Source organism: Croceitalea sp. P059 (assembly GCF_031846365.1).
In the GTDB taxonomy this organism is placed as follows: domain Bacteria; phylum Bacteroidota; class Bacteroidia; order Flavobacteriales; family Flavobacteriaceae; genus Croceitalea; species Croceitalea vernalis.
In genome coordinates, this window is record NZ_JAVRHW010000001.1 from 576,714 (window position 1) to 634,384 (window position 57,671).

55 protein-coding genes (1 of these 55 only partly in view) are annotated in these 57,671 nt (G+C 32.9%); 37 read left to right on the forward strand and 18 right to left on the reverse strand.

Annotated features, from left to right (window positions below; translation table 11 throughout):
• Positions 1–84: 84 nt before the first annotated feature.
• From RM542_RS02490 to RM542_RS02520, 7 genes are all read left to right on the forward strand, one after another.
• On the forward strand, positions 85–3,552 hold the full coding sequence (locus RM542_RS02490) for a hypothetical protein (RefSeq protein ID WP_311384129.1): 3,468 nt from the start codon (positions 85–87) through the stop codon (positions 3,550–3,552).
• Positions 3,542–3,964 carry an rRNA maturation RNase YbeY gene (ybeY, locus tag RM542_RS02495; protein WP_311384130.1) on the forward strand — a complete coding sequence of 141 codons (423 nt, stop codon included), beginning with the start codon at positions 3,542–3,544 and terminating at the stop codon, positions 3,962–3,964. Before RM542_RS02490 ends, ybeY begins: the two co-directional genes overlap by 11 nt.
• 6 nt (positions 3,965–3,970) lie before the next feature.
• Positions 3,971–5,839: a tRNA uridine-5-carboxymethylaminomethyl(34) synthesis enzyme MnmG gene (gene mnmG, locus RM542_RS02500; RefSeq protein ID WP_311384131.1), complete on the forward strand. Its 1,869-nt coding sequence runs from the start codon at positions 3,971–3,973 to the stop codon at positions 5,837–5,839.
• Between the two features lie 8 nt (positions 5,840–5,847).
• Entirely contained in the window at positions 5,848–6,312 is a 465-nt protein-coding gene (locus tag RM542_RS02505) for a hypothetical protein (RefSeq protein WP_311384132.1), read from the forward strand.
• A gap of 199 nt (positions 6,313–6,511) precedes the next feature.
• Positions 6,512–7,072, forward strand: a complete 561-nt coding sequence (locus RM542_RS02510) for a hypothetical protein (protein ID WP_311384133.1) — start codon at positions 6,512–6,514, stop codon at positions 7,070–7,072.
• Positions 7,050–7,880: a class I SAM-dependent methyltransferase gene (locus tag RM542_RS02515; RefSeq protein ID WP_311384134.1), complete on the forward strand. Its 831-nt coding sequence runs from the start codon at positions 7,050–7,052 to the stop codon at positions 7,878–7,880. Before RM542_RS02510 ends, RM542_RS02515 begins: the two co-directional genes overlap by 23 nt.
• Before the next feature lie 223 nt (positions 7,881–8,103).
• Positions 8,104–8,604: an OmpH family outer membrane protein gene (locus tag RM542_RS02520; RefSeq protein WP_311384135.1), complete on the forward strand. Its 501-nt coding sequence runs from the start codon at positions 8,104–8,106 to the stop codon at positions 8,602–8,604.
• Between the two features lie 73 nt (positions 8,605–8,677).
• Here RM542_RS02520 and RM542_RS02525 read toward each other — a convergent pair whose 3' ends face one another.
• The 9 genes from RM542_RS02525 to RM542_RS02565 are packed head-to-tail and all read right to left on the reverse strand — an operon-like array spanning position 8,678 to position 15,624.
• Positions 8,678–9,076, reverse strand: coding sequence for a DoxX family protein (locus RM542_RS02525; RefSeq protein WP_311384136.1), 399 nt, complete (start codon positions 9,074–9,076; stop codon positions 8,678–8,680).
• Between the two features lie 11 nt (positions 9,077–9,087).
• The gene (locus tag RM542_RS02530; RefSeq protein WP_311384137.1) at positions 9,088–10,239 is read right to left on the reverse strand and encodes a DNA polymerase III subunit delta'; all 1,152 of its coding nucleotides are present in this window, start codon (positions 10,237–10,239) and stop codon (positions 9,088–9,090) included.
• A 44-nt stretch (positions 10,240–10,283) separates the two neighbouring features.
• Entirely contained in the window at positions 10,284–11,024 is a 741-nt protein-coding gene (locus RM542_RS02535) for a DUF6090 family protein (RefSeq protein WP_311384138.1), read from the reverse strand.
• Positions 11,025–11,738 carry a DUF6090 family protein gene (locus RM542_RS02540; RefSeq protein ID WP_311384139.1) on the reverse strand — a complete coding sequence of 238 codons (714 nt, stop codon included), beginning with the start codon at positions 11,736–11,738 and terminating at the stop codon, positions 11,025–11,027.
• A 31-nt stretch (positions 11,739–11,769) separates the two neighbouring features.
• Positions 11,770–12,474, reverse strand: a complete 705-nt coding sequence (locus RM542_RS02545) for a DUF6090 family protein (RefSeq protein ID WP_311384140.1) — start codon at positions 12,472–12,474, stop codon at positions 11,770–11,772.
• 41 nt (positions 12,475–12,515) lie between these two features.
• Positions 12,516–13,295 carry a DUF6090 family protein gene (locus RM542_RS02550; protein WP_311384141.1) on the reverse strand — a complete coding sequence of 260 codons (780 nt, stop codon included), beginning with the start codon at positions 13,293–13,295 and terminating at the stop codon, positions 12,516–12,518.
• Positions 13,296–14,063, reverse strand: coding sequence for a DUF6090 family protein (locus tag RM542_RS02555; RefSeq protein WP_311384142.1), 768 nt, complete (start codon positions 14,061–14,063; stop codon positions 13,296–13,298).
• 2 nt (positions 14,064–14,065) lie between these two features.
• Positions 14,066–14,812 carry a DUF6090 family protein gene (locus tag RM542_RS02560; RefSeq protein ID WP_311384143.1) on the reverse strand — a complete coding sequence of 249 codons (747 nt, stop codon included), beginning with the start codon at positions 14,810–14,812 and terminating at the stop codon, positions 14,066–14,068.
• Positions 14,813–14,832: 20 nt separating this feature from the next.
• Positions 14,833–15,624: a DUF6090 family protein gene (locus tag RM542_RS02565; protein WP_311384144.1), complete on the reverse strand. Its 792-nt coding sequence runs from the start codon at positions 15,622–15,624 to the stop codon at positions 14,833–14,835.
• 224 nt (positions 15,625–15,848) lie between these two features.
• Between RM542_RS02565 and RM542_RS02570 the strand changes: the two genes are divergently transcribed.
• The 3 genes from RM542_RS02570 to RM542_RS02580 all read left to right on the forward strand — a co-directional run bounded on the left by RM542_RS02570 (position 15,849) and on the right by RM542_RS02580 (position 19,839).
• The gene (locus RM542_RS02570; RefSeq protein ID WP_311384145.1) at positions 15,849–17,039 is read left to right on the forward strand and encodes a phosphoglycerate kinase; all 1,191 of its coding nucleotides are present in this window, start codon (positions 15,849–15,851) and stop codon (positions 17,037–17,039) included.
• A 118-nt stretch (positions 17,040–17,157) separates the two neighbouring features.
• Positions 17,158–18,753, forward strand: coding sequence for a LysM peptidoglycan-binding domain-containing protein (locus RM542_RS02575; RefSeq protein ID WP_311384146.1), 1,596 nt, complete (start codon positions 17,158–17,160; stop codon positions 18,751–18,753).
• Positions 18,754–18,852: 99 nt separating this feature from the next.
• Positions 18,853–19,839, forward strand: coding sequence for a DUF4837 family protein (locus tag RM542_RS02580; RefSeq protein WP_311384147.1), 987 nt, complete (start codon positions 18,853–18,855; stop codon positions 19,837–19,839).
• Positions 19,840–19,912: 73 nt separating this feature from the next.
• Here the strand turns inward: RM542_RS02580 and RM542_RS02585 are convergent, their stop codons facing one another.
• On the reverse strand, positions 19,913–22,006 hold the full coding sequence (locus RM542_RS02585; RefSeq protein ID WP_311384148.1) for an OmpA family protein: 2,094 nt from the start codon (positions 22,004–22,006) through the stop codon (positions 19,913–19,915).
• 227 nt (positions 22,007–22,233) lie between these two features.
• Complete coding sequence (locus RM542_RS02590; RefSeq protein ID WP_311349814.1) at positions 22,234–22,428, reverse strand: twin-arginine translocase TatA/TatE family subunit; 195 nt, start codon at positions 22,426–22,428, stop codon at positions 22,234–22,236.
• A 182-nt stretch (positions 22,429–22,610) separates the two neighbouring features.
• Here RM542_RS02590 and RM542_RS02595 point away from each other — a divergent pair, with 182 nt between their 5' ends.
• The 19 genes from RM542_RS02595 to purD all read left to right on the forward strand — a co-directional run bounded on the left by RM542_RS02595 (position 22,611) and on the right by purD (position 43,282).
• Positions 22,611–23,480 carry a M23 family metallopeptidase gene (locus RM542_RS02595; RefSeq protein ID WP_311384149.1) on the forward strand — a complete coding sequence of 290 codons (870 nt, stop codon included), beginning with the start codon at positions 22,611–22,613 and terminating at the stop codon, positions 23,478–23,480.
• Between the two features lie 5 nt (positions 23,481–23,485).
• Positions 23,486–24,979: a GH3 auxin-responsive promoter family protein gene (locus RM542_RS02600; RefSeq protein ID WP_311384150.1), complete on the forward strand. Its 1,494-nt coding sequence runs from the start codon at positions 23,486–23,488 to the stop codon at positions 24,977–24,979.
• Positions 24,980–25,039: 60 nt separating this feature from the next.
• A complete protein-coding gene (locus RM542_RS02605; RefSeq protein WP_311384151.1) occupies positions 25,040–26,725 on the forward strand; it encodes a DUF6909 family protein in 1,686 nt (561 codons plus the stop codon).
• Between the two features lie 2 nt (positions 26,726–26,727).
• A complete protein-coding gene (locus RM542_RS02610) occupies positions 26,728–27,771 on the forward strand; it encodes a hypothetical protein (RefSeq protein WP_311384152.1) in 1,044 nt (347 codons plus the stop codon).
• Positions 27,768–28,811: a dTDP-glucose 4,6-dehydratase gene (rfbB, locus tag RM542_RS02615; RefSeq protein WP_311384153.1), complete on the forward strand. Its 1,044-nt coding sequence runs from the start codon at positions 27,768–27,770 to the stop codon at positions 28,809–28,811. The genes RM542_RS02610 and rfbB overlap by 4 nt, the downstream gene beginning before the upstream one ends.
• A gap of 25 nt (positions 28,812–28,836) precedes the next feature.
• A complete protein-coding gene (gene rfbA, locus RM542_RS02620; protein WP_311384154.1) occupies positions 28,837–29,706 on the forward strand; it encodes a glucose-1-phosphate thymidylyltransferase RfbA in 870 nt (289 codons plus the stop codon).
• The gene (gene rfbC, locus RM542_RS02625; RefSeq protein WP_311384155.1) at positions 29,703–30,248 is read left to right on the forward strand and encodes a dTDP-4-dehydrorhamnose 3,5-epimerase; all 546 of its coding nucleotides are present in this window, start codon (positions 29,703–29,705) and stop codon (positions 30,246–30,248) included. Before rfbA ends, rfbC begins: the two co-directional genes overlap by 4 nt.
• Positions 30,245–31,114, forward strand: coding sequence for a dTDP-4-dehydrorhamnose reductase (gene rfbD, locus RM542_RS02630; RefSeq protein ID WP_311384156.1), 870 nt, complete (start codon positions 30,245–30,247; stop codon positions 31,112–31,114). Before rfbC ends, rfbD begins: the two co-directional genes overlap by 4 nt.
• Positions 31,107–31,604, forward strand: a complete 498-nt coding sequence (locus tag RM542_RS02635) for a hypothetical protein (RefSeq protein WP_311384157.1) — start codon at positions 31,107–31,109, stop codon at positions 31,602–31,604. The genes rfbD and RM542_RS02635 overlap by 8 nt, the downstream gene beginning before the upstream one ends.
• Before the next feature lie 92 nt (positions 31,605–31,696).
• Positions 31,697–32,950 carry an O-antigen ligase family protein gene (locus RM542_RS02640; protein WP_311384158.1) on the forward strand — a complete coding sequence of 418 codons (1,254 nt, stop codon included), beginning with the start codon at positions 31,697–31,699 and terminating at the stop codon, positions 32,948–32,950.
• The gene (locus tag RM542_RS02645; RefSeq protein ID WP_311384159.1) at positions 32,940–34,175 is read left to right on the forward strand and encodes an oligosaccharide flippase family protein; all 1,236 of its coding nucleotides are present in this window, start codon (positions 32,940–32,942) and stop codon (positions 34,173–34,175) included. The genes RM542_RS02640 and RM542_RS02645 overlap by 11 nt, the downstream gene beginning before the upstream one ends.
• A gap of 2 nt (positions 34,176–34,177) precedes the next feature.
• Complete coding sequence (locus RM542_RS02650) at positions 34,178–35,407, forward strand: O-antigen ligase family protein (protein ID WP_311384160.1); 1,230 nt, start codon at positions 34,178–34,180, stop codon at positions 35,405–35,407.
• A complete protein-coding gene (locus tag RM542_RS02655; protein ID WP_311384161.1) occupies positions 35,404–36,312 on the forward strand; it encodes a glycosyltransferase family 2 protein in 909 nt (302 codons plus the stop codon). Before RM542_RS02650 ends, RM542_RS02655 begins: the two co-directional genes overlap by 4 nt.
• On the forward strand, positions 36,309–37,373 hold the full coding sequence (locus RM542_RS02660; RefSeq protein ID WP_311384162.1) for a glycosyltransferase: 1,065 nt from the start codon (positions 36,309–36,311) through the stop codon (positions 37,371–37,373). Before RM542_RS02655 ends, RM542_RS02660 begins: the two co-directional genes overlap by 4 nt.
• Before the next feature lie 16 nt (positions 37,374–37,389).
• A complete protein-coding gene (locus tag RM542_RS02665) occupies positions 37,390–38,520 on the forward strand; it encodes a glycosyltransferase family 4 protein (RefSeq protein WP_311384163.1) in 1,131 nt (376 codons plus the stop codon).
• Positions 38,521–38,529: 9 nt separating this feature from the next.
• Positions 38,530–39,825, forward strand: a complete 1,296-nt coding sequence (locus RM542_RS02670) for a hypothetical protein (protein WP_311384164.1) — start codon at positions 38,530–38,532, stop codon at positions 39,823–39,825.
• 20 nt (positions 39,826–39,845) lie between these two features.
• On the forward strand, positions 39,846–40,991 hold the full coding sequence (locus RM542_RS02675) for an MraY family glycosyltransferase (protein WP_311384165.1): 1,146 nt from the start codon (positions 39,846–39,848) through the stop codon (positions 40,989–40,991).
• Positions 40,988–41,968, forward strand: coding sequence for a UDP-glucuronic acid decarboxylase family protein (locus tag RM542_RS02680; protein WP_311384166.1), 981 nt, complete (start codon positions 40,988–40,990; stop codon positions 41,966–41,968). The genes RM542_RS02675 and RM542_RS02680 overlap by 4 nt, the downstream gene beginning before the upstream one ends.
• 42 nt (positions 41,969–42,010) lie before the next feature.
• Positions 42,011–43,282, forward strand: coding sequence for a phosphoribosylamine--glycine ligase (gene purD / locus RM542_RS02685; RefSeq protein ID WP_311384167.1), 1,272 nt, complete (start codon positions 42,011–42,013; stop codon positions 43,280–43,282).
• 25 nt (positions 43,283–43,307) lie between these two features.
• On the opposite strand, the gene RM542_RS02690 is transcribed toward purD, so the two are convergent.
• The gene (locus RM542_RS02690) at positions 43,308–43,529 is read right to left on the reverse strand and encodes a DUF6341 family protein (protein WP_311384168.1); all 222 of its coding nucleotides are present in this window, start codon (positions 43,527–43,529) and stop codon (positions 43,308–43,310) included.
• 39 nt (positions 43,530–43,568) lie between these two features.
• On the opposite strand from RM542_RS02690, the gene RM542_RS02695 reads away from it, so the two are divergent.
• The 3 genes from RM542_RS02695 to RM542_RS02705 are packed head-to-tail and all read left to right on the forward strand — an operon-like array spanning position 43,569 to position 46,162.
• A complete protein-coding gene (locus RM542_RS02695; RefSeq protein WP_311384169.1) occupies positions 43,569–44,492 on the forward strand; it encodes a hypothetical protein in 924 nt (307 codons plus the stop codon).
• A gap of 25 nt (positions 44,493–44,517) precedes the next feature.
• Entirely contained in the window at positions 44,518–45,123 is a 606-nt protein-coding gene (locus tag RM542_RS02700) for a DUF4254 domain-containing protein (RefSeq protein WP_311384170.1), read from the forward strand.
• Positions 45,107–46,162, forward strand: coding sequence for a glycosyltransferase family 9 protein (locus tag RM542_RS02705; RefSeq protein ID WP_311384171.1), 1,056 nt, complete (start codon positions 45,107–45,109; stop codon positions 46,160–46,162). The genes RM542_RS02700 and RM542_RS02705 overlap by 17 nt, the downstream gene beginning before the upstream one ends.
• Here the strand turns inward: RM542_RS02705 and RM542_RS02710 are convergent.
• The 5 genes from RM542_RS02710 to RM542_RS02730 all read right to left on the reverse strand — a co-directional run bounded on the left by RM542_RS02710 (position 46,159) and on the right by RM542_RS02730 (position 50,227).
• Positions 46,159–46,773 (reverse strand): helix-turn-helix domain-containing protein, encoded by a 615-nt coding sequence (locus tag RM542_RS02710; RefSeq protein ID WP_311384172.1) that lies wholly within the window; start codon positions 46,771–46,773, stop codon positions 46,159–46,161. The genes RM542_RS02705 and RM542_RS02710 overlap by 4 nt on opposite strands.
• A 244-nt stretch (positions 46,774–47,017) precedes the next feature.
• The gene (arsM, locus tag RM542_RS02715; protein WP_311384173.1) at positions 47,018–47,986 is read right to left on the reverse strand and encodes an arsenosugar biosynthesis arsenite methyltransferase ArsM; all 969 of its coding nucleotides are present in this window, start codon (positions 47,984–47,986) and stop codon (positions 47,018–47,020) included.
• Between the two features lie 36 nt (positions 47,987–48,022).
• A complete protein-coding gene (gene arsS / locus RM542_RS02720; RefSeq protein WP_311384174.1) occupies positions 48,023–49,075 on the reverse strand; it encodes an arsenosugar biosynthesis radical SAM (seleno)protein ArsS in 1,053 nt (350 codons plus the stop codon).
• Positions 49,076–49,104: 29 nt separating this feature from the next.
• A complete protein-coding gene (locus tag RM542_RS02725) occupies positions 49,105–49,440 on the reverse strand; it encodes an arsenosugar biosynthesis-associated peroxidase-like protein (protein WP_311349785.1) in 336 nt (111 codons plus the stop codon).
• A gap of 100 nt (positions 49,441–49,540) precedes the next feature.
• Positions 49,541–50,227 carry a DUF2064 domain-containing protein gene (locus tag RM542_RS02730; RefSeq protein ID WP_311384175.1) on the reverse strand — a complete coding sequence of 229 codons (687 nt, stop codon included), beginning with the start codon at positions 50,225–50,227 and terminating at the stop codon, positions 49,541–49,543.
• A 136-nt stretch (positions 50,228–50,363) separates the two neighbouring features.
• On the opposite strand from RM542_RS02730, the gene RM542_RS02735 reads away from it, so the two are divergent.
• The gene (locus tag RM542_RS02735) at positions 50,364–51,143 is read left to right on the forward strand and encodes a patatin-like phospholipase family protein (RefSeq protein WP_311384176.1); all 780 of its coding nucleotides are present in this window, start codon (positions 50,364–50,366) and stop codon (positions 51,141–51,143) included.
• A 125-nt stretch (positions 51,144–51,268) separates the two neighbouring features.
• Here RM542_RS02735 and RM542_RS02740 read toward each other — a convergent pair whose 3' ends face one another.
• On the reverse strand, positions 51,269–52,318 hold the full coding sequence (locus RM542_RS02740; protein WP_311384177.1) for a ferredoxin--NADP reductase: 1,050 nt from the start codon (positions 52,316–52,318) through the stop codon (positions 51,269–51,271).
• Between the two features lie 352 nt (positions 52,319–52,670).
• On the opposite strand from RM542_RS02740, the gene RM542_RS02745 reads away from it, so the two are divergent.
• From RM542_RS02745 to RM542_RS02760, 4 genes are all read left to right on the forward strand, one after another.
• Positions 52,671–54,143: a DUF5687 family protein gene (locus tag RM542_RS02745; protein WP_311384178.1), complete on the forward strand. Its 1,473-nt coding sequence runs from the start codon at positions 52,671–52,673 to the stop codon at positions 54,141–54,143.
• A 34-nt stretch (positions 54,144–54,177) separates the two neighbouring features.
• Complete coding sequence (locus RM542_RS02750; RefSeq protein ID WP_311384179.1) at positions 54,178–54,873, forward strand: ABC transporter ATP-binding protein; 696 nt, start codon at positions 54,178–54,180, stop codon at positions 54,871–54,873.
• Between the two features lie 6 nt (positions 54,874–54,879).
• The gene (locus RM542_RS02755) at positions 54,880–55,959 is read left to right on the forward strand and encodes a serine hydrolase domain-containing protein (protein ID WP_311384180.1); all 1,080 of its coding nucleotides are present in this window, start codon (positions 54,880–54,882) and stop codon (positions 55,957–55,959) included.
• Between the two features lie 125 nt (positions 55,960–56,084).
• Positions 56,085–57,671, forward strand: the 5' portion of a protein-coding gene (locus RM542_RS02760) for a tetratricopeptide repeat protein (RefSeq protein ID WP_409220516.1). It continues 930 nt past the right edge of the window; 1,587 of the gene's 2,517 nt are visible here — the first part of the coding sequence; its start codon is at positions 56,085–56,087; the stop codon falls past the right edge of the window.

The window sequence follows — 57,671 nt, forward strand, 5'->3', positions numbered from 1 at the left end:
TTTTCAAGACAGTTTTGAAACAACGGGTATCTTGGTAAATAACTAATTAAAAAGTTTAAATTAATTCACTAAATATAGCAGATTTTGAGCAGTTTTAAGGCCATATTGGGTAAGCTAAACACCTTTACAAAAAAGTATTACTCTAAACTTTTGGTGAAAGGCATATTGCTATTCTTGACCTTTGGAATATTATTTTTCTTGGCGATAACCGCTGTTGAATATGTTTTGTGGTTAGGTTCAACCGAAAGATTAATATTGCTTTTGGCTTTTATCGCTATTGAGCTCTTTTTATTATATCGCTATATTCTGGTTCCTCTGTTTTACTTGTTTAATATTAAAAAAGGAATTTCAAAGCGACAAGCTTCCCAATTGATAGGCAAGCATTTTCCTCACGTAAATGACAAGTTGGTAAACCTTTTGGATTTGGCCGAGCACAATAATGAATCAGATTTGTTAATGGCGGCTATAGAACAACGTTCCGAAGAGATGAAACCAATTCCGTTTACAAAAGCAGTCGATTATGGAGAGAACCTTAAGCATGCAAAATATGTTTTGATTCCTATGTTGATGGTCGCGCTTTTATGGGTTTCCGGCAATATTTCTGAATTTTTTGGTTCTTATAACCGTGTAGTAAATTATGATATTGCTTATGAACCACCAGCACCGTTTTCATTCCTTCTTTTAAATGAAGATTTAACAATTCTTGAAGGTGAGGCCTTGCAATTGAGGTTAAGTACAGAGGGCCAAATAAGACCAGAGAATGTAAGTATTGTGATAAAAGAAAAAGAATTATTAATGCAAGAGAAGGGGGGTAGTTTTCAGTATACTTTTCAACCACCTGTTTCATCGGGTAATTTTTATTTTACTGCGAACGGTTTTAATTCTAGGGTATATACAATTGCCGTTGGCAGTGTTCCATCAATTCAAGGTTTTGAAATGACTTTGGATTATCCAAATTATTTAGGAAAACGAGATGAAATTTTAAAAGGCACGGGAAATGCAATTGTCCCAGAAGGCACAAGGGTTACTTGGAATGTAAGAGGGCTTTATACGGATAAAATTGATTTAAGAACAAAGGACACAGTAGTTTCCTTGGTTAAAGAAAATAATGATTTTGCTATTACGAAAGTAATTTATGAGGAGCTAGATTATGAATTATCAACCGGTAATTCTAATGTAGAAGAGTACGAAACACTTGGTTATAAATTAGAGGTAGTACGCGATGCCTATCCAACGATTCAGGTAGAGCAAACATTGGATTCACTAAACCCTAATTTGAGTTATTATGAAGGTATGGCATCGGATGATATTCAATTAACAAGAATCAATCTTGTTTATTATTCAATTGCTAAACCAAATGTACTATCGAGCTTGTTGTTAGCAGAAACTAACAATAATGTAGAGCAGTTCTATTATACTTTTCCGTCGGGTCTGTCATTAGAGCAAGGCAAAGAATATGAGTTTTACTTTGAGGTATTTGATAATGATGGTTTACGAAAAGGAAAATCGGTTAAAAGTCAAGTCTTTAGCACTGCAATATTGAATGATAACGAGTTGAAAAACAAAGAGTTAGATGCTCAGCAGTCGATATTGCAAAATTTAGACAAGTCATTAGAGAATTTTAAAGACCAAAAGGAGGCTCTTAAAGAAATTAATGACAAACAAAAAGAGAATAATAGCTTAAATTTTAATGATCAAAACCAGATTAAAGATTTTCTCCAAAAGCAAGAGCAGCAGGAATTTATGATGGAAAAGTTTAGTAAACAATTAAAAGATAATTTAAATAAAAACGAAAAAACGGATGAGCTAAATCAATTGTTACAAGAGCGTTTAGAACGACAAGAAAAGGAAGCTGCTAAGAACAAAAAGTTGTTAGAAGAGTTAAATAAAATCGCTGATAAGATAGATAAAGAGGAGCTTAAAAAGAAGTTAGAAGAACTCGGAAAAAAGCAAAGTAATAGTGAGCGGAGTTTAGAACAGTTGTTGGAATTGACTAAGCGTTATTATGTCACGGAGAAAGCTTCGCAGTTATCCAAAGAATTAGAAGACTTAGCGGAGCGTCAAAAGATTTTGTCTAAGCTAGAGTTGGGAGAGCAGTTTCAAAATAAAGAACAGGAAAAATTAAATGAAAAGTTCAACCAAATTTCAGATGAACTAGACGAACTTAAAAACGACAATGAAGGGCTTAAAAAGCCGATTGATTTAGACATTAGCACACAAAAACAAGAGGATGTTAAGGAAGACCAAAAGGATGCCTTAGAAGAGATCAATAAACATCAAGGAAACGAAGAGTCATCTGATAGTGACGATAAGCAAGAATCAGGAAATAGGGCTAAGCAGAAACAAAATTCCGCTGCTCAAAAAATGAAGGAGATGAGTGAAAGTTTAAAACAAAGCGCTGCGTCTGGTGGAGGTGGATCTAGTATTACAGAAGACGCTGAAATGTTACGTCAAATTTTAGACAATCTAATTACATTTTCTTTTAAGCAAGAGAACTTATTTGATAAGGTTCAAGAGTCAGAAGGTCAAATAGAGCAATTCTCAAATACAGTAAGACAGCAAAAGGACCTAAGAGATTTATTTGAGCATGTAGATGATAGTTTGTTTGCACTTTCTCTAAGAAGAGTAGAGCTATCAGAGTTTGTAAATGAACAAATAACCGAGGTTTATTACAACATAGACAAGTCTTTAGAAAGTATTGCCGAAAATCAGGTTTACCAAGGTGCTTCTTACCAACAATATGTGCTAACAGCATCAAATAGTTTAGCTGATTTTTTGGCCAATTTATTAGATAACATGCAGCAAAGCATGCAGCCTGGTCAAGGTCAGGGACAGGGTGATGGTTTTCAATTACCTGATATTATTGAAGGGCAAGAATCTTTGAAAGAGAAAATGGAGAAGGCGGGCAACAAAGGTAACAAAGGACAGAAAGGAGAAAAGGGTGAAAGTGGAGAAGAAGGAAAAGAGGGTAAATCCGGAGAATCAGGTGAGAATGGAGAATCGGGAAAAGGTGGAGAAAATGGTGAAGGAGGCTCAGATGGAAAGAGTAAGAACGGAGAGAATAATGGAGAAGGTCAAGGTGAGGGTGAAGGAAATGACCAAGAAGGAAGTGAGGGTGGTGGTCCTTCAGAAAGTGAATTAAAGGAAATATATGAGATTTATAAAGAGCAGCAAGTACTTCGTCAGAAATTGGAAGACCAATTAAAAAACATACTACAGAAGGATAAACAAGAACTAGCAAAAAAGCTTGCTAGACAAATGGAAAATTTTGAAAATGATCTTTTAGAAAATGGGATAACACAACGGACCTTGAATAAGATGAACGCAATTCAACAACAATTGTTGAAACTTGAAAATGCTGCCTTAAAACAGGGGCAAAAGAAAGAAAGAGAAAGTCAGACGAACAGCAATGATTTTCGGAATCCGATTACTACAAAACCGTCTTTGCTTAAGAACAAGAGTAAGGCTATTGAAATTTTAAACAGACAAGCCTTACCTTTGCGCCAAAATTACCAGAATAAGGTAAAGCGGTATTTTCAAAATGAAAATTGATTTCCATTACGAATTAGAGTTTAGACTTATTTCTGAATCAGGATATGCCGATTGGGTAACTAGGGTGATAATGTTAGCGAACGCTCAATTAGGAAATGTAAATTATATTTTTTGTAATGACGGCTACCTTTTGGATATTAATCAGAGGCATTTAAATCACGACACTTTTACCGATATTATAACTTTTGATTATACTGAGAGTAACACTATATCAGGAGACATATTTATCTCCGTCGATAGGATAAGGGAAAATGCAAAGTCCTTTAATGTGCCTTTTGAGATGGAACTAAAACGTGTTATGATTCATGGCGTATTACACCTTTTAGGTTATACGGATAAGAGTGCTGAGGAGCAATCAGTAATGAGGAAAAAGGAAAATGAAATGATGAAATTGTTCCACGTGGAACAGTAGGAAATTATGTTTGAAAAACAATATGATGTTATAGTAGTAGGAGGTGGACATGCCGGCGCAGAAGCTGTGGCCGCAGCTGCTAATATGGGTTCAAAAACCTTATTGGTGACTATGAACCTCCAGACAATTGGACAAATGTCTTGTAATCCTGCTATGGGCGGAATTGCAAAAGGACAAATTGTACGTGAGATTGATGCTCTTGGGGGTTATAGCGGAGTTATAACCGACAAGTCGGCCATACAGTTTAAGATGCTGAACAAGTCTAAAGGACCAGCGATGTGGAGTCCAAGGGCTCAGAATGATAGGATGAGATTTGCAGAGGAATGGCGTTTAGCTTTGGAAAGAACTCCTAATGTAGACTTTTATCAAGAGATGGTTTCTGGTTTGTTGGTCGAAGGAGATAAGGTGGTAGGGGTGAGAACATCCTTAGGGATAGATATAAAGGCTAAGGCGGTTGTGCTGACTAACGGAACTTTTTTAAATGGTCTTATTCATATTGGTGAAAAGCAATTTGGAGGTGGTAGAGCAGGTGAGAAAGCCGCTACAGGAATCACTGAGCAATTATCTGATTTTGGTTTTGAAAGTGGTAGAATGAAAACTGGAACACCTCCAAGGGTTGATGGAAGATCTTTAGATTATTCTAAAATGATTGTTCAACCGGGTGATAGTAATCCTGAAAAATTCTCTTATTTAAACACGCAAAAGTTGACAGAACAACGGGACTGTCATATGACGCATACAAGCGCATTGGTTCACGATTTGTTACGTGAAGGGTTTGATCGTTCTCCAATGTTTAATGGTAGAATAAAAAGTATTGGGCCACGATATTGCCCTTCAATTGAAGATAAAATTAACCGATTTGCAGATAAAGATGCGCATCAAATTTTTGTAGAGCCAGAAGGGTGGCATACTGTTGAGGTTTATGTAAACGGTTTTTCTACATCCTTACCAGAAGACGTGCAATACAAGGCACTAAAATCGGTAGTAGGTTTTGAGAGCGTAAAGTTCTTTCGTCCAGGATATGCAATTGAATATGATTATTTCCCACCGACTCAATTAAAACATACTTTGGAAACTAAGGTTATTGAGAATCTATATTTTGCAGGTCAGATAAATGGAACCACAGGTTATGAAGAAGCAGCTTCTCAAGGTTTAATGGCGGGAATAAATGCGCATTTAAAGATTAACGAAAAGGAGTCTTTCATATTAAAAAGAGATGAAGCTTATATAGGCGTTTTAATTGATGATTTAATTACTAAAGGCACAGAAGAGCCTTATCGAATGTTCACGTCAAGAGCGGAGTATCGAACTTTGTTGCGACAAGACAATGCTGATTTACGACTGACACCAAGAAGCTTTGATTTAGGTTTAGCAGGTGAAGAACGGTTGAAAAGAATGGAAAGGAAGTTGACGAATTCAGAGAAATTTGTCGAGTTCTTTAAAACAACTAGTTATACTCCGGAGGAAATGAATCCTATTTTAGAAGAGGTTTCATCAGCAACGGTTAAGCAATCAGATAAAATGTTCAAGGTGTTTTCGAGACCTAAGGTGACTATGGAACATATGCTTAGATTAGCTGCTGTTTCTGATTTTGTAAATGAACATGAACTAGACACTGAAGTATTAGAGCAAGCCGAGATTCAAGTAAAGTATTCAGGTTATATCGCGAAGGAAAAGAACAATGCAGACAAACTTTTACGTTTAGAAAATATTAAAATTCCTGATGATTTTGATTACAGAAAATTGAAATCATTATCATATGAAGCACGAGAGAAGCTAGAAGCTATTCGACCTGTAACTATTTCTCAAGCGTCTCGTATAAGTGGTGTTTCGCCTTCAGACATTAGTGTGCTTTTAGTGTTTTTAGGACGATGAAAACCTCAATGTTTTTTAAACAAGAAAAACCAATTACACCAAAAGTGTTAGGCTTTATATTGCTGCTATTAACAGCAGTTTCTTTGAATAGTACTAAGGTTCCTTTGAGTCAAATTATAAGCATGGGTGCAATAGGAAGTGCGCTATTAGGCTATTCGATTTCCTACGAAATTTGCAAAGAAGGTGTTCATTTCAAGCATCTAAAATTATTTGGACTAACGGTTTTAAAGACAAAATTAAAATCTTTAAATGCAGATGTGATTCGTGCTTTTCCGGCTTCGTTTAAGAGCAATTTTAATTGGGGTCCTGTTGCTGCGATGGGAAAGCAGAACAGAACAGATAAATATGTCATTCGTTTGTTTGAGGGCAGCAGACATTTTACAATATTCAAGACAAGTTCATTCGAAACGGCTTCAACTCGAGCAAAAATGCTCGGTGAAATTTTGCAGATTTCTACGGAAGTTAGAAAATAAATGACGTTCCACGTGGAACAATCTACATTAAAATCAACCCCTTTTTCGGTTTTAAAAAAACCTTGGAACTAGATTACAAATATTCATTTGAACTTCTAATTGACAAAAAGTTCAATTATAAGTTCGTAATCTGTATTTCTTAATTTTAAAATGGCGTGGTTTTTGAGAATAGAATATTCAACTAAATCAAAAATTAAAAATGAGAAAATTCTCAACCATTTGTTTAGGCATACTATTTTTAAATTCATGTATTCCTATTAGAATTGCCCCAACCATTTCAGACTATAAAGTAGTGAAGGGTCAGCGTTTTAAAAGAGGCCTTCCTAAGAAAACTACTTTTGTGTTTGAAGACCCTAAAGAAGCGAATGAATTTTATGATTATGTGAATATTAAATATGACCTTGAAGATTACTACGTAGACGTTCAGGTTCCATTTACAATTGATGAAAAGGAATATTTCTTTTCTTTTTATGAGGTAGAAATACAAGACAAGGCACTTAATTTATTTCCATTGGCATTCGATATTGCTGCGAATGCTACTCTTAAAAATGAAGATTTTGAAACGTATACTACCAATGAAGATAGTACGATTTTAAGAAATGGTAATTGGTACATTGTAATGGAAGTTTTTAGCATAACTGAAAAAGACTGCTTGCATGAAGAATCAGATTCAAGGGATATAGTTTTGCCGTATCTTCGAGCTTTAAAAGACGAATACCTTTCTACTCATAATTACAATGAAGTTGTATTTAAAAACTAAAGACTTTTCTGTTACCAAAGAGGCCTTTGAATTATTTCATGATGAGGATTTAGATATGCTCATCACCAAACCAAAGCCGAATAATTTAGAAAAATACTATGAAAGCGAAGTTTATATTTCGCATACCGATTCAAAAAAGAGTTTGGTAGATAAAGTATATCAATTAGTTAAAAGATATAGTTTAAAAAAGAAGGTGAAGCTCATCAACTCATTTCAAGTTTCAGATAAAAGACTTTTAGATATTGGAGCTGGCACAGCAGATTTTTTACTTGCTGCCCAAAAAGCTGGTTGGAAAACCTGGGGAATCGAACCAAATGCTTTGGCCCAACAAAATGCCGTAGAGAAAGGGGTGTCACTTTTGGCTTCATTAAATGATGTAGCGGGACAAAAATTTAATGTAATAACCCTTTGGCATGTTTTAGAGCACTTGCCTAATTTAGAAACCGATATTGAACAAATTTGTAACCTATTGGAAGATGACGGCACTTTAATTATTGCCGTTCCTAATTTTAATTCTTTAGATGCAAATTATTATAAAGAGCATTGGGCTGCTTTTGATGTGCCGAGGCACCTATGGCATTTTTCAAAAACTGCAATTGAAAAAATCTTTTCAAAAAATCAAATGAGATTGATAAAAACAAAACCAATGTTGTTTGATTCTTTTTACGTATCCCTGTTATCGGAAAAATATAAAAATGGAAAACAAAACTATATGAAAGCACTTTATATTGGTTTGAAGTCTAATTTGAAAGGAAAACGAACAAAAGAATACTCTTCACACATATATATTCTTAAAAAGAAGGTTTAGATAAGCTCTGAGTAACGATTTCAACTAATTCCTTATATCGTTATTAGTCAAAGCTCAACAGCGCTTAGACGGCTTTATACCGATTGTATTTTTATAACAAAAACAAATAACAAACTTACAAAACCATAACTTTTCTCTATACGAAGTCTTGGTTAATTAAAATCCAAAGTTTCTGTGATATGTAGCGGCTTTTTATATTTTTGCCGAACGTAAAATTAATGAGATGAAAAAATTAGTATTTATTATAACTGTACTTCTTATGGCTTCATGCCAACAAGACAAAATTGGCTATGTTAATAATGTGAAACTATTAGACGGCTATCAAGAAAAAATTGAGGTAGAAGCCAAGTTCAATGAAAAGCGCGATGCGCTTACTAAAAAAAGCGATAGTATTTCTCAGGCCTTTCAAATTGAATATCAAGCCCTTCAGGCTAAAAGGTTATCTCAAGCTAAGGCACAAGAAGAACTAGGCTTATTACAGCAAAAAAGTCAATTTATAGGACAGCAATTGCAGCAAGAACAGCAGCAATTACAACAGAGTGGTCAAACTGAGTTAGACAGTGTTGTAAGCAAAATGAAGAGAGAGATTACTGCTTATGGCAAAACTAATGGCTTTACCTATATTTTAACTGGCGGTGAAGGTGGAAGTGTTCTTTACGGGGAAGAAACTAAAGATTTAACTAGCGAAATACTTAAAATATTAAATGACAACTACAAAAAGTAGTCTTGTTAGTATACAATTAAAAAGCCTTAGCATTTTGATGTTAAGGCTTTTTTTATGTGTTTAAATGTTCGCCTTATTGTAATAAAAACAAAAGAAAAACACTGGGAATCAGATAGATAACAATAGTCTTAGCCCCTTCATAGTCTTTATTGATTCGCTGCCCAATGAACAACATTAATAATGCCAAACAAGAAACTAAAGCAGCATAAAGAGCAAAATCTTTATGGTCAAAAAGTAGCAGATGTACTAAGCCAATTAGGGCTAAAATTCCTGCTGCCATTTCAACAACAGTAATGATACCTAATAATAGTGGAACGCTATTTTTAAAAGGAGATTTTGAAAAATGCCCAATTAACCATGAAAGGTTGCCTTTCCAATCTTTTATTTTATCAATCCCACTTTGTAAAAATGTGATTATCAAAAAGATAAGTAAAACGGTTTCTGTAGCATTCTCATAAAAATGTAAGTGCATATTAGGTTGATTTAAGCCGCCTTGGTATGTAAGAGGCGTGTTAGTTTTATAGATAAATCGGTAAAGATAATTTTTGAATTGCCGTTACGTTCCACATGAAAAATGGCTTCTTCTAATTCTTTTGTAATGTCTAGAATATTATTTTCATGAATAAAAGGGGCAAACTTTTTTAAGTCAAACCCGTCTACATGAATTTTGGCATATACTAATTCATCTGCTTTAAAATTGAGTAATAAAGCTTGTCTTATAATAGCAATGCAGTATTGAAGAAACTTCTTTTGAACCTCACGACCATTTTTAGCCACTTCTTCACTCCATGATAAAAGCTCATGTATAGCCGCTTTGTTTCCTTTTGCTTTAAAAGCACTTCGAACCCATTGGACAAACCATTTTTCAAAAACCAAATCTTCAGAATCGTTGTTCATCAAATCTATGGCCTTGTTGAAGTTGCCATTAGCTTCATGCGCAATGCGCCCAGCTTCTGCCTTATCTAAGCCTTTTTTGATTAAACCTTCAGCGATTACCTCTTCCGCTAATGGAGGAAAATGTACTAATTGACATCGCGATTTTATAGTGGTTATGATTTGCTCTTCATCTTCAGCGAGCAATAATAACACAGTCTTTTCTGGTGGTTCTTCAATGAGTTTTAATAGTTTATTTGATGCTGCAATATTCATTTTTTCGGCCATCCAAATTATAAATACTTTATAACCACCTTCGTAGGATTTAAGAGCTAGTTTTTTAACGATGTCTTGAGATTCATCAACGCCAATTTGCCCTTGTTTTTTTTCAATTCCGATAGCTTGATACCAGTCAAAAAGATTACCATACGGTTGCTCATTAACAAAGGCTCTCCATTCCGGCAAATAATGATCACTAACGGCATGACTCTTGACTTTGTCGGAATTAGATACAGGAAAGGCAAAATGTAAATCAGGATGCGTTAAAGAGGCGCATTTGGCATTACAAGCTTGATTCTTGCCTTCATTTTCTCCGTTATGGTTTTGACAAAGGATGTATTGGGCATAAGCTATTGCTGCAGGTAAGACTCCTGTGCCTTCTTGACCGACAAAAAGTTGCGCATGAGGTATACGCCGAGCATCAGCACTTGAACTTAAATGCTTTTTAATATGTTCTAAACCTAAAATGTCTTTAAACAGCATCAAACAAATATACACTTTCGCTTTGATTGGTTTTTCTAAAGAATTTAATCATGAATATAGCTTTCAATATGACTTTTTAGTAACTCTGCTTGATCCAGTGTTAGATTTAATTTATTCACATAATACTTTTTAACATCTAAAAATGTGCGTAAGGACTGTATGTATTCTTTATCATTCTTTAGATTTTCAAAATCATTAGGAACGATCAATCTTTTTGAAGGTGCCTCATCTTGAATAATAAAGTCCTTGCGTAAATAGTCTAACATATATTCATGAAAATCTTGTCGTATTTCATCATAAGCTTCTTCATAATCAGGGATTATTGATGTATAAAACTCACCTATTGAAGAACGAATGGCGGGATTCTGAACTAAATCCATTCCTATAGAGGAAAGGGAATTATAACCACTTATTTTAAAATCTGCTTCATCATATGAAAAAGCAACATCAAAATATACACCTAAAGAATCTCGATATGGTTCCTTCTTCTCCGTAACCTCTATTAAAGTTTTCAAAGCATCGATACTTTTTAGGGTACTGTATTTTCCTTCACTTTTGATTTTATTGAGATCATTAATGCTGTACTCTAAATCAGATACAATTTCAGCTAATGCTATATGTTCCTTTTCTTTTGATTTATTATCTTCATTCCAATTATTAATTTGGAGCGCAATTAAAATCCCAATTACAACAAGTAATATTTCACCAATAGCGTATTTAAAGTATTTACCCATTTTGTTTTCTTGGATTAGCGAACGACGTATATGGCGGAAGAATTTTATCATTTAATTTTCAATTCTTGAAATTTCTTGATTTATTAAGTCAATAATTTCCTGATATCCTTTTCTGACTTTTTTTCCTTCTTCAAATACACCAATTCTGTAAACACTTAAAATTGATAAATGCTCAATAAATATTCTATTATCAATCATTTTTTGGAATAGTTTATAATGCTTATCCTTTTCTTCAGAACTACGGTTTTTATAGAATCGAAGGGGATTATATGGCATTTGATTTACAGTAAATGATATTATCACATCAGTACTATAATATCTTGCCAGATTTTCATCATCAATATAATCTACAACGAGGTCTTGAATTTCTGCAATTTTGTACTTAAGTAACTCATTTGATATGAGTTCTATTTGTCCTGAATTTATTAATGAATTATATATTCCTCTTGATGGGTCAAAATTGTAATTATAAATCGTTTTTAAAAATAAGCTATCGAGTGTTTCAAGTGTATAATTTTTATCCTTTGCATTCATCAGCTTTAAAGTAGCTGCTTCATTACCGATATGATGATTAAAAATACTATCAAATGAAATTAAATTTTTATCAAACTCTAGTTTTAAGGCTTTTAGTTGTTTGAGTTCTTGTCTTTTTTCTTGTTGGTTTTCATTCCAATTGTTAATCTGAAGGGCAATAAGAATACCAATTACCACAAGAATAATTTCGCCTATGGCGTATTTAAAGTATTTGCCCGTTTTGTTTTCCATGAGCATGTTTTGGCGGATTTTACGAAAGAATTTAATCATTTCCCTTTTCCATTATTTTTAAAACAACCTTTGTTTTTTCTAAAGTATTTTTAAAATTTCTTAGATTATTTCTACAAAAATTTGCTTTTACACTTCCCCATGAATTAAGCTTTAACATTAAGTCTTTCCGGTTTACATTATCCCAAATAAAGTCATTTTCAGGGGTGTTTTTTATAAATGAATGCGGGACTGGTATTGGATAAGAAGCAGCAAGCATTTCTATTTCATCATAATAGTCATCCCTAAAGGTTTTGTATGTTTCTTCGGTAGCATTTTGAGGAATAGAAAGATCGTACAACTGCTCTTTAAGAATATTATCAAATAAATCTAATTTGCCCGAGGCTTTCATAGATTCATAAGTGTTGTTATTAAAACCTTTAAACCCAACCGAAATTACATTGATCTCTTTTTTTAAGAAATGGATTAAGGAATCTTTACTGTATGAAATACTGTTTACATATTGCGATTGTTCATTTAAGATATTAAAATTTGAGTCTGTTTTTTTAATGAATTCTTTTAAATAGTCTATATCAGACATTAAATCTTGTTTAACCGATTTTAGTAAGGTCGCTTGCTCACTTTTTGTTTTACGAAGCTCATTCCAATTATTTACCTGCAAAGCGATAAGAATCCCAATAACCACAAGAATAATTTCGCCAATAGCGTATTTAAAGTATTTACCTGTTTTATTTTCCATGAGAAGGTTTTGGCGAATTTTTCTAAAGAATTTTAGCATCGTTATCCTTTTTTCAGTTCTTGTTCTAGCATATCTATGGTAGCTAATATAAATTCCTTTAAGTTACCTTCATTAATGACGATATAATCATTGTTGTGCTTGTGATGCCAAACTTGATTTTCTAATTCCATCAAATCGGTTCTGGATAAATTAAACTTGAAAGGAGAGGCTTCCTTATAGACTTTCAAACTATTATTTCTGTCAAAAGGGAGTTTTTTGGTTAACTCACCATTGGCTAAGGGAAATCGCTTCATCAAAAAAGGCATTAAGTTTATGGTGTAGTTATCTGCTCTAAAACGAAAGTCTTCTTCGTCATCACTAATATTTTTGAGCCAATCACTTAATTGTACTCTTAGCGCTTCATTTTTTAAAAGACTTAATTTTCCAGAATTTACAATCTCGTTAGAAATGCCGACTCTTGCATCAAAAGAATGAAAATTGCCAATAGCAAGCAATAATTCATCAACTTGTTCATGTTTTTTAGCCAATGAATCTGACCTAATAATTTGAGTAAGGTTTATACAAGATTCGGTCACTTTATTATTGATGCTAATAGATTCTTCTAAGGCTATTAAATTATCTTTAAACTCATCTATTAGTGCAGAAATTAATTCTGTTTCTTTTTTGTCTTCAATGCGTTGTTGGTTCCAGGTGTTTATTTGAAGCGCCAAAAGAATTCCAATAACCACAAGGATAATTTCACCAATGGCATATTTAAAATATTTGCCTGTTTTACCTTCTGAAAGCAAGTTTTGGCGAATTTTTCTGAAGAATTTTATCATTTATTTTAACTTATCTATTTCTAGTTCTAATAACTTTATAGTTTTATTATTAAACTTTTGATAATCAGTGTTTAATCTTAATAAAGAGCTAAGTAAGAACATTTTATTATCGATCATACTCTCAAATTTTCTGTCTTTTAAAATAATTCTATTATCACTGTAATCCAGTTTGCTTTTACCAATTCTATCTTTGATAGGTGCAAAACTGTAATCTACTTGTCTTAGCGAAATATTGTCGTAGAGATAAGGCACAAAGTTGTCTGAGCCGTCTATATCTTCATTTTTCTCATTCCTTTGAATGCCTGCATAAATACTTGGGATTTGATATAAGAAATCTCGAAGACTATCTGAGGCTATCAAAGAAATTGCACCAGAACTTAATGCCTCATCAAGCGTAGAAGATTTATATTTTAAACTAGGGGATGTTAAAAGAGAATAAATTAAGGTATCGATTGTTTTTTCATTTTTATCAGTAAAGTCATTGCCCATAAATTGAAGCAGTCTTTCAGAATCTGTCATTAATGATTCGATTCGTTTAATATTCTCAGATAGCGCTTCCTTATTTTTTTTGCTTTCAACTAGCAATCTAGCCATTAGATTTGCTGAAGCTTTACTCTCAATATGTGCTGTGTTCCAATTATTAATCTGAAGCGCAATCAAAATACCAATGACCACAAGTACAATTTCGCCAATGGCGTATTTAATGTACTTACCTGTTTTGTTTTCTATAAGAAGGTTTTGGCGAATTTTACGAAAGAATTTAATCATAGTTATTTATTTAGCTCTACTTCAATGTCTTTGACCAATAACCTTTGTTTTTTTAAGAATTCTCGAAGAAGTTGAGAAAAGCGATATCTCACCTTTATGTTATGACTGATTTTCGGGATTAAACTTGGGTCATTTAAAAGCGCTTCATAATCTTGAGGGATCCATTTCTCATTTTTATAATCAAAGCTTTTTTCAAAATCTGGGGTGATGTCATTGTATACACGATCAAAGAAATAGACTAGGTTTTCATTGCTTAAATGTTCGGAAACATCTGTGCTTCGCTTCATTGATGTTTGCTCCAAATTATAGTGATCCACTATTCTTTGTCTGAGTTCTTCGTTTTCAATGATATCTATACCACGAGATTCTAGAAGTTTGTAAGCTGAGGTATTAAAATCCACAAAAAAATACTGAACAACTTTTTCCCATAGAATGTCTATTTCTGTCGAATAAGCTTTTTTATGCTTTATGTGGTTTAATAGAACTGTAGCATACTTAGCATTTTGTAATTGTGATTCAATTTGGTTGTTAAGATTTTGAATATCCATCTCTAAAGAATTCTTGATTTCGATTAGCGTCGATTTTTCAAGTTTTCTTGTTTTTTGCCCTTCATTCCAATTATTAATCTGAAGTGCGAGTAGAATCCCAATAACCACAAGGATAATTTCACCAATGGCATATTTGAAATACTTGGTAGTTTTACCTTCTGAGAGGAGGTTTTGACGGATTTTTCTAAAGAATTTAATCATAGCTGCATTTTAACTCATGGTTAGTAAGGTATATAAGTCTTTGTCTCCATGCTAGGATATTTTACATGCATCAACGAGTCTATTTCAATAATGTCATGCTTTAGTCGCGAGTAGTTTTCTTCAATTCTTTTTGTAAAAAAAATAAGATCAGTCAACAGATTGGCAAACTCTCTGTTTTGTAGTAATTCTATATGGTTTGATATAAAAGGAGAGTCATGTTCAGTAGTAATCAATTGAGATGATTTATAAATAGACCTAACGGTTGTTCTATCAACATTTTTGTTTAGAAAAGGACGTAGTTGATTATCTACAAAACGATTTTGATTGTACTCAAAGGCGATCAATGTTTCTTGACCTCTTTTGAAATCAGCAAGTTTTTTACGGAGATTGGAGGAAGTTATTAAGTCAAAATCTCCTGAAGCACTTAAGACATCGTAGAGTGTAGTTGGTCTTCCAGCTAGCCAAACCCATGTGAGTTTATCTAAATCTTGGTCAAATAAACTTTGGTTGAACTCTTCTGGAGAAGTATTAACCCAGTCTAGCATACGTTCTGCTGAAGCAATTACTTCTTGCATTTTTTCGGTTCCATTTTTCATAAGAAACCTGTTAAACTGCAGTTCTTCGCCCAAATCTTGAAAAATGCGTTGCTCTTCTAAATTATTGATGCGATTTTGATTCCAGTTATTAATCTGTAATGCAATGAGAATACCAATAACCACAAGCACAATTTCTCCTATGGCATATTTAAAGTATTTACCCGTTTTGTTTTCCAAGAGAAGGTTTTGACGAATTTTTCTAAAGAATTTAATCATTGGTTTTTGGTTGGTTGGTGGGGAAGCAATTGTATCAAATATACAAGAACGCAAGCTTCATTTTAACAAAAACCACTCAATTTCAGTGTTTTGGAAAGAAAATGGCCTATAAAGTATTCGAAATAAATGAATTTAAAAACCACAAAAACATCAAAATTTAGTGATTTGCTAACAAGATAAAGCTATTAGAAATCTTTACTTTTGGCAATCATACCAAGTAACTCATGAAAACATTAGAAGATTTCAATTTTGAAGATAAAAGAGCATTAATCCGTGTTGATTTCAACGTGCCATTGGATGCTGAATTTAATGTAATGGATACCAGCAGAATAGATGCTGCTAAACCAACAATCTTGAAAATTTTAGAAGATGGTGGCAGTGCTGTTTTAATGAGTCATTTGGGAAGACCAAAAGGAAAACGTAATGAAGACATGTCTTTGCAACATATTTGCAATACCGTTTCTGAAATTATTGGTGTACAGGTAAAATTTGTTCCTGATTGTATTGGTGAAAAGGTGGATGAGGCATACGCTAATTTAGAAAACGGCGAGATTTTACTTTTAGAAAACCTTCGTTTTTATGAGGAAGAAACCAATGGCGATGGGGCTTTTGCAGAAAAGCTTTCACAATATGGTGATATATATGTGAATGATGCTTTTGGCACTGCGCACAGAGCTCATGCTTCAACAACCGTTGTAGCCAACTATTTTTCTGAGAATAAGTGTTTCGGTTATTTATTGGCAAAAGAAATTAAGGCTATTGAAAAAGTGATGCAAACGGGCGAAAAACCAGTTACAGCAATTTTAGGTGGTGCTAAGGTGTCTTCTAAAATAACCATCATAGAGAATATTTTAGACAAAGTAGACCACCTCATTATTGGTGGCGGAATGACCTATACTTTTATAAAAGCCCAAGGGGGACAAGTAGGAGATTCTATTTGTGAAGACGATAAAATGCCACTGGCTTTAGCGATTTTAAAGCAAGCATCAGCAAAAGGAGTAGAAGTACACCTACCTGTTGATGTTTTAGCAGCGGATGATTTTGATAATAATGCAAAAACCCAAGGTGTTGCAGTTGATAGCATACCTGATGGTTGGCAAGGTTTAGATGCTGGACCTGCAACCCTAGAAAACTTTAGAGAAGTAATTCTAAAATCTAAAACTATTCTTTGGAATGGTCCTGTCGGTGTTTTTGAGATGGAAAGCTTCGCAAAAGGCACTATTGCTATTGGTAATGCTATTGATGAGGCTACTCAAAACGGAGCATTTTCTTTAGTTGGTGGAGGCGATTCTGTTGCAGCTGTAAAGCAATTTGGTTTTGAAGATAAGGTTAGTTATGTCTCAACTGGCGGTGGGGCAATGTTAGAGAGTTTAGAAGGTAAAACGCTACCGGGTATTGCTGCCATATTAGACTAACAAGGCTCTTATCGATAAACGGACTTTATCTTATTTTTTGATGGTTTTGTCCATATTCCTTTATTTTTTCAATAAAATACCGCATTTTCGTTAGTCCCGAAATTAATTTAGGACTGAAATGAAGGCACTATATTTTCATTTTTGGGCTGCGATACTGTTTTCATGTACAGGAGAACTTTCAGCTCAACAAATAGATACTACGGCTGTTAAGCAAATGGATACCGTTAGTACTGGTTTTATTAAAACCAGCAGTGGCAAGGCTACTATAGATGACACTGCGCTTAATATACCAGCCATTGCCATTAAGAAAGAAACAACTCAGTTAGAAGATTTAGCGCAGGCATATCAATACGATAGTCTTTGGCTGGCAGAACTTCATAAGAATGCCGCTCTTTTTGATGAGATGTATGCTGAAGTCAGCGATTTAAAAACCGGAGAAAGCTATGTAGTTGACCTGCCTAAGGACACACTTAAAGCCAGATTGAAACGACTAAATGATAAAACACCATTCAATATTGCATATAACGCTTCTTTAGAAAGTGTCATCAAATCGTTTTTAACTAGAAGACGTGGTTTGATTGAAAAAATGCTGACTACAAGTCAATTTTACTTTCCGCTTTTTGAACAAGAGCTCGATAATTTTGATGTTCCACTTGAAATAAAATATTTAGCGATTGTTGAATCTGCTTTAAACCCTAAAGCTAAATCACGAGTTGGAGCTACTGGCTTATGGCAATTTATGTTTGCAACGGGTAAAATGTATGATTTAAATGTAAGTAGTTATGTGGACGATCGAAGAGACCCCATTGCGTCTACTAAAGCCGCAGCAAAATATTTAAAAAGACTGTACGGTATATTTGATGATTGGGATTTGGCTTTGGCAGCTTATAATTCAGGCCCAGGTAATGTAAACAAAGCAATACGACGTTCTGGAGGATATAAAAACTTTTGGAATATACGGGGTAATCTTCCTCGAGAAACAGCAGGATATGTTCCAGCGTTTTTAGCAACCATGTATTTATTCGAGTATGCTGATGAACACGGCTTAAAAGGCAAAAAGGTAGATAGGCCTTATTTTGAAACAGATACAATACATGTAAAAGAGCTCATTACTTTTGACCAAGTAGCAAAACTGATAGACATTTCTGTTGAAGAGTTAGAGGTACTTAACCCTGCTTATAAATTGAATATTATTCCTAAAGTAGAACATAAAAAGTATGCTTTACGTTTACCAATAAAGCAAGTTGGCCAGTTTGTCAACAATGAAGATGCTATTTATGCCTATGCCAAAGAACAGCTTGATTCCATAGAAAAACCGCTACCACAATTAGTATCGAGTAGTGATAAAATTCGATATCGTGTTAAAAGTGGCGATTACTTAGGTAAAATAGCAGAGCGATATGGCGTTGGTGTAAGCCAAATTAAACGCTGGAATGGACTTAGAAGTAATAATCTTAGAATTGGACAACGTTTAAGCATTTATCCAAGAAAATCGGTCCCAACAGTTGCATCAACAAAAAAGGTTAGCAAACCAAACACTCAGTTGCCAAAAGACCCTTCTAAAGTACATGTAGTACAATCAGGAGATTCTCTCTGGACCATTTCAAAAAAATACCCTGGAATTACAATTGAAAATTTGAGGCAATGGAACGGTATTAGCGGCAGAAACCTTAAACCAGGAGATAAACTCCGTTTATGTAACTGCTCGTCTTAAAAGGACGCTTATGCACTTTTTGGAGCTACACTAATCAAAAAGGCAGTTACACTCATTTAAAGTATTTGGTTTCTATAAATTCTGTATTTTAGATTTGTTATGCGAAAAATAGGAACACTACTGCTTCTGGCTACTTTGGCCTTCAATTCTTGTAAAAACAATTCTAAATCTGAAAGATTTCTACCGCCCTCTACTGGTGCTGTAAATTCACTCATGGTTGTAATGGATAATGAGCTTTGGAAAGGCGCTATTGGGGATAAGGTGAGAGAGCATTTTGCTGCTAGAGTCTTGGCTGTGCCGCAAAGTGAAGCCATTTTATCACTCATACAGATTCCACCACAAGTATTTAAAGGAGCCACAACAAATTCAAGATCTGTACTTTTTGTACAACAAGATACCTTATCAATAGCTCATGTTAAATCTGATGTTTATGCTACGCCACAAAAGGTGGCTGTAATTAAAGGTAGAGATTATGGCGAGTTGGTTGCTAATATTGACTTACTGGCTCCAAAAGCTATTGAGGCTTTTAAAACTAATGAAATTAGCCAAGCTCAAAAACGATTTAAAAGATCCTTGAATAAGGAACAGGATTTAAAAGAAGAGTTTGGCATTCAACTCAATGTGCCTTCGGTTTATAGTGTTGGTAAGCACGATGAGAATTTTGTTTGGATGGACCGTCAAATACTTAAAGGGAATATGAATATTATCGCTTATAGTATGCCGTGGAATAGCTTTACAACTGATTCTACTTTTGTTGGTGATATTGTGAGTATGCGAGACTCTATCGGTAAAAAATATATTCCTGGACCTGATGTTCCTGGAAAAACCACCTATATGATGACTGAAAAGGCCTTTGCTCCTTATGTTTTTCCAACTGAGATTGGTGGCCGTAAAGCTGCTGAGGTTAGAGGCATTTGGGAAATTAATGGTTACCCAATGGCTGGTCCGTTTTTAACCTATATCATTAATGACAAACCAAATGACAGAAAATTAGTTTTAGAGGGCTTTATTTTTGCGCCATCAGCTAATAAAAGAGACGATCTTTTGGAGCTAGAGGCTATTTTAAAAACTGTACAATTTGAATGACAAAAGGTTATAACCATAAAAAAAGCCCCTAATGTTCAAGCATTAGGGGCTTTTGTTTTCTTATAATATGTGCTTACATACTTACGATAATAAACTCTGAACGCCTGTTTTGTTCGTGCTTGATTTTATCACAATTAACACCATCTGTACAGTCGTTAATTGGATATTGTTCGCCATAGCCGACAGCACTATAGATTCTAGATTTATCTATACCCTTAGATAGCAGGTAATTTTTAGTCGCTTTTGCTCTTTTATCAGAAAGTAATCTGTTATATGCTTTAGAACCACTAGCATCCGTATGAGATTCAATTTTTATAACCATATTTGGATATTGATCCCAAACTTGCACCAATTTATCTAATTCTTTTTTGGCATCTTCACGAATTGAATAGTTATCAAAATTGAAGTAAATGTTTTCTGTTTTCAACATTTTTACTCCATTATCAGAGACAATCATTTCGTCTATTCTCGTTAAGCTCACATCAACTGTAACGATTTCTTCATCGCCTGAATTAATTGAATTGGACTCTTCTTGAAATTCATCTCTCGCAGTAGCAATAGTGAATGCAGTATTCCTTGGTAAATCATTAAAAGTAAATCTACCTTGACTATCAGTTTGTACTTCTTTCAAAGATTCATTATTCGCATCTAAAAGTGTTATAGAAGCATTTGGCATAGCTTCACCAGTAATGATATCTTTTACCACACCTACAATATTAGTATACTCCTCTTTCTCTTCAACAACTTCTTTTTCTGCAGGTATTTCTTTAAAGGAGTAAATATCATCGTCACCCTTGCCACCTGTTCTATTAGAGGCAAAGTATCCATTAGAACCTGTCTCATCTGCAATATATGAGAAATCATCTCTATTACTATTAATAGGTTGACCCACATTAACAGCAACTTGAAAATTCTCATCTTCAAAACCAGATTCATAAATATCTAGGCCTCCTAGCCCTAATTCTCTATCTGAAGAAAAGTATAATTTATTTTTCGTGACGAAAGGAAACATTTCTCGTTTTCCAGTATTCACGGCACGACCTAAATTTCTTGGTTTAGAATATTTATTGTTGTCTAATAGGTCTACAACATATAAATCCGTTCCCCCAAAACCACCAGGCATATCAGATACAAAAAAGAGTCTTTTTCCATCTGAGCTCATTGCCGGATGACCCGTTGAGTATTCTTCACTATTAAAAGGTAATTCAACAGGCTCTGTCCATTCATTATCAACTAAATCGGAACGATATAATTTTAAATGACTAACACCGTTTTTTGCACGTTTTAATTTTTTACCATAATTATTTCTGGTTAAAAACATCGTTTTGTTATCCGGAGCAAAAGTTACCGCAGCTTCGTGGTATTTTGAATTTACTTTTTTAGAGAACTTTTTAACGTTACGCAGGTTTTCTTTGTTTTCCTCAATCTCACCAACATATAAATCTAAGAAAGGCTGATTGTTCCATTTATACCTTCTGGTATTTAAAAAAGAAGAATCTTTTGCTGAGGCAAAAACTAATTCATTTTCATTATGGAACATTGGAGAGAAATCTGAAAATTTTGAATTGGCATTCAAATTTTTAATTTCAATATTTTTTACCATTTCCTCTGCAAGTTTCTTTGCATACCTTCTTTTTGAATCTTCTCCTTCGTCAGTAATTTGTTGTTCATTAAATATGCGAAGTATTCTTTTTGCTCTATTATATCTGCCAGTTCCTTTTAGAGAGTGAGCGTATCTGAAATAGTCAGAATCGGAAACTTCATTTTTATAGCCATCAAATAATTTGCTATACCAAAAATGAGCTTTTTCCATGTTGCCATTAAAGTAATGTGCATCACCGGCTCTTTGTAATAATTCTTTAGAAAAGCTATTAGCATTCTTCTTAAGTGCTAAATCATAAAGTTCAGCAGATTCTGAATACCACATTTTCTCGAAGTAATCGTCTGCTTTAGAAATTACCTTATCAATATACGAACTGCGTTCTACTCCTTTAAGCCTTTTTTTTGAAAGTGCTTTAAGTGCATTAACTTCTGAAGTTCTTGAATTGGTATAGGTTTTGCTTTCAGTTAAAGGCTCCATATCTTCTTCAAACTGTAAAGAAGTTAATGTTTGAGATTTTAAACCAATAAATGAAAAACAGGCTAAAAGAAATACTATTTTTTTCATAACCCAGTGAGGTTAAATTTGTCGGGTTCTTAAGCAGTTTGCGCAGAACCGGTGTTAGATTTAGTTTATGGTTAATATTAACCTTAAACCAAATGTATTGTAATAGTAAATCTTAACTAATTTTTTGTTGTGAACTCTGCCGATTACGGCATAAAATACACGCTGAAGTAGTTTAAAGAAAAATATTTTAGCAATTTTCAATCAAATTGCGGAAGGAAAGAATTGATTTAAGCCTTTGGCTCACTGCCATCTTCAAGCTTTTCATCTTCTTTGGAAGCATCTTTAAATTCTTTTATTCCACTACCAAGACCGCGCATTAATTCTGGAATTTTTTTACCTCCAAACAGAAGTAGTACAATTACCACTATCAAAGCAATTTGCCACGGACCAACAAGACCAAGAAAAATATATAAAGACGTCATAGAATCAACGGTTTTAATGAAATGTAAAAGTAATAAAAAAACACTCAAGTGTTTTGCTATCTAAAAACGTATTTCTTCAGAATAAATTGCAGTTTAGCAATGATGACATTCTGATTACTAAATGTTTCACAAAAAATGATGAGATGTTGACATATTAAAATCTAAGATTATATTTGTTGTAAATGGCGAAGAAACCCAAGAAAGGCAAAGAGATTAAGAAAAAGTTACTTCATAAGTATCGTTTGGTAATACTAAATGAAAATACTTTTGAAGAAAAAATCTCTTTTAAACTAAGCAGGCTGAATGTATTCATAAGCGCTACTTTGTTTACTATCGTTTTAATTGGACTTACGACTTTGCTTATTGCATTTAGCCCATTAAGAGAATACATACCAGGATATTCGTCTACAAAACTTAAAAGACAAGCCACAGAACTCACCTATAAGACGGATTCTTTAGTAACCGTATTAAATTATACCAATAAGTATCTTGAAAATGTTAGAAAGGTATTACGTGGTGATATTGAGAATAATGAAATAAATAGAGACTCGCTTTTTGAACGATACAAACTCGACCCTTCTAATATTAATTTAGCTCCTATACAGGAAGATTTACAGTTAAGGGAGCAAGTTGAACTAGAAGACAAGTACAATTTATTTGAAAGGAATACTGAAAATTTAGGGATTATTTTATTTTCTCCAGTGAACGGAACACCTTCTCAAGAATATGACCTGGAAAAGAAACATTATGCTATTGATGTTGTAGCTCCGCAAGGTTCACCTGTAAAATCTATAGCTGACGGCACGGTAATTTTTTCTGAATGGACAGCGAGTACAGGCTATGTTATTATAATTGAGCATAAAGATGATTTGATATCTGTTTATAAACACAATGGATCATTGAGTAAGTCACAGGGTGACATAGTGAAAGCCGGTGAGGTAATTGCCTCAGTGGGTAATACTGGTGAGCTTACAACGGGGCCACATTTACATTTCGAACTTTGGATAAAGGGCAAGCCTGTTAATCCACAAGACTTTATTGACTTTAACTAGTTTCAATGTCTATAAAATCATTTGCCGCAAAAATATTTGCAAAAAGAATTGTCAATAAAGACTCCAATTGGATTGATAATCCTATTGAGGCGCAGCAAAAAGTATTCAAAACCCTCATAACAGTAGCCAGAAGTACGAAGTTTGGCAAAAACCACAATTTTGATGATATTTCTTCACATGCAGATTTTGTTTCCAATGTACCAGTTAGAGATTATGAGGCATTAAAACCTTATGTTGAGTTTATTTTAAATGGTCAAGATGATGTACTCTGGCCAGGAAAACCAATTTATTTCGCAAAAACCTCGGGAACAACTTCTGGAGCAAAATACATCCCGATAACTGAAGAGTCTATAAAGAATCAAGTAAAAGCTTCAAGAAATGCCATTCTTAATTATATACATGAAACCGGCAATGCGGCTTTTGTTGATGGTAAAATGATTTTTTTACAAGGAAGCCCAGTATTAGAAGAGAAAAACGGTATTAAATTAGGGAGGCTTTCAGGAATTTCTGCACACTATGTTCCTAATTATCTTCAAAAAAACCGATTACCTAGTTGGGAAACTAATTGTATTGAAGATTGGGAAACCAAAGTTAATGAGGTCATTAAGGAAACAGAAACGCAAAACATGACTGTTATTGCTGGTATTCCATCATGGGTTCAAATGTATTTTGAAAAGCTTCAAGAAAAAAATCAGAAAAAAATAGGTGAGCTTTTTAAAAATTTTCAGCTTTTTATTTACGGTGGAGTAAACTACGAGCCTTATAGAGCAAAATTTGAAAATTTAATAGGACGCAAAGTTGATAGCATAGAACTTTTTCCGGCAAGTGAAGGCTTTTTTGCCTATCAAGACAAGCAGCATGAAAAAGGAATGCTTTTGCTTTTAGATGCGGGCATATTTTACGAGTTCATTAAAGCAGATGAGTTTTTTGATGAGAACCCGAAGAGATTAACCATTAAAGATGTTGAGCTTGATGTAAACTACGTTATGATTATAAGCACAAACGCTGGTTTATGGGCATATAATCTAGGAGATACCGTTCAGTTTATTTCATTACATCCATTCAAAGTAATTGTTTCAGGTCGCATCAAACATTTTATTTCTGCTTTTGGAGAACACGTCATTGCTAAAGAAGTTGAAGAAGCCATGCGTATAGCTATTAAGGCTACAGATGCTATGGTAAATGAATTTACAGTCGCTCCACAAACTAATCCTAAAAACGGATTGCCTTATCATGAATGGTTTATAGAATTTGAAAAGGAACCTATTGATGAGAATAAGTTTATTTCGATTTTAGATGAATCCATGCAAAATCAGAATAGTTATTATTATGATTTAATAGTTGGCAGCATTCTACAGACCTTAAAAATCACCAAAGTAAAACAGAATGGATTCTTAGAACTTATGAAGTCTCGCGGAAAATTAGGAGGGCAAAATAAAATTCAAAGACTTTCTAACGACCGAAAACTGGCTGAAGATTTATATCAACATCTTACTTAATAGCCATCTTAGTAATACAGAGTTTACTTTATTCATGTATTTTTGTGTCGAAATTCTGACATGGTAAGTAAAATAAAAGAAACTACTCGAGCACAAGAATCTACAAATGCCATAGAGCGACTTTATGTTACCATGCGACATCTACTGAACCGAGGTTTTTATAAACCTTCTGGTGTTTCAGGTAACGCTTTAAGAAGTGCGCTTCTGGTTTTACGACCAGAAATTTATGGCAGTGTTGCAGAAGAAAAGGGCGAGTTGAACGGATTAATTTACGTTTTAGAACGACTTCCTGAAGGCATTGAACAATGTCGTTTTATTAATCTGACATCAGATGAAGGTTTTTCAAAATCACATTTACAGCCAATTATCCCTCCTAAAAGACGTAGGAATTGTTATCGAATAGATGATGAGCAAATGAATATTGAGATTACAAGAGGTAGATCAGATATTTATGATATTCTTACCCATTTGACTTTTCTATTTATTGAGTCTACGAAAATTTGTGAGAAAGTATTTTTTGAAGAAAGTCAGACAACTATTAGAGATTGGGATAAACTTGAAGATTATGTAAAAAAAGAAAAGCCAACTCATTCTGAACGTGAAGTGGCCTTAATACATGCTGCTAATATTTTAGGCCGTTCTTTTGATGAAGTGGTAGAAGTGCATGAAAAGCTTTCTATCAAAAATGAAAAGGACCGTTTTTTAAAAATAATTTTTTGGTTAGGTAAATTGGCCATAGAAGAAGAAACAACAGGCAATAAACGAACGATTACTTTTAGTCCATTGCTCCGCGAAAGGCTTGGTCATCACATACATGGAGAACGATGGGCAGAAAAAATCAAAGAGACTTTAGCAAAACATGATTTGCTAGAAAGACCAATTCATATTATCAGTGCAAATATGCATAGTGTAATGAATTCTTTATTTGCGAAGGTAGCTTTGAAAGATGAGTTTGCTAATGCTGATTCTTTAGATATTTATGAGGCACTCAGTTTACCTCATAATGAAAATTTAAGAGAAAAAGTAGCTGGATTGGCTATGAAAAATGGTATGATTTATATTGATGATAAATCAGGAGCCAATATTGATGTTCAAATTTTTGACATTGCCAAGGTTGAAAAAGGAGCTTGTTGTTATGATTTTAAAACCGAAAAGCAAACAGCTGAAAAACCTGTTATATTTGTTATGGATTATGCTTTTGGTGAACAGGCTTATGAAACAATAGATGAACTTTTGAAGCCATATAAATTAAAAGAGAGAGCTGTTTTCATGAATGTTGATTCCCTTTCTATGATGGGCAAAGCCGGTATTTTAGAAGGAGGCAAGGGCGATTTGATGATTCCATTAGCTCATATTTTTGAAGGAACTGCCGATAATTATCCATTTAAAAATGAACTTTGCTCAGAAGATTTTGAGGGCCAAGATTTAAAAGTCTTAGAGGGTACAATGGTAACCGTGTTGGGAACATCACTTCAAAATAAAGACATACTACAGTTTTTCTATGACTCAACTTGGAATGTAATTGGTCTTGAAATGGAAGGAGTTCACTATCAAAAAGCAATTCAATCCGCATCAAAAATTAGAAAGAGCATTAAAAACGATGTAAAAGTTAGATATGCGTATTATGCTTCCGATAACCCATTAAAAACAGGTAGTACTTTAGCATCTGGAGGACTTGGCACTACTGGTGTAAAACCTACATATTTAATTACAGATAAAATCTTACAACAAATATTTAATTCTTAAAAATGGCTAATCAACCTAGTAATACTAATAATGACGAAATTGATTTGGGGCAGTTGTTTCACCTCATAGGGAAAGGGATTGACAATTTTTTCAATTTTATAGCTAATATTTTCAAGCAATTTTTTCATTTGATTGTCCTGTTTTTACTTTTTTTACAAAAGAATTTTATTGTGTTAATTGTAACTCTAATACTTGGAACTGTTGCTGGGTATTTTATGGACAAGCTCAAAACTGAGAAATTTGTATCTAGAATGGTTGTTGAGCCTAATTTTAATAGTGTACAACAATTATATAATAATATTGATTTTTACAATGATTTAGCGAAATCTAAAGACTCAATTGCATTGTCTCAGTCATTGGAAGTTACAGTAGGTCAAGCCTCAACTATAAAAAAAGTATTCGTAGATTCTTATTCAGACGAAAATCAAAAAGTAAAGTTGTTTGATAATTTTATAAGAGAGTTAGATACAACTACTGTAAAAGCACTTGATTTTCAAAGCTATCTAGAGAATTTTAATTCCATGGATGCGCGTTTTCATCAGATTTCTGTTATTAGTTCAAATAATACTGTTGCTAAGATAATCCAACCTGCAATTATTGAATCTATTTCGGACAATGACTATTTCAAACTTCAAAAAAGAATCAATGATAATAATTTAAAACTACAAGACTCAATTATTATGAATCAGTTAGTAGAAGTTGACTCTTTGCAAAAATTATATAAGACTGTTTTAGTAAAAGAGGCGGATAAGCCTATGCAGGGAACCAATATAAATTTGGCTGAAAATGGAGAATCGCAGAATAAAGAACTTGCTTTGATACAAGAGAGAAACGTACTTAAAAACCAGTTGGTTAAATTGAATGAAGAACGAGCAAATAAATCTGCCATTTTAAATGTAATCAGTGATTTTCCAGCTAGAGGAGTAAAACAAGATGGATTTTGGAATAATTACCTATTTGTTTTACCATTAGCAATGTTGAGCTTAATTTTTTGTTTTCTCGGTATAAAGGATTTAAATAAATTTTTGAAAAACTATTCTAAATGAAAATTTTAATAACAGGAGGCGCTGGTTTTATTGGCTCCCATGTGGTACGCAGATTAGTGAAATCTTACCCCACCTACAATGTTTTTAATATAGACGCACTTACATATGCAGGAAACTTAGAAAACTTAAGAGATATAGAAACTTTTAATAATTATACTTTTTTAAAAGGAGACATAATTGATGAGAATTACATAAATCAAATTTTTGATGAGCACAAATTTGATGGGGTAATACACTTGGCAGCAGAATCACATGTCGACCGTTCTATTGAGAATCCGTTAGCTTTTGTTAAAACTAATATTTTAGGAACTGTAAATCTTTTAAATGCTGCAAAACGAACATGGAAAAACAACCTTGAAGAAAAGCGATTCTATCATGTAAGCACAGATGAGGTTTATGGCTCGCTTGGACTAGAGGGACTATTTACAGAAACAACTTCTTATGACCCAAATTCTCCCTATTCTGCTTCTAAAGCTAGTTCAGATCATTTTGTCAGAGCTTATGGTGAAACTTATGGTTTGCCTTTTGTTATATCTAATTGTTCGAATAATTATGGCCCAAATCACTTTCCAGAAAAATTAATTCCACTTTTTATAAATAATATAATTGAAGGTAAGTCTTTGCCGGTTTATGGCGATGGCAAGTATACTCGCGATTGGTTATTTGTTGAAGATCATGCAGCAGCCATAGATTTAGTATTTCATAAAGGGATTAATCATGAGACTTATAACATTGGCGGTTTTAATGAATGGAAGAATATTGATTTGGTAAAATTGCTTTGCCAAATTATGGATAGAAAACTTGGAAAGAAAGAAGGAACTTCAGAGAATCTTATAAAATATGTTAAAGATCGACCTGGTCATGACCTAAGATACGCTATAGACGCAAGCAAAATCAATAAGGAGTTAGGTTGGAAACCTTCTGTTACATTTGAGGAAGGTCTTGAAAAAACAGTTGATTGGTTTTTAAAGAATGAGAATTGGTTAAACAATGTAACATCAGGAGAATATCGAGAATATTATGATAAGATGTATTCTTAAACAAATGAATAAAAATAATTAAGAGATGAAGGGAATAATTTTAGCAGGTGGCTCAGGAACAAGACTCCACCCACTTACTTTATCGGTAAGTAAGCAATTGATGCCTATTTATGATAAACCTATGATTTACTACCCTTTATCAACATTAATGTATGCAGGGATTAAAGAGGTTTTAATTATTTCTACACCAAAGGATTTACCATTATTTAAAGAATTATTGGGTGATGGTAATAAATATGGTTGTAGTTTCTCCTATGCCATACAAGACGCTCCCAATGGTTTGGCTGAGGCGTTTATTATAGGCGAGAATTTTATTGGTAATGACAAGGTAGCTCTGATACTTGGTGATAATATATTTTATGGCTCTGGACTTGCTAAATTATTACAAGCGAATAATAACCCAGATGGAGGTGTAATTTATGCCTACAGGGTTCATGACCCAGAACGTTACGGTGTGGTTGAATTTGATGATAATGGAAAGGCAATTAGTATAGAGGAGAAGCCTTTAGAGCCTAAATCAAATTATGCGGTGCCTGGAATTTATTTTTACGACAACGATGTTGTGGAAATAGCTAAAAATATTCCTCCTAGCCATAGGGGAGAATTAGAGATTACTGATGTGAATAAGATATACTTAGAAAAAGGAAAACTTAGAGTTAGTATTTTAGATAGGGGCACAGCTTGGTTAGACACAGGAACTTTTCAATCTTTAATGCAAGCCTCTCAATTTGTTGAAGTAATCGAAGAGCGACAGGGGCTTAAAATAGGCGCAATAGAAGGCGCTGCTTATGAAATGGGCTATATTAACAAAGAACAATTTAAATTATTGGCAAAACCCCTTATGAAAAGTGGTTATGGCAAGAATTTATTGGGAATACTAAAGAAAAACAAATGACTTTTTATGAAACGAAGCTCAAAGGTTGTTTTATTTTACAGCCAAATGTTTTTAATGATGAACGGGGCTATTTTTTTGAGTCATTTAATAAAGAAAGGTTCAACAAGGGAATAGGAGCTAGGGTTAATTTTGTTCAAGACAATCAGTCATTTTCTACAAAAGGAGTGGTTAGAGCTATTCATTATCAACTTAGAGAACATGCACAAGCAAAATTAGTCAGAGTGCTAAGCGGGAGGGTATTAGACGTAGCTGTTGATTTACGAAATGACTCCCCCACTTTTGGAGATCATATTAGTATTGAGTTGAGTGATGACAATAAAAGACAGCTTTTTATTCCTAGAGGCTTTGGCCATGGATTTGTAACACTTTCCGAAACAGCTGAATTCTTCTATAAATGTGATAACTATTATAATAAAGAGGCAGAAGGAGGAATTATTTATAATGATGATACCTTAAAAATTGACTGGAAATTATCTCATGATGAAATCAAGGTTTCAGAAAAAGATTTGGCATTACCAAAATTAAGCAAAGCTAGATTATGAAAAATGTTCTTGTTACAGGTGGAAAAGGACAATTAGCAACTTGTATAAAAGACATTGTAAAAGATAATTTAGACAATAATTGTAATTTTATTTATGTAGATATAGATGAACTTGACATTACCAAAGCGGGAAAGGTAAATACTTTTTTTAAAAATAATAATATTACCCATTGTATAAATTGCGCGGCATATACAGCGGTTGATGATGCAGAATCAAATGAAAGCCTTGTTGAAGCTGTAAATGTAACTGGAGCTAAAAATTTAGCAATAGCATGCAGTGATAGTGGTGCTATTTTAATACAAATCTCTACTGATTTTGTATTTAACGGGAAACAAACTAGTTTTTATGATGAGGAAGACCTAGAAAACCCTTTAGGGGTTTATGGTCTAACAAAATTAAATGGCGAAAAAGCAGTATTAAAGTACCTAAAAGAGAATTTTATAATTAGAACCTCTTGGTTATATTCTGAATACAACCATAACTTTCTGAAGACGATGTTAAGACTTGGTAGGGAAAGGGATAAATTAGGAGTAGTTTGTGATCAAATAGGCACCCCAACATATGCTAATGACTTAGCTAGTATAATTGTTAAAGTTATTATGGAGGAGAATTTACCTTATGGTATTTATCATTATAGCAATGAAGGTGTTGCTAGTTGGTATGATTTTGCAAAGGCCATATTTGAGGAGAGTAAAATACAAGTAGATTTATCGCCAATAAAATCTGAAGCATATCCAACACCAGCAGAACGGCCCAAGTTTAGCGTATTGGATAAATCAAAAATCAAAAAAGAACTAAAATTAGAAATTCCGTACTGGAGAGATAGTCTTATAAAATGTATTTTAAAAATTAATGACAATGACTAGAAGGCAACTAATGTATTTGCTTATTTACATTATGATGTTTTCTTGTAACTTTTCTGAGAAAAAGGGAGAGAAAACTACTTTAAAAATTAATCTAGAATTTAGAAAAGATGATAAAATACAACTTTTTTATACAGAACATCCATTAGATAACTTTGTCGAAAAAAAATCTAAAACCCTGAACATCAAAGGCCAAGATGGAATTCAGGAATTGATTTTTAATTTTCCAGAAGAGATTCATCCTTTAAAAATAAGAATTGATTTGGGAGATAATCAATCTCAAAATATAATAAAAATTCAAACTATTGTTATCTCTAAGGATGATGAATTTATAAGAATAAACAGCGATAATTTTAGCAAGTATTTATTGCCAAATGATTATGTTGTTCACATAGAATCTTCCAGTGATTTCAAGCTTGATGCTAAAAAAGAGAATTATGATCCATATTTACTTTCTACCTCCTTATTGATTAAGGAACTTATTGAGCTATAATAGAACTGATATTGGAAATTAATATACATGTCATTAGATATAGAAAAAAAATCGTATTTTTTTTATTATTTCTACTTGCTCTTTTTCCAATATTGCCATATAGCATTATCTCCATCATAATTGTTGCATTTACCTTTTTTAGTATTTGGTTATTTTGGGATGAAGGATTAGATAATTTTAGACTCCATGGCATTGCCCCTTTTCTTTATAACTCAGGGTTTTTTATATTACTTTGTTTAACCCTTTTTTATTCAGAAGATTATGGTCAAGGTTTAAAAACATTACAGGCAAGTATATCAATTTTAATACTTCCAATTGTGTTGATTTATTTTCAGCCAAAATACCTTGAAAGAGAACGAAACCTTATTTATATAGTGTTTGTTGGGGCGAATTTTCTATACGTTCTCTTACTAATAAATTACATGTTTGATAATGTAACGGAGTTTTGTTATCCAGAACTTAGCGAGCTTAGTATATTTCAAAAGTATTATTATGCTAAAGATGTGTCTTTTGATTTTTTACTTTGGTGCTCTGAGAATGTTAATAAGACATACCTTTTTGTTCACAAGGCATATATTTCATTAAGTTTTCTCTTCGCAAGTATATTGATAATTCACATGTTATCTAAAGGAAAAAATCCCAACTATGGAAAAATTCTATTGATAATTGCCTTAATTACATTCCTCTTTTTTGTAGTATATGTATACTCTATTATGAATATATTCTTAATGGCCGTTTTGTTACCTCTTTTTGTTTTTTTTAATCTTAAGAAAAGGAAGTTTTTAAAAATGTTCATTTCATCCTATATTATGCTTTGTTGCATTTTCATTTGGAATATTGGTTTAAAAGGGACGACAGGCTCAAAAATCAAGGCTTTTCAGGCTCAAATAGAGCTTTTAAAGAAGGAAAAGCAGAACGATGGAATATTGGAAAGAGGGCTGTTAAATGAATGCAACGCTGCCTTAGTAAAGAATAATTGGGTTTTTGGAATTGGAATTGGTGATGTTCAAACCAAATTAGGGGAGTGCTATGTTGAAAAGAAAGAAGAAAATGATTATTTCCAAAAAGCATTTTTCAATAAGATGAATTCACATAATTACTACTACTTGTTACTTCAAAGTGGGGGTTTGTTTTTGCTAATTTCATTTTTAATTTTTGCTTTTTATAACATTAAACTTAGCATAAAGCACAAACACTACACTTATTTGTTTTTTTTAATCTTAATTATGTCTAATCTTTTTACAGAAAATATGCTATCTAGAATGTATGGGGTTGTGTTTTTCTCGTTATTCAACAATCTATTTTTTGCAGAAATAATTGAAAAAAGAAATATAAATGGAGGTTAATCGCAAGTATTTTCTTGAAAAAAACTTTTTAATTTATTTGACAGGAAAAGGGGCTTCAGCTTTAATTTCCATTGCGTCTATTCCATTGTTTATAAGATTATATGGAGCGGCTAATTATGGTTCTTTTGTGCTGATATATTCATTTTTTCTTATGGCACTATCATTGTCCAACGGCTGGATAAATCAAGCAATGATTCGTTTTTTTCATGCAGATGAGAATCAATATTATTTTTTAAAGGATCTTAAAAAGCTTACTTTAATTTCAGCCTTAATAATAGGAAGCATACTAGTCTGCTTACTTTATTTTAAATACAGTGGGATTACAACACTGATAATCATTTTTCTTTGTTTTATACTTGGAAGTATCTATACATTTAAATTAGTAGAAAACCAAACTGTTATGCAACCTAAGAATGTTGTATTCGCTGAGGTTTTAAGGCTATCATTTTTTTTGGGCATTCCTTACCTACTTTATTATTTGGATTGGGGGACATTCATGTATCAATTGTTCTTTGGAATTCTTTTAGGTTATACTGCTGCATATCTTTTTTTAAAATCAAAAGAGAAAACCTCTTTTGTATCAGAAAACAGAAAAAAAACAAGCATTAAAGAAATAGCAACCTATGGGATACCATTAAGCATATGGATGGTTTTTTCACCTACTACTAATGGTGTGGACAGGTATTTAATTGAATATTACTTAGGCGCAATTGCATTAGCGCAATATTCAGCCGTTTATGACATAGTTTTTAAGGTTTTTTCTCAACTTTCAATACCATTAAATAGTATAGTTCAACCGCTCTTAATGTATGCTCATAACAAAAAAGAGAATAAAATCTTTAGTAAAACCATTGGGAAAGCAGCTCTATATCTTTTGATTATTTTTATTGTGATTTTTTCTTTCTTTATTTTCTTTAAAGAACTGATTATCGTTCAATATCTCGGATTTGATGATAGAGAGGTTATTAACCAGCTAAAACTTGTATTTGAACCACTAATTATTAGCAGTTTTATTTGGCAGATAGGTATATTACTTCAAAAGAGATTAGAAGTTCAAAATAAGACGCTTACTATGGCTATTTTAATGTTACTTTCAGTCTCCTTGTCAGTATTGGCATCTATTTGGTTGATTCCTATTTATGGCTTTATTGCATCAGCTTATTTAATGTTGTTGACAAGTATATTGTATTCTAGTATGGTTTTATTTATGATTTATAGAAAGTGAGAATGGATAAGAATCTTTTGTTGGGGTTAATTGAGAAGCAGTTTTTGTTTCTCTTTCCGTTGACGGTAATTTTTTTTAGTCCAACTAAATACTTTTTAGGCACCTTATCTTTACCTGATATCTTTATTTACGTTCAGCTAGTTGTTTTTATTTTTTATGCCCTTTTAAAAAACAGTTTTGTTTTAAATAAGGCAACAGTTTTATTTGTGGTGCTAATTATATTCTCTTTTATAACACTAGTTATTAATGAAAGTATTGATTTAACCTCTAAGTTTAAATACCAGCTCAGATGGTATAACTATTTTTTTGCATTTTTATTTACGATTAATTATATCAACAACATCAACTTCGGTAGTTTAAAAAAAGGAGTTTACTTGGCTACTTTTTTAGTCTGTATTTATGGAATTGTGCAGACTGTTTTTATTAAACAAATGTTATTTACCATATTTTGGATTGACAATTTTCCAGATTATATAACCCAATCTTTTAGAACTTATTCTACATTTGATAATCCCCTTAATTTATGTTCGTTTTTAGCATTTCCTCTCGGATTACTTCAATATGAAGAGGTCAAAAAATTAAAGTTGAAAGTGCTTTTAGTTTTGATTTATGCAACCCTAATATTAACTGGGTCAAAAATCGCCTTAGTTCTTATTTTGGTTACCTTTTTAATCTATTTTAAAAAACACATAAAGACTATTATATATTCTTTAATCGCCGCACTATTGGTATTTTTTGTTCTTAGTAAAAACTTGGCATTTCAAGAGTTAGTAAAAACGACTAAAGTTTATGAAAGAATATCTGACCCTAAAATATTTGAGGGTAGTCTTAATCAAAGAAAATATATGCTGGAAGCCTCAATTCAAATGATGAAGGATAATCCAATTTGGGGAATTGGCTATGAAAATTTCGGAAAGGTTTATTTAAATGGATATAAGAATGAAAAGGCGGATAATGATGAGCAGTTTTTTACTGCAGAAAATTTTTTCCTTGATTTTCATTTAGACAATGGATTAATTCCTTTATTGATAATATTGCTGTTTTTAGCAGGAGTGTTTTTGATCTATTATATGAAGAAAGATTCCTTTAATAGTCAGTTAACTTTTCCAATAATACTTTATTTAATTACAGGTATGATTATGAGCGCTAGAAGCACACCATTATTATTCACATTTTTCTTTTTTCTTGCAGCCTATTTTAGGTTAAAACCAAAAATGGTGATCAACCTATGAAAGCTGAGATAGACATAATTATAGTTAATTTTTACTCTGAGGAACTGATAGAAACCTGTGTAAAATCAATTCAAAATTCAGATTTTGAAAACTATAATATTATAATAGTTGACAACGGATCTGATACAGAAATCTTATCAAACCTTACAAATGATAGGATTAAAGTTTTAACAAATAATGAAAATAAAGGTTTTGGGCATGCCTGTAATTCAGGTACTAGAGAATCAGAAAGTGAAATTATATTGTTTTTAAATCCGGATACTCAGGTCAATAAAGACACCTTAAAAAATACAATATCATTTTTGACAAATAGATCTGAAATTGCTGTTATGGGCTGTCAGCAGACGGATGGACAGGGAAGCATCCATAAAACATGCGCCCGATTTGTTACTCGAAAGAATTATTTTGTTAAAACACTAAAACTTAATAAGCTATCAAAAAATATTTTTAAAAGTTATAGGATGGTTGATTGGGACCATAAGACATCTAGAGAAGTGAATCATGTAATGGGCTCTTTTTATGCTATAAAAAGAAGTCTATTCAATGAACTTTCCGGTTTTGATGAAGACTATTTTGTGTATTATGAAGATTTAGATTTATCGAAAAGAGTATATAATGCTGGAGGTAAAATTTATTTTAACTCTGAAATAAAAATATACCATGAGACAGGTGGCACATCAAAAAATATTAAAGCACAACGGCTTTTTTATTCATTAGATGCTCTGCTTACATATTCATCAAAGCATCTAAAAAATTCAAGTTATATTCCTATTTATTGCTCCGTATTGTTTTTAGAACCTATTTTTAGATTGGGAATTGCCTTATTAAAATTTAATAAAAGCGAAATTTTAAATACTTTAAAAGCATTTAGGCTGCTTTATATAAAAAGACTTTTAAAAAGATGAGTATTATATTCATGCCAAAATATACTGAAAAGGCCGCTAGCAGTCGCTATCGAACTTACCAGTATTTAAAATATTTCGACCAGAAAGAATTTAAGGTTTGCCCTCTTTTTGATGATTCATATGTTCCAGCAAAACATATATATGGCAAACAATCAAAGTCATATATAATTAAGCGGTATTTGCTAAGAATGGGAGTAATGTTGAAAATTTCAAATAGCGTTATTTTTTTAGAGAAAGAGTTTTTCCCTTACCTGCCTTTCATGCGATTAATTTTTAAATTAATGAAAGTCAAATATATAGTTGATTATGATGACGCCATTTTTCATAGATACAATCAAAATAAAAATATTTTTATTAAAGCATTTTTTAAAAATAAGATAGCCAATGTAATTAAAAATGCAAAAGGCGTTATAACAGGTAGCCCCTATCTTACCGAATACGCTTTGAAATTCAATAAAAATGTTTTTGAAATCCCTACTTCAATTGATTTTTCTCGCTATGAAAATGCCGCAAAGAGCAGCAATGTTGCTAACAAATTTATTATTGGTTGGATAGGTTCAAAAACAACTTCGATTAATTTAATTCCATTAATCCCAGTTTTTAAAGAGTTAAGTTTAAAAAGCATCCATTATGAATTGAGGTTTATTGGTTTTGATACGGAGCTTGAAAACAAGTTTAAAGGACTTCCAATTAGATTTATTAAATGGAGTAAATCCATAGAGATTAAAGAAATAGCAAACTTTTCATTAGGCATTATGCCATTGGATGATAATGACTTCAATAGAGGTAAGTGTGCTTTTAAATTGATTCAATATATGGCTTCTGGTGTTCCAACAATTTCCACACCATTCGAATCAAATAAAAAGGTTGATAGGGGCAACGGCAATCTTTTTGCTTCTACTAATGATGAATGGCTAAATTGTTTTGAAAGAGCTTACCGCAACCCCGAGGCATTTAAATCAGTTGGGTTTAAGAATAGACTTACTGTAAAAGAGTTTTATTCAATTCAATCAAACTCAAAACATCTTTTGGAATACATCCAAAAGATGCAGTCTTCATAGTTTTTGATTTTTAAATATGAAAAAAATATTTATTCTAGTAAATGTTGATTGGTTTTTTATTTCTCATAGATTGTGTCTAGCAGAAGAAGCTCTAAAAGATGGCTGGGAAGTATACGCTGCTGCTGGAGATACTGGAAGATCAAAAGAAATTGAGAATACGGGAATAACTTATTTTCCGCTTCCAATGAGTAGGTCTGGAATGAATATTTTTAATGAGTTAAAAACATTTAGGCAGATTTATACTTTATATAATAAAATAAAACCCGATGTAGTGCATCAAGTTGCTTTGAAACCAATTGTATATGGTTCTTTTATTGCAAAAACGATTAATATAAAAGGTGTGCTTAACTCATTTAGTGGCTTAGGATATGTTTTTACAGATAACCGTAAGAGTATTGCTCAGAGCTTAATTATTAAGCTTATGAAGTATAGTTTTAAGCGACCGAACACTCAATTTATATTTCAAAATAAAGACGATTTTTTAGAACTTTCGAATTTTGGAATTTTTAATGAATCAAATATGATTAATTTTATAAAAGGTTCAGGAGTTGATTTAAAAAAATTTAGTTTCGTCCCACAACCTAATAATAGCAAGATTCAAATATTGTTTGCTTCTAGAATGTTATTGGATAAAGGAATTGATGAGTTAAGAAGAGCGACAGAATTATTGAAAGACCGATATTTTCAAAAGGTAACATTCATATTAGCTGGGATGATTGATGAAGAAAACAAGGCAGGTGTTTCAGAATCATATTTATTAGACTGGGCAGACAATAGCTATGTGAAATGGATTGGTTTTCAAAAAGATATGATTAGTCTTGTTTCAAGTTCTGACATTGTTGTTTTGCCTTCATATCGAGAAGGAATGCCCAAGTCTTTAATTGAAGCATGCGCAATAGGAAGACCAATTGTAACCACTAACGTCATAGGATGCAGGGAGTGCGTTATAGAAGGAGAAAATGGATTTTTAGTTCCAATTAAATCTTATGTTGAACTTGCAGAAAAATTAGAAATTCTTATTCTTAATAAGGCAATGAGAGTATCAATGGGCGCGAATTCTAGGAAAAAAGCAGAAGAAGAATTTGGATTAAAAAAAGTAGTTAATAAACATTTAGAGATATATTCAGACTTACTTGAGAAAGTATAATAGATAATTATGGATAAAAAAATTATTTTTTTAGGCTTGAACGAACTTAATTTTGAGTACATAGAATATTACATTGACAAAGGGTTTTTACCTAACATTGGTAAAATTATAAATAAACATGGTTATCAGGAAACAGCATCAGAATCTGAATACAAATTATTAGAGCCTTGGATTCAATGGGTTACGATACATACTGGAAAGACCTTTAAGGAGCATAATATTTTTAGGTTAGGAGATATAGTAAACAATAAGGATGTTAAACAATTTTTTGAATTAATTGAAGACAGGGGCTATAGCGTTGGTGCAGTTAGTCCATTTAACGCTGATAATAGGCTTAAAGACCCTTCTTTTTTTGTACCCGACCCTTGGACAAAGACGGAAGCAAGTGGAGAAAAATACCTTAAAGCAGCGGCCAAAGCAGTATCCCAAGCCGTAAATGATAATGCTTCTGAAAAGATATCTCTGAACTCCATTATATCTTTACTTATTGGATTTATTAGAACTGTTCCCATTTCTAAATATTCTCAATATTTAAAGCTTGCAAGCCAAATCAAATCTAAAGTAGGTATTAAGGCTATATTGCTCGATAAATTATTAGGAGATTTTTTCATAAAATCTTGGAGCCAAAAAAAACCAGACTTTTCCCTTTTGTTTTTAAATACCGGAGCTCATTTTCAGCACCATTACATGTTTAATTCATTGGCTTATAAGGGTAAATTAAAAAACCCTGAATGGTATTGCCCAGAATCTCAAGACCCTCTTTTATTGATTTTGAAAGAGTACGATATGATAATTGAACGATTACTTAAAAAAGGCACTAGAATTATTATTTGTACAGGACTACATCAGAAGCCGCATAGTAAGAACACATATTATTGGAGACTAAATGCACATAAAAATTTCTTAGAGGAGGAAATGAAAATTAAGGGTATTAAGGCTGTTACGCCAAGAATGTCAAGAGATTTTCTTATTACCTTTGAGTCAAAGGAGCAGGCATTAGAAGCCCAAAATGCTTTGGAAGAATATAAGGCCAAGAAAGATAATCAAAGAATATTCGAAGTTGATAATAGAGGCTTTGATCTTTTTGTGGAATTGATTTATGCTGATGATATACAAAATTTATTTGAAATCGTTGGAACCAAAACAATTTCTGAATTTAAAAAACATGTATCATTTGTTGCGATTAAGAACGGAGAACATGATGGTATAGGATATTATTTAGATACTCAGTTTGTTAAGAATAAATCAAAAGAGCGAATTCCGCTTAAGAATGTATTCGAGAAAGTAATGAATACCTTCCCTTAAACTAATGTAAATGAATTAGTATGATTTCCATTCTTTTCTTTATTGGATCATTTTTGCTTACATATTTGGCCTTACCCTCCATTATAAAGCTTGTTGAGGATAAACGTCTTATGGACAATCCTAATAGTAGAAGCTCTCATAAAATTAAAACTCCAACTTTAGGTGGAATAGCATTTTTTATTACCTTAATTTTTGTTCTTTTCTTTTTAAGATCTTGGGAAATTAATGACGAAGGAATATATATTATTCCGGGTTTGACCATTTTGTTTTTTATAGGCTTAAAAGATGATTTGGTAGTTCTTTCTCCATTAACTAAGATAATTGCTCAAATTTTAGCCGTAAGTTTTGTTTTATCCAATGATAGTTTTATGATTGAGACTTTTAATGGATTCCTCAGAATAAACGAGATACCTTATTATGCCTATCTGGTTATAGGATCATTTATAATGATTACCATAATAAATGCATATAACCTTATAGATGGGATAGACGGTTTAGCATCAATCGTAGGCATAGCCATTTTAATTCTTTACACAACAATATTTTATATAACAAAACAATATTTTTTCGCTTTACTATGTGTTAGTCTAAATGGTAGTTTAATGGCGTTTTTTGGGTACAATACTTCTACCTCTTCTAATAAAAAAATATTTATGGGAGATACAGGTTCCTTGATTGTTGGTTATATAATAAGCATATTAACCATGAAATTTCTAGCTTTACCTGCCGAGTCATATGATGAATTGCCTTTTCTTTTGGAAAATGTTCCTTTAATAGCTATCAGTATAATTATTGTCCCACTTTTTGATACAGCTAGAGTATTTGCCATTAGATTGGCAGATAAGAAGAGTCCTTTTTCTCCTGATAGAAATCACATGCACCATGTAATTGTTGACTATTTGAATTTGTCGCACAGACAAGCTAGTTTTTTAATAGGAGGAGGGAATATATTTTTTGTTGTCCTTTTTGTGATATTAGGAAGTACAGCTAAGAATTTGGGCATGGTAATTATGTTAGTTTCAGTTTCATTATTTATCGGATATATTTTATTCAGATACAATTACAGTTTTAAGGTTTTGAAGAAAAAAATAATCCTCAGGAATTTATTTGAAAAGCTTACTTTAAAGTCAAAGAAGAACGATAAAAAAGGAAATATAAAAGATTGAAAAAAATATTAATAACTGGAGCAGCGGGTTTTCTTGGATCTCATCTTTGTGATCGTTTCATTTCAGAAGGGCATCATGTAATAGGCATGGATAATCTTATTACAGGTGATATCAAAAATATTGCCCATCTTTTTCCTTTAAATCGCTTTGAATTTCATCATCATAATGTTTCGACTTTTGTTCACTTGGAGGGCAAACTTGATTATATATTGCATTTTGCGTCACCGGCAAGCCCTATAGATTATTTAAAAATACCAATTGAGACGTTGAAAGTTGGTTCTTTGGGCACCTTGAATTTATTGGGCCTGGCCAAAGAGAAGGGAGCAAGAATTCTGGTAGCTTCCACCTCAGAAGTTTATGGGGATCCTTTAGTACACCCTCAAAATGAAGAGTATTACGGCAACGTGAGCCCCATTGGTCCTCGTGGGGTGTATGACGAGGCAAAAAGGTTCATGGAGTCTATTACAATGGCCTATCATCGCCACCACGGACTTGACACCCGAATCGTACGCATCTTCAACACCTATGGCTCTAGAATGCGTTTAAATGACGGACGTGTTGTGCCAGCATTTATGGGTCAAGCTTTAAGGGGAGAAGACTTAACTGTTTTTGGTGATGGTTCTCAAACCAGGTCATTTACATACATTGATGATCAAGTAGAGGGTATTTTCCGATTATTAATGAGCGATTACGTTGAACCTGTCAATATTGGAAATCCGGATGAAACAACAATTAAAGAATTTGCAGAAGAAATTATTAAACTAACGGGCACTAATCAAAAGATTGTTCATAAACCTTTGCCAAAAGACGACCCTTTGCAACGACAACCCGATATTACCAGAGCTAAAGAAATTTTGAATTGGGAACCAAAAGTTCATCGTTCAGAAGGTTTAAAAAACGTCTTTGAATATTTTAAATCTTTATCTAAAGAAGAATTACAAAAAAAAGAACATCGTGATTTTACTAAGAATTCATGAAGTAAGACTTTTTCAAATCCTATTTTTACCAAAATTTAAATAATGAATATCCTTATTCTAGGTTCAGGTGGTCGTGAGCATGCATTAGCATGGAAATTAGCCCAAAGCCCAAAGCCCATTAATCTTTATGTTGCTCCCGGTAATGCAGGGACTGATGTTATGGCAGAAAATATTGCAATTTCAGTTAATGATTTTGAATCTTTGAAGGACATCGTTAAAGAAAAAGAAATTGAAATGGTCATTGTTGGACCAGAAGATCCACTGGTTAATGGGGTTCATGATTTCTTTTTAAATGATAGCGAATTAAAAGATGTGCTTGTGGTTGGCCCACAAAAATTGGCAGCTACACTTGAAGGGAGTAAAGAGTTTGCCAAAGAATTTATGATGCGCCATCATATTCCAACAGCGGCTTATCAAAGTTTTGGGAAAAATGATGTAGAAGACGGGTATAAATTTTTAGAATCTTTGCAGCCTCCTTATGTATTGAAGGCAGATGGGTTAGCCGCAGGTAAGGGAGTCTTAATTTTAAATGATTTAAACGAAGCAAAACAAGAATTAAGAACAATGTTGGTCGATGCCAAATTCGGAGTGGCTAGTAGTAAAGTAGTAATTGAAGAATTTTTAGATGGGATTGAGCTGAGCTGTTTTGTGCTTACGGATGGATTAAATTATAAAATATTACCTGAGGCCAAAGATTATAAAAGAATAGGCGAAGGTGATAAAGGACTAAATACAGGTGGGATGGGAGCTATTTCGCCTGTTCCTTTTGCAGATAAGCCCTTTATGCATAAAGTAGAAGAGCAAATTGTTAGACCTACCGTAGAAGGCCTTAAAAAAGATAATATTCCATACGTTGGATTTATTTTTATTGGACTTATCAAGGTAAATGGTGATCCTAAAGTAATTGAATATAATGTGCGTATGGGCGATCCAGAAACTGAAGTGGTGATACCTCGAATAAAAAATGATTTAGTTGACCTTTTCCATTCTCTTAAAACACAATCATTGAATCAAATAGACTTAGAAGTTGATGAAAGAACCGCGGTTACTGTAATGACTGTTTCTGGCGGTTATCCTAAGGCCTATGAAAAAGGTAAAGAGATAACAGGGCTAGATACTAAGAACGAGTCAATATTATTCCATGCCGGAACAACAAGAAAAAATAATAAAACCGTTACAAATGGAGGACGAGTAATAGCCGTAACATCATATGGAAAGGACTTCAAAGAAGCATTAACAACTTCATATGGTAATTTAGACCTATTTGAGTTTGAAGGCAAATATTACAGAAAAGATATAGGTTTTGACCTATAACAAGAATTCCAATAAATCAAGATTTTTAAAGGTATGAATGCGAAGTACTAGTTTTATCTTCTTCTCCATTATCATTAAAGATTTTCAACTGCCCCATCCAATAAACCATCGCTGTAAAGCCAATAATCATAAATAACCAGTTGACCATATTGGACGACCACCAACTTTCCATAAATCTAAGAAAATCGTACGGTGCGAAAAGTACGTTTACAAATAAGTCTTGTATGCCGTAAAAAAATGAACTCATCTTAAGTATATTTATGATGCAAAAATACGAAAAGCAAAGATGATATCAAGTTTTTTTAGTAAAACAAAGCCTATTAACTATTTAGTCACCCTAGGCTTTAGCGCTTTGCTTTATCTAATTCTCGGTTTAATTTCATTGAATAGTACTTTTGAGTTTGAGCCAGTTTTGATAAAATTTACAGGCCTTGTATTTCTCCTAATCACGTTTTTCACTATTAACCCAATTCTAAAGGCAGATAAATTAGCAGATTTAACCTCATTTAGCATGCTTTTTTATGCGCTGCTTCTAGCTTTATTTTTACCAATTCTAGAAAATGAAAAAGTTATTATAAGTAATTTTTTGATTTTGCTTTCAACGGATAAAGTGCTATCATTAAAGTTTGACAAAAATGTTAAGTATAAAATATTTGAAGCTTCTCTTTGTGTTTTTATAGCTTCTCTTTTGGTAGAATGGACTATAGTTTTTCTAATACCCATTTACATTGGTGTTTATGTTTATTGTTCAACAGAACTAAGAAACTGGCTAATGCCTATTGCCGCTCTCGGAGCATTGCTTTTAGGCCTAGGATGTTATTGTTCATTGTTTAATGATTGGGTTTTTATAGAAGCTCAATACACCTTTAAACTTAAATACACCTTTGATTATAGAAATTATTTTTCTTTGGCCGGTTATTTACTAGTAGTCTTAATTGTAATTGTGATAACCTTAGTTAAGTTGGGTAATAGAGGAATAGGCAGAATACTCTCCTTAAGACTTCTATTTTCTTATTTTGTCATTGGAATTATATTAGTTTTTATTTCTGATGAATATGGGTTATCTGCTGTCATGTTTACTTTTTTTTCTGCTAGTGTTTATATCACAAATTATCTCGAAACAGTTCAAAATAAAAGATTTAAAGAATTTTTTCTTACCGCTCTTGTATTAGGATGTTTAATTACATCAGTTTTCTACCTAATTCAATAATGTATCTTTGCAAAAAATACAACACATGTTCAGTTCAAAGGCTAATGCTATTTTTGAAGAAAGTATAAATAATTATCATGTTTTAGATGAAGTTGACCAACCATTTAACAATACTTATGAGAGCGGAAGTATTGAGCATTTGTTATATCGTAAAAATTGGATTGATACCGTTCAATGGCATTATGAAGATATTATAAGAGACCCAAATATAGAGCCGGTAGCAGCGCTAAAGTTAAAACGTCAAATTGATGCCAGTAATCAAGATAGAACAGATTTAGTAGAATATATTGACAGCTATTTTTTAGATAAATATAACGAAGTCGAAATTTTAGAAAGTGCAGGAATTAATACTGAAAGCCCTGCATGGGCTATTGATAGGCTATCTATTTTAGCTTTGAAAATTTATCACATGCAAGAAGAGGTTAATCGTAAAGACGCTACCGAAGAACATATACAAACATGTGCAAAAAAACTTGAAATTCTTTTAGAACAAAAGAAGGATTTATCTGCAGCTATTGATGAATTGTTAGAAGATATTTCTAAAGGGAAAAAATTTATGAAGGTGTATAAACAGATGAAGATGTATAATGATGATGAATTAAACCCAGTGCTGCGTGGGCAAAAAGAATAGCATAAAACATCTTTTAATTATTCGTCTTTCAGCCATGGGTGACGTGGCAATGCTAGTACCGGTTATTTTAGAGCTTGTTAAAATACATCCTCAACTTCAAATTACCATACTTACTCGTAAAAGATTTGAACCCATTTTCGAAGAAATACCTAATATTTCAATTTTTCCTGCTGATGTAAAAACTAAGCATAAAGGAATTTTTGGTCTCTTTCGACTATATAGAACATTGTTGAAATTACAACTAGACGCTGTGGCTGATACACATAATGTTCTCCGTAGTTCTATTTTGAAGTGTTTTTTTAAGTTTTCAGGGATTCCCTTTATTCAAATCAATAAAGGGAGAAAAGAAAAAAAACTTTTAACGAAAAAAATAAATAAAGTTTTCAAACCTTTAAAAACAACTCATGAACGTTATGCCGATGTCTTTAAGGCATTGGGGCTTCCGATAACTATTTCTCAAAACAACAAATTAACAAAGCCTAAACAACCTGTAACAACTAAGATTAATCTTAAGAATGATGTTAAGTTAGTTGGGGTTGCTCCTTTTGCCGCTCATAAGAGTAAGATGTATCCTTTGTCCATGATGGAGGAGGTTCTAGCACTTTTAATCAATGAAAAGAATTATCAAGTTGTGTTGTTTGGAGGAGGCTCAGAAGAAGAAGCTATACTTCAAGATATGGCTGATAAATTAGGTGATAAAGTAATTAATACGGTAGGTAAGCTTTCTTTTAAAGAGGAATTGGCACTCATCTCAAATCTTAATGTCATGCTCGCTATGGATAGTGGTAATGGACATTTGGCAGCAAACTATGGGGTTGAGGTAGTCACTTTATGGGGAGTAACACACCCCTATGCCGGTTTTGCTCCATACGGTCAGTCAATTGAAAATTCTATTTGTGCGGATAGACAAAAATACCCTTTAATCCCAACTTCAGTTTATGGGAATAAATTTCCGGAAGGCTATGATAAAGCTATGGAAACAATTGCCCCTACTCAAGTTTTCAAAACTATTGTTGAGCTAGGCAAAAGCAATAATTAAGCCATTACTTTTTGAGAAATAGAATAAAAATAATAGCGAAGTTGTTGTAAATATTGTTGTGTCAAACCTCTGTTATTTCCTTCTACCATCAAAGTTCTTACACCAAAATAAGAGGAGATAATATGATTAGCAGCACTTTCACAGTCAACATGATGGTTAACATAACCATCTAATTGTCCTTTTCTCAAAAGTGAGGTTAAATTAATTTCCCAAATCTTTAAAATATCTAACAAATATTTATTGATTTTAGAGTTTCTATTATTAAACTCATTAATAAAATTTGCTAAAATAAACCCATGGTCAGAGGTGCTTTTCAATACACTGTTAAGATTATCTTCAAACATGTCTAAAATCAGCGGGAAAGGGCTTTGTTTGTATGCTGCTGGCTCAATTAGAAGGTCCAATGTACGCTGTAGGATGAGATTTTGAGAAATACTAATAAAAAAATCTTCTTTAGATTGAAAGTGATGTTTAAAAACTTCATCTGTAATAGATAAGTTTTGAATTATATCATTTAAAGAAGTATTGTAATAGCCGTTTTTGTAAAAAAGCTCTAACCCTTTAGCTCTCATTAGGTGAAGCATTTTACTATTTTCTAAGGTAATTTCCATAAGATTTGGTTTCTGATATTAGAATACTAAGTAGGTTTGTTTTACAAATTTCAGAACAAATATTTGTAAGATAAATCTTATAGGTCAATCAACATTTAAAATCGGTATCCGGTAAAAAATGAGCATTTTTTGGAGTTTATCTACTTTTGAGGAATCATCTTATCGATGAAACTAACCAATAATCGAGATAAATAAAAAAGCCGAAAATTATAGAATCTTCGGCTTTTTTAGATTGGATTACTTCTTAACAACACCCTCCGCCATCATAATGAAAAGTTGATTCGCTTATAAAAATATCATCTCTTCCTATAGAGGCTAATGCACCAGCGGTTTTATCACAAACAGCCAAAGGCTGATTTTTCAATAAAACATGACCTTTTTTATCATCAAAATAGTCTTCATCACCATAATATATAGCGGCTTTACCGGTAAACACACAAGGTCCGTCTTCTGGCATAGGGTCTTTAATGGCTGCCACTTCAATAGATTCTATATAAATCAGTTCTTCTGTTGGATATGCGCCAGGAGCTAAAATGCGATATGGTTTTCTTGCTCTAATTTCAATTGTACCAAAGCCAACATCGGTTAAGGCTTTTACATATTGCTTTATAGGCAAACTTCCGCTTAAGCAAAGTGCTCTTAATCTATCATCATTCCTAAGTGTTGTATTCATTTCTTGCTCACAGGTAGGATCACTCATGACCAATTTACCATGTGGTTTAAGAACTCGATACATTTCTTCAATAGCCCGTTTTAGATCTTCTTCTTTGAAAATATTAAATAGGCAGTTTTGTGCGGCAACATCAATAGTATTATCCTCGACAGGCAGATTTAATGCATCCCCTTTTTTAAGGTCTACGAATTCAGATTTAAACCAATCATTTTCTTCCTCAGCCGTTTTAAAGTTTTTACGACTAGCTTCTAACATTTCATCAACAACATCAACACCTACAACACCTCCTTTTTGACGATTGAAATAAGAAAACTGTAATAGTTCCATACCTCCTCCAACACCAACATAGAGCATTTTAGGGTTGTTTGATAAATCACGAGCATGAACAGTGCTACCGCACCCATAGTTCATCTCTTGCATAATTTTAGGAATCTTTAGCCCTGGTAATTCCCAAATAGGATTTGTGGTACAGCAAAGACCGACATCTGGTGTTAAAGCTGCTTCTCTATATAAGTCGTTTGTTGCTTCTAAATAGCTCATATTTTCGTTTTATTCTTAAAGTTCTGTTTTAATCCGTTATGCAACCGTACCTTGGCAACTACTACCAGCACCGGCGGTACAACCATAACAATGTTGAGATATGATAATATTTCTGTCGTTTAATACATCTTCATTATAATCTTTAATGTGCTTGACCTTGCTGGCTACTTTTAAATCTAGCATTTGGTTAAAATCACAATCATAAAGCCATCCATCCCAACTAATTGAAATAGTATTAGTGCACATCACGTTTGCTACGGCCGAAGGGTTATAAGCTTCAACAAGAGCATACATATAGTCCTCATAATTTTCTGATGCAATCAGATAATCTAAAAAACGTGCAATAGGCAAATTGGTTATAGCAAAAAGATTATGAAACTGTATTCCAAAATCTTCATCCAAGGCCTTTTTGAAGTCTTTTTCCATTGCTGCTTGGTCTCCTGGTAAATACGCCCCTGAAGGATTATAAACCAAATCAAGCCTTAAATCACTTTCTGGCATACCGTATCCTCTTTCATTTAGTTCTTGCAGCGCTTTAATAGACTTATCAAAAACACCATCTCCTCTTTGCTTATCGGTTTTACCTCTAGTATAGTGAGGCATGGATGATATCACATGAACATTATGCTTTTTAAAAAAGTCAGGTAAATCATAATACTTTTTATTTGCACGTATAATTGTAAGATTCGAACGTACAATAAAGTCTTTAATTCCAGCTTTAGCAGCCTCTTCTACAAACCAGCGAAAATCAGGATTCATTTCAGGAGCCCCTCCAGTTAAATCTAAAGTATGTGCCCCAGTATTTTTTATAACTTCCAAGCAAAGCCGCATGGTTTCGCGGGTCATAATCTCTTTACGATCTGGTCCAGCATCAACATGGCAGTGTTCACAAACTTGATTACACATGTAACCAACGTTAATCTGTAAAATTTCCAACTTTTTAGGGCGAAGCGGAAAATGACCTATTTCAGAAATTTTATCTTTAAAATAGGGTAATTCACCCTCGGCAAAAATACCACCATCTAAGATTTCAAGCTGTTTGTTAGTCACCGCTAATTCATTCTCTCTTGCTTTGAGAGATTTCTGCATTGGCTTCTTTTTTGGTAAAATACTTTCCATTACATTGATAGTTTATTGTATTTATTCATCATCTGCACGCCATGCACCAAAGTGGCACCACTTTCAATTGCAGCTCCTGCGTGAACGGCCTCCATCATTTCTTCTTTAGTAATACCTTTTTGTAATCCATCTTTGGTATAGGCGTCAATACAATAAGGGCATTTGACTACGTGAGCTACTGCTAATGCGATTAAAGACTTTTCTCTAGCACTTAGTGCGCCTTCTTCGAAAACCTTACCATAATAATCGAAAAATTTTGTCCCGAGTTCTTCACTCCATTCAGTTATTTTTCCAAATTTTCTAAGATCAGCCGGATCATAATATGAGTTTGCCATAAGTAAAATGTTATAATTTTTTTATTGAGTTATATTAGTAAAGGCAAAGGCTTATTCGTGTTAATACAATTAACCAGCGTTAATACCAATGCTTTATAAACTAGGAAAATGTTGTAAAAGAAGGGGAGCCTTTGTTGTATGTGCGGCCTGTAATAATTGAATTAAAATATCGAAAAGAATATGCTATATTAAGTTTAGGAGTCTTAAGCATTTTGAGCAATATAGAAACTAAAACCTTGGAATTTAAACCACCAAGATTAACAAGTGTTTCAATATCAGCTATGGTATCAATATCAGTAAGTCGCGGTAATTGCTGAATCGCTCCTTTTTGTAAAAAAGAGCGGGTAATTTTTTTTAAAAGATTTCTTGTTTGCCATGGCAATTCGCGAAAGCTAGCTGCATTGAAATTGGTTTGATGAAAACCTAAAAGATATACACCGCCATCTTGACTAGGACCAATTACTGTTTTGCCCTCACACAAGTTTCTAAAAGTAGATAAAATGGTATTTGAAGTTAATTCAGGGGTGTCATTTCCTATGGTAATTATACTTTCGAAACCTCTATTAAAAACGGCTTCGACGGCAGTAGTGAATCGTGACCCAAAGTCTGAACCGATTTGTAATTGTTCGTCGTAAATAAAATAGGGAAGCCCAGTATTTTCTACTTTAATTAAAATATCCTTTGTAAGGGCACTGAATAAAGCTGTTGAATTAGGAATGCCTTTTCTTAATTCATCTTTAAAAGATGAATTTGCAAAAATTAGGATGGCAGTTTTATTTGTTCCCAACAAAATAAACAGTTTTAAGACTTAAGTAAACTTACGATAAATACTTAAAAAATGTTTGGTCGAAAACAAAGTTAAAAGATTACGAAACCGCATTGAATTTTAACAAACAGTGTACTTTTACGTCAAAATTTCTAGCATGAGTGTGTTAAACATTCCAAATAGTAAAATTGGCTTAGTACTTTCAGGAGGAGGTATTCGAGGAATGGCTCATATTGGTCTTTTAAAGGCAATGAATGAAAGAGGCTTAGAAGCTCATGAAATTGCTGGTGCAAGTGTTGGCGCTCTAATTGGCGCATTATATGCGAATGGAATTAGCACAGATGACATGCTTAATTTTTTTAAACAAACACCCTTATTTCAGTACAGTTTTTTTGCCTTAGGTAAGCCGGGATTGATAAACACCATCAAATACAAAAATGTATTTAAAAAGCATTTTTCTGAAAATTCTTTTGAATCACTTTCAAAACCTTTGTACGTTGTTGCGACCGATTTGATTAATGGTACTGAAAAAATGTTTAACCAAGGCGAGTTAATTTTACCATTATTAGGATCTGCGGCTTTAACTCCGGTTTTCAGTCCCGTCGAAATTGATGGTGTACTTTACGCTGATGGTGGAATTATGAATAACTTTCCAAAAGAATATTTAGAAGAACGCTGCGATTTTATAATTGGCAGCAATGTTTCAGTAAATGGTAAGCTGACCAAAAAAGAATTGAATAATTCAATTCAATTAGCGGGAAGAATCACAGGGCTCATGATTTATGCCTCTTGTCGTGAAAAAATAGGTGAATGTGATGTTTTAGTTGAACCTCAAGAATTGGAACATATTGGAGTTTTAGATAAAAAAGGAATAGATAAAGCCTTTGCCGTAGGGTATGATAAAGCTAGTTTCGCTTTGGATAAGGTTGTCTCTTGAAACTAAAAAAGTAATAATGCCGCTCTTAAGTATTTAGTTTCTAGGAATTCCATAATTGAATTCACAAGAACAACACTATTAAATGTATATTAAACCATTGCTAAGCACAATAGAAGAGCTGATATTTAAACATCATCATAATCAACCTTTAAATTTGGGGTAGTGGCATGTGCTTGGCAGGTTAAAATTAAACCTTCGGCAACTTCAGATTCGGTCAAAATTTGGTTTTTTACCATTTCAGCTTTTCCTTCGGTTACCCTAGCAATACAACTACTACATACACCGCCTTGACATGAATAAGGGGCGTCAATATCTTCTTTCAAAACTGCATCTAAAACAAATTCCTTTTGATCCATCGTAAAAGAAAACTCTTCATCATCAACTACTACTTGAATTTTGGTTTTACCATCAAGATTTTCAACAATGGTATCTTCTGAACTTGAGCTTGTGAATAATTCAAATAAGATTTTACTTTCGGCTACGCCATTTTTTGTTAAGGATTCTGAAACTGTCGTAATCATTTCTTCGGGACCACATAAGTAGAAGGCGTCAAAATCAAAATCTTTGAATTTATTTTTTGTTATTAGGTTTACCGTAGAAGTTTCAATTCTTCCAAAAAGACAATTTTCTTCAGTAGAACGGCTATAAATAAATTGTACATAAAAGCGATTAAAATAGTGCTTCTGCAATTGTAAAATAGCATCTCGATACATGGCTTCTTCAGGAGTTTGATTTCCTAACACCAATACAAAACGATTATTTTCATTGCTTTTAAGTACTGTTTCTGCGATACTCATAATTGGAGTAATACCACTTCCTGCAGCAAAAGCAGCTATAGTTTTTTCTTGTTGATTCCCTTCAAAAATAAAACGACCATCAGGTGGCATTACTTCTATAGTATCTCCGCTTGTGATAGATTCATTGGCGTATGTTGAAAATATACCGTTTGGCACTTTTTTTATTCCGATGGTTAATTTACCTGAAGAAGGAGCAGATGAAATGGAATATGCACGGCGAATTTCCTCTCCATTAATAGTTTGTTTTAGGGTAATATACTGTCCTGCACTAAAAGAGAAAGTGTCTTTTAAGTCTTCAGTAATGTTAAAAGAAAGGGCAACCGAACTTGGAGTTAATCTTTCAACCGAACTAACGGTTAACGAATGAAAATCACTCATAAAATCAATTTTTGTGCAAAACTAATGATTTGAACACGGGAATTTAACCCTAAGTATTGATTTTTTAAAAAAGTAAAACCTCTAAAATAGTTTTTTAGCCTTTTTATTTCGGCTACTTCTAAAATTTCTACTCTTTTTCGTTAATGGGCCAATCAGAGCTAAAGCTAAAGCTAAAAATATAACTGGGATAAGAATTTGTAAAAACTCGTTTGGTAAATTCATAAGCTTAAGATACAAAAAAATAAAGAAGTTAAACTGATGCTTTTTGAGATCTTATTTTTTTATTTATTGAGCTTGATTTGTAACAATTGAATTATTTTAGTGACCAATGTTCAGCTAATAAACCAACACTATGTTCAAACACTTTTTCAATCTACAGTGGAAATCGTTTTTTAGGTCTGCATCCTTCAAGACTGAAATTTGGATTAAAATTTTAATGGGTTTGGGGGCATTGTATTTTATACTTGTCTTTTTAGGATTAGGTTTTGGAGTCTATTTCATGATTGAAGAAGCAGAACTAGGCGACCCTTTGAGAGTGGTCAACCAATATGCAATTTACTATTTGGCATTTGATTTGGTCTTTCGCTATATGTTACAAAAAATGCCGGTTACCAATATTAAACCTTTACTTTATTTACCTCTACAGAAAAGCCAAGTAGTGCATTATTCCTTGGGCAAAACAGTTGTTTCCTTTTTTAACTGGACCCACGCTTTCTTTTTTATACCTTTTAGTATTATATTATTAACCAAGGACTATGACTTCTTAAATGTTGTAGGTTGGCATCTTGGTTTTATGGCTTTGATTTACTGTAATAACTTCATTAATATTCTAGTAAATAATAAGGATAGTATTTTTTACATTTTTGCGGGAATTTTTTTGCTATTGGGGCTGTCACAATACTTTGAATGGTTTGATTTTACCCTTTACACTGGGCCTTTATTTGACAAGCTTTATGATATACCAGCTACAGCTTTAATTCCTTGGACAATTTTATTGGTTTTGTTTGTTAATGCCTTTAATTATTTCAAAAAGAACATGTATCTGGATGGTGGTTTAGCCACGAAAACTACGGAGGCTAAAACTGAGGATTTAGACTGGTTAAATAGGTTTGGTAATTTGGGTACTTTTCTTAAAAATGATATTAAGTTAATTAAACGTAATAAGCGTTCGCGTACTGCTGTGATCATGGGGTTTTTCTTCATTTTTTATGGTTTGTTATTTTTTACGGGTGCAGTTGAGGTTTATGATGGCCCATTTTGGAGGGTATTCGCTGGTATTTTTGTCACCGGAGGGTTTTTATTCAGTTTTGGTCAGTATGTGCCAAGTTGGGATAGTAGTTACTATCCTTTAATGATGAGTCAAAATATTCAGTATCGTGAATATCTTTCATCAAAGTATTATTTAATTATTATCGCCACAGTAATCACTACTATTCTATCAAGTTGGTACTTATATTTTGGATGGGAAGTATTTGCAGCAGTTTTGGTAGGTGCTATTTATAATATTGGCATCAATGCTTATTTGGTGCTTTGGGGTGGAGCTTATGTAAAAACCCCGATAGATTTAACCTCAAACAAAAAGGCTTTTGGTGATAAGCAGGCTTTTAATGCCAAAACACTATTATTAACCTTACCAAAATTAGTTTTACCTATGGTAATTTATGCTCTAGGACATTTTTTAGTGAGTCCCTTAGTAGGTTATATTCTAGTGGCCATAGTTGGACTTTTAGGTTTTGTTTTTAAAAACAAAGTTTTCGCTCAAATCGAAAAAATATACAAAAAAGAGAAGTACAAGACATTAGTTGCTTACAAGCAAAAAAGCTAATAACTACACTTTAAAAATTTAAGTAAACATCGCTATGATATCAGTAAAAAATCTTTCAAAAACGTACGGTTCTAATACTGTTTTAAATATTGAATCTCTAGAAATTCCAAAAGGTCAAAGTTTCGGCCTTGTAGGCAATAATGGAGCTGGTAAAACCACTTTATTTTCACTGCTCTTAGATCTGATTCAACCAACCACTGGCCATATTATCAATAATGAAGTTCAGGTGGATGAAAGCGAATCTTGGAAACCATTTACTTCTGCCTTTATAGACGAAACATTTCTAATAGGATACTTGACTCCTGAAGAATATTTTTACTTTATTGGTGAGTTAAGAGGAAGGAATAAAGAGGATGTCAATGCTTTGCTATCACAATTTCAAGACTTTTTTCATGGAGAAATTCTTGGTCAAAAGAAGTATTTAAGAGATTTATCAAAAGGAAATCAAAAGAAGGTAGGTATTGTAGCTAGTTTTATTGGTAACCCAGAAGTGGTTATACTCGACGAGCCTTTTGCTAATTTAGACCCTACTACCCAAATTAGATTAAAAGGTATTATTAAAGAATTAGCTGCAAAAGAAAATGTAACAGTTTTAGTTTCAAGTCATGATTTACAGCATGTCACCGAAGTTTGTGAGCGTATTGTAGTTCTTAATAAAGGAGAAATAGTTAAAGATATTCAGACATCACAAGAAACGCTAAAAGAGTTGGAAACATTCTTTGGAGGATAATCGAATATGAACAAATTCATTCTACCAATTGCCTGTTTTTTGTTTTTGACTTGTTTGAGTCAAGAAAAAACTAACAATGAACTAGATTCTGATAATCAATCAAAGCTTATTCATAAAGCTTTTGAATTGTTTCCTGTCAACACCGAAATTGCATTTGGTTTTATACATAACGGCCAAGTAACATATAGTGGTTTCGTTAAAAACTCAAATGAATTAGAACCCATTAAAAACGAACAAAGTGTTTTTGAAATAGGATCAATTTCAAAAGTCTTCACCAGTACAATACTGGCAAATGCTATTCTTGAAGAAAAGGTTAAAATTAAGGAATCTGTAAATGAGCATTTGAATTTTAAAGTGCATAATGATTATGAATTTAGTATGATGCAACTTGCAAACCATACTTCTGGTCTGCCTCGAATGCCCGGCAATTTTATATTCAATAGTAGTGACCCTTCTAACCCATTCAAAGATTATGGTGAGAAAGCATTAAGGGAATTCTTAGAACTTTACATCAAACTGCCAGATAAGCGAAATGTAAAATACGAATACTCAAATCTGGGAGCAGGTTTGTTGGGTTATGCTCTGACCAATATTTATGACAAAGGTTATGAAGCATTATTGTTAGAAAAGGTTTTTAAAAAGTATGAGATGTTTAACAGCACAACTAAAGCTGAAAAACTAACATCATTATTGGTTCAAGGTTTAGATAACAAAGGAAAACCAACATCAAATTGGGATTTAAACATATTGGTAGGTGCCGGTGGTGTACTATCAAATGTTGAAGATATGTCCAAATTTATTTTAGCTCAATTTAATAACGCCAATAAAGAGCTATTGTTGACAAGAAAAGAGACTTACAGTATTAATGATGACATGGCTATTGGCCTTGGCTGGCATATCAAAAAAGAATCAAACACAAAACGCTTGGTTTGGCATAATGGAGCTACTGGAGGTTATAGGTCATGTATGGTTCTTGATATAGAAAATAAGAACGGAATAGTCATTCTCTCAAACGTTTCAGGTTTTCATGAAAGCGGTGGTAAAATAGATAAGTTAGCTTTTGATTTATTAAAAATAGGGGACTAAGCAAATTTCAACTTCATTTTATCGATAAGCCCTACACTAAACAGGGCTTTTTTTAGTTATGATACCTAGGAAAGATTAATACATTGAAGCTTCACATAAAACTTTTTATTTCCGGTATCGTCGGAATGTTGGTATTTAATGCTTGTTCGGTTAAAAAGGATAAGTTCATTAATCGCAATTGGCATGCATTAAATACGAAGTACAATACACTGTATAACGGTAATATTGCATTTGAAACTGGCCGTCAAGAATTGAACAATTCATATCGCGATGATTTCTGGGAGATACTACCTGTCGAACGCTTAGAGGTAACAGATGAGATAAAACTCGATTCTGAAGACAACAATCCAAATTTTGTAATTGCTGAAGAAAAAGCTACCAAAGCCATACAAAAACATAGTATGGATATTAAAGATGAAGAGCGCAATCCTCAAACTGATGAAGCTTTTCTTTTATTGGGTAAAGCACGATATTTTGACCAACGTTATATTCCCGCTTTAGAATCTTTCAATTACATCCTTAGAAAATACACTAATAGCGATAAGTTTAATGAAGCACGTATTTGGAGAGAGAAAACCAATATGCGATTAGACAATCCAGAATTGGCAATAAAAAATCTTAAAAACCTTTTTAAGTACGATGAGTTGAGCAATCAAGAGTATGCGGATGCTAACGCGGTAATGGCGCAATCGTATTTAAATCTAAAAGCTGCAGACACAGCGATACAAAAACTAAAAATAGCCCAGAGTTATACCAAAAAAAATGAAGAAAGAGGCCGGTATCTTTTTATCATTGGGCAACTATACAACCAACTAGGTTTTAAAGACAGTGCTAATTATGCTTTTGATAAGGTAATTGCCTTGAATAGAAAAGCACCAAGGGTTTACATGATTAATGCCCACCTAAAGAAAATTCAGAATACAGAATTAACAGACACGAACTATGAAGAAATGCTTGAATACCTTACCGATTTGGAAGAAAATCGTGAGAACCGCCCCTTTTTAGATAAAATATACCGTCAAATTGCAAAATTTCATTTAGAAACGAGCTCAGATAGTTTGGCCATCGCATATTTCAATAAATCATTACGTGTTACACAACAAGATCGAAAGTTAAATTCTAAGAATTATGAGAATTTAGCCGAATACAATTTTGACCATAACGAATATAAAAATGCAGGGGCCTATTATGATAGCGTATTGACCAATTTGGCCGTAGATACGAGAAAGTATAGAGCAATTAAAAAGAAGTTTGACAATCTGGAAGATGTTATCAAATACGAAGATATTGCCCAATATGCTGACAGCGTCATAACAGTTTACGAAATGCCCGAGCAAGACCGTATCACTTATTTTGAAGAGTACATTGCAGAATTACAAAGAAAGGCAGCTGAGGCTGAGGCTGAAAAAGATAAAAAGGCAAGTGCAGGTTTTGCAGCTTTTGGTAATTCGCCTGGTGGTAAAGAAAATAAGGGTAAGTTTTACTTCTATAATATCACAAGTTTGGGTTATGGTAAAACCGACTTTAAAACTCGTTGGGGTACCAGAGAATTAGAAGATGATTGGCGTTGGAGCGATAAAAGCAAGGCTTTACCTTCAGAGTCAACAGGTAACATAGTAACTTCAGATAGTATAGCATCGCCCTTATCGGAAGAAGAAAAGTATTCTGTTGATTTTTATTTGAATCAAGTTCCTACTGATGTGGCTATTGTG

Coding starts and splice junctions, on each gene's coding strand:
- rfbA (WP_311384154.1), top strand. CDS start 28,837: ATGAAGGGAATAATTTTAGCAGGTGGCTCAGGAACAAGACTCCACCCA.
- RM542_RS02650 (WP_311384160.1), top strand. CDS start 34,178: ATGGATAAGAATCTTTTGTTGGGGTTAATTGAGAAGCAGTTTTTGTTT.
- RM542_RS02595 (WP_311384149.1), top strand. CDS start 22,611: ATGGCGAAGAAACCCAAGAAAGGCAAAGAGATTAAGAAAAAGTTACTT.
- RM542_RS02740 (WP_311384177.1), bottom strand. CDS start 52,318: ATGAGTGATTTTCATTCGTTAACCGTTAGTTCGGTTGAAAGATTAACT.
- rfbD (WP_311384156.1), top strand. CDS start 30,245: ATGAAAAATGTTCTTGTTACAGGTGGAAAAGGACAATTAGCAACTTGT.
- RM542_RS02750 (WP_311384179.1), top strand. CDS start 54,178: ATGATATCAGTAAAAAATCTTTCAAAAACGTACGGTTCTAATACTGTT.
- RM542_RS02655 (WP_311384161.1), top strand. CDS start 35,404: ATGAAAGCTGAGATAGACATAATTATAGTTAATTTTTACTCTGAGGAA.
- RM542_RS02560 (WP_311384143.1), bottom strand. CDS start 14,812: ATGATTAAATTCTTTAGAAAAATCCGTCAAAACCTCCTCTCAGAAGGT.
- rfbB (WP_311384153.1), top strand. CDS start 27,768: ATGAAAATTTTAATAACAGGAGGCGCTGGTTTTATTGGCTCCCATGTG.
- RM542_RS02570 (WP_311384145.1), top strand. CDS start 15,849: ATGAAAACATTAGAAGATTTCAATTTTGAAGATAAAAGAGCATTAATC.
- RM542_RS02700 (WP_311384170.1), top strand. CDS start 44,518: ATGTTCAGTTCAAAGGCTAATGCTATTTTTGAAGAAAGTATAAATAAT.
- mnmG (WP_311384131.1), top strand. CDS start 3,971: ATGTTTGAAAAACAATATGATGTTATAGTAGTAGGAGGTGGACATGCC.
- RM542_RS02525 (WP_311384136.1), bottom strand. CDS start 9,076: ATGCACTTACATTTTTATGAGAATGCTACAGAAACCGTTTTACTTATC.
- purD (WP_311384167.1), top strand. CDS start 42,011: ATGAATATCCTTATTCTAGGTTCAGGTGGTCGTGAGCATGCATTAGCA.
- RM542_RS02735 (WP_311384176.1), top strand. CDS start 50,364: ATGAGTGTGTTAAACATTCCAAATAGTAAAATTGGCTTAGTACTTTCA.
- RM542_RS02695 (WP_311384169.1), top strand. CDS start 43,569: ATGATATCAAGTTTTTTTAGTAAAACAAAGCCTATTAACTATTTAGTC.
- RM542_RS02670 (WP_311384164.1), top strand. CDS start 38,530: ATGGATAAAAAAATTATTTTTTTAGGCTTGAACGAACTTAATTTTGAG.
- RM542_RS02585 (WP_311384148.1), bottom strand. CDS start 22,006: ATGAAAAAAATAGTATTTCTTTTAGCCTGTTTTTCATTTATTGGTTTA.
- RM542_RS02550 (WP_311384141.1), bottom strand. CDS start 13,295: ATGATAAAATTCTTCAGAAAAATTCGCCAAAACTTGCTTTCAGAAGGT.
- RM542_RS02635 (WP_311384157.1), top strand. CDS start 31,107: ATGACTAGAAGGCAACTAATGTATTTGCTTATTTACATTATGATGTTT.
- rfbC (WP_311384155.1), top strand. CDS start 29,703: ATGACTTTTTATGAAACGAAGCTCAAAGGTTGTTTTATTTTACAGCCA.
- RM542_RS02725 (WP_311349785.1), bottom strand. CDS start 49,440: ATGGCAAACTCATATTATGATCCGGCTGATCTTAGAAAATTTGGAAAA.
- RM542_RS02660 (WP_311384162.1), top strand. CDS start 36,309: ATGAGTATTATATTCATGCCAAAATATACTGAAAAGGCCGCTAGCAGT.
- RM542_RS02535 (WP_311384138.1), bottom strand. CDS start 11,024: ATGATAAAATTCTTCCGCCATATACGTCGTTCGCTAATCCAAGAAAAC.
- RM542_RS02510 (WP_311384133.1), top strand. CDS start 6,512: ATGAGAAAATTCTCAACCATTTGTTTAGGCATACTATTTTTAAATTCA.
- RM542_RS02755 (WP_311384180.1), top strand. CDS start 54,880: ATGAACAAATTCATTCTACCAATTGCCTGTTTTTTGTTTTTGACTTGT.
- RM542_RS02600 (WP_311384150.1), top strand. CDS start 23,486: ATGTCTATAAAATCATTTGCCGCAAAAATATTTGCAAAAAGAATTGTC.
- RM542_RS02645 (WP_311384159.1), top strand. CDS start 32,940: ATGGAGGTTAATCGCAAGTATTTTCTTGAAAAAAACTTTTTAATTTAT.
- RM542_RS02515 (WP_311384134.1), top strand. CDS start 7,050: ATGAAGTTGTATTTAAAAACTAAAGACTTTTCTGTTACCAAAGAGGCC.
- RM542_RS02605 (WP_311384151.1), top strand. CDS start 25,040: ATGGTAAGTAAAATAAAAGAAACTACTCGAGCACAAGAATCTACAAAT.
- RM542_RS02520 (WP_311384135.1), top strand. CDS start 8,104: ATGAAAAAATTAGTATTTATTATAACTGTACTTCTTATGGCTTCATGC.
- RM542_RS02665 (WP_311384163.1), top strand. CDS start 37,390: ATGAAAAAAATATTTATTCTAGTAAATGTTGATTGGTTTTTTATTTCT.
- RM542_RS02540 (WP_311384139.1), bottom strand. CDS start 11,738: ATGGAAAACAAAACGGGCAAATACTTTAAATACGCCATAGGCGAAATT.
- RM542_RS02530 (WP_311384137.1), bottom strand. CDS start 10,239: ATGCTGTTTAAAGACATTTTAGGTTTAGAACATATTAAAAAGCATTTA.
- arsM (WP_311384173.1), bottom strand. CDS start 47,986: ATGAGCTATTTAGAAGCAACAAACGACTTATATAGAGAAGCAGCTTTA.
- RM542_RS02555 (WP_311384142.1), bottom strand. CDS start 14,063: ATGATTAAATTCTTTCGTAAAATTCGCCAAAACCTTCTTATAGAAAAC.
- RM542_RS02690 (WP_311384168.1), bottom strand. CDS start 43,529: ATGAGTTCATTTTTTTACGGCATACAAGACTTATTTGTAAACGTACTT.
- RM542_RS02545 (WP_311384140.1), bottom strand. CDS start 12,474: ATGGAAAATAAAACAGGTAAATACTTTAAATACGCTATTGGCGAAATT.
- RM542_RS02565 (WP_311384144.1), bottom strand. CDS start 15,624: ATGATTAAATTCTTTAGAAAAATTCGTCAAAACCTTCTCTTGGAAAAC.
- RM542_RS02610 (WP_311384152.1), top strand. CDS start 26,728: ATGGCTAATCAACCTAGTAATACTAATAATGACGAAATTGATTTGGGG.
- RM542_RS02590 (WP_311349814.1), bottom strand. CDS start 22,428: ATGACGTCTTTATATATTTTTCTTGGTCTTGTTGGTCCGTGGCAAATT.
- RM542_RS02710 (WP_311384172.1), bottom strand. CDS start 46,773: ATGGAAATTACCTTAGAAAATAGTAAAATGCTTCACCTAATGAGAGCT.
- RM542_RS02580 (WP_311384147.1), top strand. CDS start 18,853: ATGCGAAAAATAGGAACACTACTGCTTCTGGCTACTTTGGCCTTCAAT.
- RM542_RS02745 (WP_311384178.1), top strand. CDS start 52,671: ATGTTCAAACACTTTTTCAATCTACAGTGGAAATCGTTTTTTAGGTCT.
- arsS (WP_311384174.1), bottom strand. CDS start 49,075: ATGCAGAAATCTCTCAAAGCAAGAGAGAATGAATTAGCGGTGACTAAC.
- RM542_RS02505 (WP_311384132.1), top strand. CDS start 5,848: ATGTTTTTTAAACAAGAAAAACCAATTACACCAAAAGTGTTAGGCTTT.
- RM542_RS02575 (WP_311384146.1), top strand. CDS start 17,158: ATGAAGGCACTATATTTTCATTTTTGGGCTGCGATACTGTTTTCATGT.
- RM542_RS02675 (WP_311384165.1), top strand. CDS start 39,846: ATGATTTCCATTCTTTTCTTTATTGGATCATTTTTGCTTACATATTTG.
- ybeY (WP_311384130.1), top strand. CDS start 3,542: ATGAAAATTGATTTCCATTACGAATTAGAGTTTAGACTTATTTCTGAA.